Source organism: Acinetobacter haemolyticus (assembly GCF_900406815.1).
Lineage (GTDB): Bacteria > Pseudomonadota > Gammaproteobacteria > Pseudomonadales > Moraxellaceae > Acinetobacter > Acinetobacter haemolyticus_A.
Genome location: NZ_OVCN01000005.1, coordinates 57,672 through 115,342 on the forward strand (window position 1 = coordinate 57,672; position 57,671 = coordinate 115,342).

58 protein-coding genes, 6 tRNA genes, 1 other RNA gene and 1 riboswitch (1 of these 66 only partly in view) are annotated in these 57,671 nt (G+C 40.0%); of the genes, 31 read left to right on the top strand and 34 right to left on the bottom strand.

Features of this window, described 5'->3' with window-relative positions; genetic code table 11:
• The first annotated feature begins 204 nt into the window (after positions 1 to 204).
• Together DK207_RS04705 and DK207_RS04710 are read left to right on the top strand one after the other, a co-directional pair.
• Complete coding sequence (locus DK207_RS04705) at positions 205 to 1,830, top strand: NAD+ synthase (protein ID WP_109440186.1); 1,626 nt, start codon at positions 205 to 207, stop codon at positions 1,828 to 1,830.
• Positions 1,823 to 2,854 carry a hypothetical protein gene (locus tag DK207_RS04710; protein WP_109440187.1) on the top strand — a complete coding sequence of 344 codons (1,032 nt, stop codon included), beginning with the start codon at positions 1,823 to 1,825 and terminating at the stop codon, positions 2,852 to 2,854. The genes DK207_RS04705 and DK207_RS04710 overlap by 8 nt, the downstream gene beginning before the upstream one ends.
• A 100-nt stretch (positions 2,855 to 2,954) precedes the next feature.
• Here the strand turns inward: DK207_RS04710 and DK207_RS04715 are convergent.
• From DK207_RS04715 to coaD, 5 genes are all read right to left on the bottom strand, one after another.
• Positions 2,955 to 3,031, bottom strand: a tRNA-Met gene (locus tag DK207_RS04715).
• A gap of 237 nt (positions 3,032 to 3,268) precedes the next feature.
• Positions 3,269 to 3,345 (bottom strand) — tRNA-Met (locus DK207_RS04720).
• Between the two features lie 61 nt (positions 3,346 to 3,406).
• Positions 3,407 to 3,762, bottom strand: an RNA gene (rnpB, locus tag DK207_RS04725) — RNase P RNA component class A.
• A 26-nt stretch (positions 3,763 to 3,788) separates the two neighbouring features.
• Positions 3,789 to 4,052 (bottom strand): YfhL family 4Fe-4S dicluster ferredoxin, encoded by a 264-nt coding sequence (locus tag DK207_RS04730; RefSeq protein WP_109440188.1) that lies wholly within the window; start codon positions 4,050 to 4,052, stop codon positions 3,789 to 3,791.
• Between the two features lies 1 nt (position 4,053).
• Positions 4,054 to 4,545, bottom strand: coding sequence for a pantetheine-phosphate adenylyltransferase (coaD, locus tag DK207_RS04735; RefSeq protein ID WP_109440189.1), 492 nt, complete (start codon positions 4,543 to 4,545; stop codon positions 4,054 to 4,056).
• A gap of 129 nt (positions 4,546 to 4,674) precedes the next feature.
• Here coaD and smpB point away from each other — a divergent pair, with 129 nt between their 5' ends.
• Positions 4,675 to 5,151, top strand: coding sequence for an SsrA-binding protein SmpB (gene smpB, locus DK207_RS04740; RefSeq protein WP_038343209.1), 477 nt, complete (start codon positions 4,675 to 4,677; stop codon positions 5,149 to 5,151).
• Between the two features lie 28 nt (positions 5,152 to 5,179).
• Here the strand turns inward: smpB and DK207_RS04745 are convergent, their stop codons facing one another.
• The 3 genes from DK207_RS04745 to rluD all read right to left on the bottom strand — a co-directional run bounded on the left by DK207_RS04745 (position 5,180) and on the right by rluD (position 7,811).
• Entirely contained in the window at positions 5,180 to 5,755 is a 576-nt protein-coding gene (locus tag DK207_RS04745; RefSeq protein WP_109440190.1) for a flavodoxin family protein, read from the bottom strand.
• An 82-nt stretch (positions 5,756 to 5,837) separates the two neighbouring features.
• Complete coding sequence (gene pgeF, locus DK207_RS04750) at positions 5,838 to 6,578, bottom strand: peptidoglycan editing factor PgeF (RefSeq protein ID WP_109440191.1); 741 nt, start codon at positions 6,576 to 6,578, stop codon at positions 5,838 to 5,840.
• A gap of 183 nt (positions 6,579 to 6,761) precedes the next feature.
• A complete protein-coding gene (gene rluD / locus DK207_RS04755; RefSeq protein WP_109440256.1) occupies positions 6,762 to 7,811 on the bottom strand; it encodes a 23S rRNA pseudouridine(1911/1915/1917) synthase RluD in 1,050 nt (349 codons plus the stop codon).
• A gap of 71 nt (positions 7,812 to 7,882) precedes the next feature.
• Here rluD and DK207_RS04760 point away from each other — a divergent pair, with 71 nt between their 5' ends.
• Together DK207_RS04760 and DK207_RS04765 are read left to right on the top strand one after the other, a co-directional pair.
• On the top strand, positions 7,883 to 8,872 hold the full coding sequence (locus tag DK207_RS04760; RefSeq protein ID WP_109440192.1) for an outer membrane protein assembly factor BamD: 990 nt from the start codon (positions 7,883 to 7,885) through the stop codon (positions 8,870 to 8,872).
• Between the two features lie 178 nt (positions 8,873 to 9,050).
• Positions 9,051 to 10,928: a DNA primase gene (locus DK207_RS04765; RefSeq protein WP_109440193.1), complete on the top strand. Its 1,878-nt coding sequence runs from the start codon at positions 9,051 to 9,053 to the stop codon at positions 10,926 to 10,928.
• Positions 10,929 to 10,932: 4 nt separating this feature from the next.
• On the opposite strand, the gene hemA is transcribed toward DK207_RS04765, so the two are convergent.
• The gene (gene hemA, locus DK207_RS04770; protein WP_109440194.1) at positions 10,933 to 12,216 is read right to left on the bottom strand and encodes a glutamyl-tRNA reductase; all 1,284 of its coding nucleotides are present in this window, start codon (positions 12,214 to 12,216) and stop codon (positions 10,933 to 10,935) included.
• A 79-nt stretch (positions 12,217 to 12,295) separates the two neighbouring features.
• Between hemA and DK207_RS04775 the strand changes: the two genes are divergently transcribed.
• From DK207_RS04775 to DK207_RS04830, 12 genes are all read left to right on the top strand, one after another.
• A complete protein-coding gene (locus tag DK207_RS04775; RefSeq protein WP_109440195.1) occupies positions 12,296 to 14,014 on the top strand; it encodes a tetratricopeptide repeat protein in 1,719 nt (572 codons plus the stop codon).
• Between the two features lie 4 nt (positions 14,015 to 14,018).
• Entirely contained in the window at positions 14,019 to 14,600 is a 582-nt protein-coding gene (gene lolB / locus DK207_RS04780; RefSeq protein ID WP_109440196.1) for a lipoprotein insertase outer membrane protein LolB, read from the top strand.
• Between the two features lie 13 nt (positions 14,601 to 14,613).
• The gene (ispE, locus tag DK207_RS04785; RefSeq protein WP_109440197.1) at positions 14,614 to 15,447 is read left to right on the top strand and encodes a 4-(cytidine 5'-diphospho)-2-C-methyl-D-erythritol kinase; all 834 of its coding nucleotides are present in this window, start codon (positions 14,614 to 14,616) and stop codon (positions 15,445 to 15,447) included.
• A tRNA-Gln gene (locus DK207_RS04790) sits at positions 15,446 to 15,520 on the top strand. The genes ispE and DK207_RS04790 overlap by 2 nt, the downstream gene beginning before the upstream one ends.
• Before the next feature lie 25 nt (positions 15,521 to 15,545).
• A tRNA-Gln gene (locus tag DK207_RS04795) sits at positions 15,546 to 15,620 on the top strand.
• A gap of 18 nt (positions 15,621 to 15,638) precedes the next feature.
• A tRNA-Gln gene (locus DK207_RS04800) sits at positions 15,639 to 15,713 on the top strand.
• Positions 15,714 to 15,798: 85 nt separating this feature from the next.
• Positions 15,799 to 15,873, top strand: a tRNA-Gln gene (locus DK207_RS04805).
• Positions 15,874 to 16,032: 159 nt separating this feature from the next.
• Positions 16,033 to 16,986, top strand: a complete 954-nt coding sequence (locus DK207_RS04810) for a ribose-phosphate pyrophosphokinase (protein ID WP_004638154.1) — start codon at positions 16,033 to 16,035, stop codon at positions 16,984 to 16,986.
• 96 nt (positions 16,987 to 17,082) lie between these two features.
• Entirely contained in the window at positions 17,083 to 17,379 is a 297-nt protein-coding gene (rplY, locus tag DK207_RS04815) for a 50S ribosomal protein L25 (RefSeq protein ID WP_005081504.1), read from the top strand.
• Between the two features lie 19 nt (positions 17,380 to 17,398).
• A complete protein-coding gene (gene pth / locus DK207_RS04820) occupies positions 17,399 to 17,980 on the top strand; it encodes an aminoacyl-tRNA hydrolase (RefSeq protein ID WP_004638152.1) in 582 nt (193 codons plus the stop codon).
• Positions 17,981 to 18,125: 145 nt separating this feature from the next.
• Complete coding sequence (gene panD, locus DK207_RS04825; protein ID WP_109440198.1) at positions 18,126 to 18,506, top strand: aspartate 1-decarboxylase; 381 nt, start codon at positions 18,126 to 18,128, stop codon at positions 18,504 to 18,506.
• 185 nt (positions 18,507 to 18,691) lie between these two features.
• Positions 18,692 to 20,482, top strand: coding sequence for a patatin-like phospholipase family protein (locus DK207_RS04830; RefSeq protein ID WP_109440199.1), 1,791 nt, complete (start codon positions 18,692 to 18,694; stop codon positions 20,480 to 20,482).
• On the opposite strand, the gene DK207_RS04835 is transcribed toward DK207_RS04830, so the two are convergent.
• Both DK207_RS04835 and DK207_RS04840 read right to left on the bottom strand, forming a co-directional pair.
• The gene (locus DK207_RS04835) at positions 20,479 to 21,666 is read right to left on the bottom strand and encodes a hypothetical protein (protein ID WP_171293623.1); all 1,188 of its coding nucleotides are present in this window, start codon (positions 21,664 to 21,666) and stop codon (positions 20,479 to 20,481) included. The genes DK207_RS04830 and DK207_RS04835 overlap by 4 nt on opposite strands.
• A gap of 5 nt (positions 21,667 to 21,671) precedes the next feature.
• Entirely contained in the window at positions 21,672 to 21,911 is a 240-nt protein-coding gene (locus DK207_RS04840) for a hypothetical protein (RefSeq protein WP_005091467.1), read from the bottom strand.
• A 177-nt stretch (positions 21,912 to 22,088) separates the two neighbouring features.
• Positions 22,089 to 22,246, top strand: a riboswitch (FMN riboswitch).
• Positions 22,247 to 22,342: 96 nt separating this feature from the next.
• Between DK207_RS04840 and ribB the strand changes: the two genes are divergently transcribed.
• On the top strand, positions 22,343 to 23,002 hold the full coding sequence (gene ribB / locus DK207_RS04845) for a 3,4-dihydroxy-2-butanone-4-phosphate synthase (protein WP_005081497.1): 660 nt from the start codon (positions 22,343 to 22,345) through the stop codon (positions 23,000 to 23,002).
• 43 nt (positions 23,003 to 23,045) lie between these two features.
• On the opposite strand, the gene DK207_RS04850 is transcribed toward ribB, so the two are convergent.
• The gene (locus DK207_RS04850) at positions 23,046 to 23,720 is read right to left on the bottom strand and encodes an HAD-IA family hydrolase (protein WP_005081494.1); all 675 of its coding nucleotides are present in this window, start codon (positions 23,718 to 23,720) and stop codon (positions 23,046 to 23,048) included.
• 93 nt (positions 23,721 to 23,813) lie between these two features.
• On the opposite strand from DK207_RS04850, the gene DK207_RS04855 reads away from it, so the two are divergent.
• The gene (locus DK207_RS04855) at positions 23,814 to 24,581 is read left to right on the top strand and encodes a hydroxymethylpyrimidine/phosphomethylpyrimidine kinase (protein WP_005081491.1); all 768 of its coding nucleotides are present in this window, start codon (positions 23,814 to 23,816) and stop codon (positions 24,579 to 24,581) included.
• 229 nt (positions 24,582 to 24,810) lie between these two features.
• On the top strand, positions 24,811 to 26,859 hold the full coding sequence (locus DK207_RS04860; RefSeq protein WP_171293624.1) for a TonB-dependent siderophore receptor: 2,049 nt from the start codon (positions 24,811 to 24,813) through the stop codon (positions 26,857 to 26,859).
• A gap of 74 nt (positions 26,860 to 26,933) precedes the next feature.
• Here the strand turns inward: DK207_RS04860 and lysM are convergent, their stop codons facing one another.
• From lysM to DK207_RS04890, 6 genes are all read right to left on the bottom strand, one after another.
• On the bottom strand, positions 26,934 to 27,407 hold the full coding sequence (gene lysM / locus DK207_RS04865) for a peptidoglycan-binding protein LysM (RefSeq protein WP_109440202.1): 474 nt from the start codon (positions 27,405 to 27,407) through the stop codon (positions 26,934 to 26,936).
• 199 nt (positions 27,408 to 27,606) lie between these two features.
• Positions 27,607 to 27,843 carry an acyl carrier protein gene (gene acpP / locus DK207_RS04870; RefSeq protein WP_004655272.1) on the bottom strand — a complete coding sequence of 79 codons (237 nt, stop codon included), beginning with the start codon at positions 27,841 to 27,843 and terminating at the stop codon, positions 27,607 to 27,609.
• A gap of 86 nt (positions 27,844 to 27,929) precedes the next feature.
• Entirely contained in the window at positions 27,930 to 28,664 is a 735-nt protein-coding gene (gene fabG, locus DK207_RS04875) for a 3-oxoacyl-ACP reductase FabG (protein ID WP_109440203.1), read from the bottom strand.
• On the bottom strand, positions 28,661 to 29,647 hold the full coding sequence (gene fabD, locus DK207_RS04880) for an ACP S-malonyltransferase (protein ID WP_109440204.1): 987 nt from the start codon (positions 29,645 to 29,647) through the stop codon (positions 28,661 to 28,663). Before fabD ends, fabG begins: the two co-directional genes overlap by 4 nt.
• Positions 29,648 to 29,844: 197 nt before the next feature.
• On the bottom strand, positions 29,845 to 30,030 hold the full coding sequence (rpmF, locus tag DK207_RS04885; RefSeq protein WP_004638135.1) for a 50S ribosomal protein L32: 186 nt from the start codon (positions 30,028 to 30,030) through the stop codon (positions 29,845 to 29,847).
• 74 nt (positions 30,031 to 30,104) lie between these two features.
• Complete coding sequence (locus DK207_RS04890) at positions 30,105 to 30,665, bottom strand: YceD family protein (RefSeq protein ID WP_017396105.1); 561 nt, start codon at positions 30,663 to 30,665, stop codon at positions 30,105 to 30,107.
• A 96-nt stretch (positions 30,666 to 30,761) separates the two neighbouring features.
• Between DK207_RS04890 and DK207_RS04895 the strand changes: the two genes are divergently transcribed.
• The 3 genes from DK207_RS04895 (at position 30,762) to DK207_RS04905 (ending at position 32,411) form a co-directional block, all read left to right on the top strand.
• Positions 30,762 to 31,424: an elongation factor P hydroxylase gene (locus DK207_RS04895; protein WP_109440205.1), complete on the top strand. Its 663-nt coding sequence runs from the start codon at positions 30,762 to 30,764 to the stop codon at positions 31,422 to 31,424.
• Positions 31,425 to 31,512: 88 nt separating this feature from the next.
• On the top strand, positions 31,513 to 32,130 hold the full coding sequence (locus DK207_RS04900; RefSeq protein WP_109440206.1) for an L-threonylcarbamoyladenylate synthase: 618 nt from the start codon (positions 31,513 to 31,515) through the stop codon (positions 32,128 to 32,130).
• Positions 32,131 to 32,141: 11 nt separating this feature from the next.
• Positions 32,142 to 32,411: a hypothetical protein gene (locus tag DK207_RS04905; protein WP_109440207.1), complete on the top strand. Its 270-nt coding sequence runs from the start codon at positions 32,142 to 32,144 to the stop codon at positions 32,409 to 32,411.
• A 9-nt stretch (positions 32,412 to 32,420) separates the two neighbouring features.
• Here DK207_RS04905 and DK207_RS04910 read toward each other — a convergent pair whose 3' ends face one another.
• The gene (locus tag DK207_RS04910; RefSeq protein WP_109440208.1) at positions 32,421 to 33,137 is read right to left on the bottom strand and encodes a GNAT family N-acetyltransferase; all 717 of its coding nucleotides are present in this window, start codon (positions 33,135 to 33,137) and stop codon (positions 32,421 to 32,423) included.
• 246 nt (positions 33,138 to 33,383) lie between these two features.
• On the opposite strand from DK207_RS04910, the gene DK207_RS04915 reads away from it, so the two are divergent.
• Genes DK207_RS04915 through rluB form a run of 3 tightly spaced genes read left to right on the top strand, consistent with a single transcriptional unit; the run spans position 33,384 to position 35,760 of the window.
• Entirely contained in the window at positions 33,384 to 34,178 is a 795-nt protein-coding gene (locus DK207_RS04915) for a segregation and condensation protein A (RefSeq protein ID WP_109440209.1), read from the top strand.
• On the top strand, positions 34,175 to 34,774 hold the full coding sequence (gene scpB, locus DK207_RS04920) for an SMC-Scp complex subunit ScpB (RefSeq protein WP_109440210.1): 600 nt from the start codon (positions 34,175 to 34,177) through the stop codon (positions 34,772 to 34,774). The genes DK207_RS04915 and scpB overlap by 4 nt, the downstream gene beginning before the upstream one ends.
• A gap of 41 nt (positions 34,775 to 34,815) precedes the next feature.
• A complete protein-coding gene (gene rluB, locus DK207_RS04925; RefSeq protein WP_109440211.1) occupies positions 34,816 to 35,760 on the top strand; it encodes a 23S rRNA pseudouridine(2605) synthase RluB in 945 nt (314 codons plus the stop codon).
• Positions 35,761 to 35,808: 48 nt separating this feature from the next.
• Here the strand turns inward: rluB and DK207_RS04930 are convergent, their stop codons facing one another.
• From DK207_RS04930 to DK207_RS04960, 7 genes are all read right to left on the bottom strand, one after another.
• A complete protein-coding gene (locus tag DK207_RS04930) occupies positions 35,809 to 36,480 on the bottom strand; it encodes a hypothetical protein (protein ID WP_109440212.1) in 672 nt (223 codons plus the stop codon).
• Between the two features lie 310 nt (positions 36,481 to 36,790).
• Positions 36,791 to 37,435: a dethiobiotin synthase gene (bioD, locus tag DK207_RS04935; RefSeq protein ID WP_109440213.1), complete on the bottom strand. Its 645-nt coding sequence runs from the start codon at positions 37,433 to 37,435 to the stop codon at positions 36,791 to 36,793.
• Positions 37,432 to 38,190 (bottom strand): malonyl-ACP O-methyltransferase BioC, encoded by a 759-nt coding sequence (bioC, locus tag DK207_RS04940; RefSeq protein ID WP_109440214.1) that lies wholly within the window; start codon positions 38,188 to 38,190, stop codon positions 37,432 to 37,434. The genes bioD and bioC overlap by 4 nt, the downstream gene beginning before the upstream one ends.
• Complete coding sequence (locus DK207_RS04945) at positions 38,181 to 39,335, bottom strand: 8-amino-7-oxononanoate synthase (RefSeq protein ID WP_109440215.1); 1,155 nt, start codon at positions 39,333 to 39,335, stop codon at positions 38,181 to 38,183. Before DK207_RS04945 ends, bioC begins: the two co-directional genes overlap by 10 nt.
• Positions 39,322 to 40,617: an adenosylmethionine--8-amino-7-oxononanoate transaminase gene (gene bioA / locus DK207_RS04950; RefSeq protein ID WP_109440216.1), complete on the bottom strand. Its 1,296-nt coding sequence runs from the start codon at positions 40,615 to 40,617 to the stop codon at positions 39,322 to 39,324. Before bioA ends, DK207_RS04945 begins: the two co-directional genes overlap by 14 nt.
• Before the next feature lie 302 nt (positions 40,618 to 40,919).
• On the bottom strand, positions 40,920 to 41,654 hold the full coding sequence (locus tag DK207_RS04955; RefSeq protein ID WP_109440217.1) for a hydrolase: 735 nt from the start codon (positions 41,652 to 41,654) through the stop codon (positions 40,920 to 40,922).
• A gap of 30 nt (positions 41,655 to 41,684) precedes the next feature.
• The gene (locus DK207_RS04960) at positions 41,685 to 42,008 is read right to left on the bottom strand and encodes a DUF6176 family protein (RefSeq protein WP_109440218.1); all 324 of its coding nucleotides are present in this window, start codon (positions 42,006 to 42,008) and stop codon (positions 41,685 to 41,687) included.
• 123 nt (positions 42,009 to 42,131) lie between these two features.
• Between DK207_RS04960 and DK207_RS04965 the strand changes: the two genes are divergently transcribed.
• A complete protein-coding gene (locus DK207_RS04965; RefSeq protein WP_109440219.1) occupies positions 42,132 to 42,713 on the top strand; it encodes a peroxiredoxin in 582 nt (193 codons plus the stop codon).
• Positions 42,714 to 42,761: 48 nt separating this feature from the next.
• Here the strand turns inward: DK207_RS04965 and ftn are convergent, their stop codons facing one another.
• On the bottom strand, positions 42,762 to 43,226 hold the full coding sequence (gene ftn, locus DK207_RS04970) for a heteropolymeric bacterioferritin subunit Ftn (RefSeq protein ID WP_109440220.1): 465 nt from the start codon (positions 43,224 to 43,226) through the stop codon (positions 42,762 to 42,764).
• Between the two features lie 351 nt (positions 43,227 to 43,577).
• Here ftn and DK207_RS04975 point away from each other — a divergent pair, with 351 nt between their 5' ends.
• Positions 43,578 to 44,633, top strand: coding sequence for an SDR family oxidoreductase (locus DK207_RS04975; protein ID WP_109440221.1), 1,056 nt, complete (start codon positions 43,578 to 43,580; stop codon positions 44,631 to 44,633).
• Positions 44,634 to 44,688: 55 nt separating this feature from the next.
• Here DK207_RS04975 and ligA read toward each other — a convergent pair whose 3' ends face one another.
• The 5 genes from ligA to DK207_RS05000 form a co-directional block, all read right to left on the bottom strand.
• Positions 44,689 to 46,716, bottom strand: coding sequence for an NAD-dependent DNA ligase LigA (gene ligA, locus DK207_RS04980; RefSeq protein ID WP_109440222.1), 2,028 nt, complete (start codon positions 46,714 to 46,716; stop codon positions 44,689 to 44,691).
• A 72-nt stretch (positions 46,717 to 46,788) separates the two neighbouring features.
• Positions 46,789 to 47,829 carry a cell division protein ZipA C-terminal FtsZ-binding domain-containing protein gene (locus DK207_RS04985; RefSeq protein WP_109440223.1) on the bottom strand — a complete coding sequence of 347 codons (1,041 nt, stop codon included), beginning with the start codon at positions 47,827 to 47,829 and terminating at the stop codon, positions 46,789 to 46,791.
• Positions 47,830 to 48,092: 263 nt separating this feature from the next.
• Complete coding sequence (gene smc / locus DK207_RS04990; RefSeq protein WP_109440224.1) at positions 48,093 to 51,551, bottom strand: chromosome segregation protein SMC; 3,459 nt, start codon at positions 51,549 to 51,551, stop codon at positions 48,093 to 48,095.
• 10 nt (positions 51,552 to 51,561) lie between these two features.
• Positions 51,562 to 52,257, bottom strand: a complete 696-nt coding sequence (locus DK207_RS04995; RefSeq protein WP_005081419.1) for a GntR family transcriptional regulator — start codon at positions 52,255 to 52,257, stop codon at positions 51,562 to 51,564.
• A 369-nt stretch (positions 52,258 to 52,626) separates the two neighbouring features.
• Positions 52,627 to 53,427: a sulfite exporter TauE/SafE family protein gene (locus tag DK207_RS05000; protein ID WP_100833338.1), complete on the bottom strand. Its 801-nt coding sequence runs from the start codon at positions 53,425 to 53,427 to the stop codon at positions 52,627 to 52,629.
• Positions 53,428 to 53,452: 25 nt separating this feature from the next.
• Between DK207_RS05000 and DK207_RS05005 the strand changes: the two genes are divergently transcribed.
• On the top strand, positions 53,453 to 54,208 hold the full coding sequence (locus DK207_RS05005) for a biotin--[acetyl-CoA-carboxylase] ligase (protein ID WP_100833337.1): 756 nt from the start codon (positions 53,453 to 53,455) through the stop codon (positions 54,206 to 54,208).
• Between the two features lie 15 nt (positions 54,209 to 54,223).
• Entirely contained in the window at positions 54,224 to 54,967 is a 744-nt protein-coding gene (locus tag DK207_RS05010; protein ID WP_005091515.1) for a pantothenate kinase, read from the top strand.
• On the opposite strand, the gene DK207_RS05015 is transcribed toward DK207_RS05010, so the two are convergent.
• The gene (locus DK207_RS05015; protein WP_109440257.1) at positions 54,937 to 55,524 is read right to left on the bottom strand and encodes an RBBP9/YdeN family alpha/beta hydrolase; all 588 of its coding nucleotides are present in this window, start codon (positions 55,522 to 55,524) and stop codon (positions 54,937 to 54,939) included. The two genes, DK207_RS05010 and DK207_RS05015, sit on opposite strands and share 31 nt — an antisense overlap.
• A 160-nt stretch (positions 55,525 to 55,684) precedes the next feature.
• Positions 55,685 to 57,094, bottom strand: coding sequence for a signal recognition particle protein (ffh, locus tag DK207_RS05020; protein WP_004638090.1), 1,410 nt, complete (start codon positions 57,092 to 57,094; stop codon positions 55,685 to 55,687).
• Between the two features lie 147 nt (positions 57,095 to 57,241).
• On the opposite strand from ffh, the gene DK207_RS05025 reads away from it, so the two are divergent.
• Positions 57,242 to 57,671, top strand: partial view of a cytochrome C assembly family protein gene (locus tag DK207_RS05025; RefSeq protein ID WP_004761875.1) — the 5' portion only. Its footprint extends 380 nt past the window's final position; the window shows 430 of its 810 coding nt (coding positions 1-430); its start codon is at positions 57,242 to 57,244; the stop codon falls past the right edge of the window.

A 57,671-nucleotide genomic window follows, 5' to 3' on the forward strand; every position in this document is an offset into this window, starting at 1 on the left:
CCAACAAATCTAGGTGTTTTATACAGAAAAACTTGTTATTTTTACGCAGAAAAATGTGCATTTAGTATATATTAGTGATCTTGTTATTTTACTTTAAGATACAGAACGTTTAACACCATGATATGCATTTGTTTTTAAAAACTATACCTATATAAATCAAAAACTTGCATATCATCATTAGTTAAGACTTAGGATTAGGTTTGAATGAAAAATTTTAAAATTGCCCTTGCTCAATTCTCTCCGCATATTGGCAATATTGACGCAAATACTCAAAAGATGGTTGAACAGGCTAATTTAGCGAAACAACAACAAGCTGATTTGATCGTCTTTCCAGAACTATCAACACTAGGCTATCCAGCTGAAGATCTTATGCTGCGTCCGAATTTACAAAAACGTACGCAAAAAGCATTTGCTCAATTAAGTGAAGTAAAAGATATCGTCATGGTCTTTGGTTTTGTTCATCAAACAGAAGACGGACAGCGTTACAATTCAGCTGCGGTAATGAAAGATGGTCAGGTTTTAGGTATCTACAACAAACACAATTTGCCAAATTATGGTGTGTTTGATGAAAAGCGCTATTTCCAAGAAGGTCATCAACATTTAGTGTTTGAGTATCTTGGTCATAAATTTGCTGTATTGATTTGCGAAGATGTGTGGTCACTTAATACAGTAAAACAACTGAGCGAACTGAAAGTTGAAACAGTATTGATCTTGAATGCTTCACCTTATGAAGTTGGTAAGCCACAACATCGTATTCAAACTTTAAGTGAACTCGCAAAACAGTTAAAACTTAATATTGTGTATGTCAATCAGGTTGGCGGCCAAGATGACCTCATTTTCGATGGCTCTAGCTTTGTTAACAATCACAATGGTGAACTCGCTTTTCAAGCGCCAAGCTTTAAAGAAGCTGTTTACTTTACAGAATATGACGTCACCGAAAAGCAGTTTAAAAAAGCTGAAACCATTCCAACATTGGATACTTTTGCTGAAATTTATCAAGCTTTGGTCATGTCGACCCGCGATTATGTACAACGCTCTGGCTTCCCAGGCGTTATCTTAGGTCTATCCGGCGGTATTGATTCAGCCTTAACGCTTGCCATTGCTGTAGATGCGATTGGTGCTGATAAAGTACAAGCTGTGATGATGCCTTATACTTATACCTCTCAAATGAGTGTAGAAGATGCAACTGAACAAGCACGTCGTATGGGAGTAACTTTCGGAATTGCCGAAATTCATCCAATCGTAAATAGCTTCATGCAAACGCTGTTTCCATTTTTTGGCAATTCACCTGCCGATGCAACAGAAGAAAATTTGCAAGCGCGTACACGTGGTACCTTACTCATGGGTTTATCCAATAAATTTGGTAATCTTGTGCTATCGACAGGTAATAAATCTGAAATCTCAGTCGGCTATTGTACGTTATACGGTGATATGGTCGGCGGCTTCTCTGTACTTAAAGATGTATATAAAACCATCGTATTCGAGTTAGCAAAATATCGTAATAGTCTAAGCGAAACTCCTGTTATTCCTGAGCGTGTGATTACTCGCCCCCCATCAGCAGAATTACGTCCTGACCAAAAAGACCAAGATTCTTTGCCTGCTTACGATGTACTTGATGCAATCTTATATGCTTATATAGAAGAAGATTTAAGCCAAGCTGACATTATCGCAAAAGGCTATGAAGCTGAAGTCGTTGAAAAAGTGATTCGCTTGGTTGATCGTAATGAATATAAACGTCGACAAGGTGCGATTGGTCCACGTATTAGCTCACGTGCATTTGGTCGTGAACGACGTTACCCTATCGTCAATGGATGGACTGCGAATGACTGAAAAAGTTGTTTCTGAAAAGTCACAATTACTTGCTCAAGCACTTTTGCTTGAGCAAGTGGCATTTTATAAAAATCAACTCACAACACAACTTTCTGCTGATTTCTTCAAGCAATTTATTCAACTTATTTTGCAGCATGCACCGAACATCAAACTCAAAGAAGTCATTGAACTTGAGCAAATTCAAGCTGTAGTCAAACGCTATGCTTTTGAAATGCAACTGGGTGCGGGGCTGTTAGAATTTATTGGTGAGATCGCACAGAAGCTCCATGTCTTTTCTTTGCAATCTTCAGCTCAATTACAAGATGTTTTCTCAGATCATCAATTTGAAGTCTGGTTATCCAAGATTTTAGAGCTTGAAAACATTCGTCATTATCTCAATCACTTCTTAAAAGAAAGCCCTTCTATTCAGCAGTTATGCCAATACATTGCTACGACAACTTTGCAGAACAAATTACCTAGATTATTTCCGCAAATAGATGAAGAGCGAATTGCTGAAAGTAAATATGAATGGCAACATAAACTCAAAACCTTTTCATATCGCCAGCAGCAGCGTATTGAACACAAAATTGAAGAAAGTATTGCTCGTCTGATTCAGGAGCAATTGGCTGATTTGAGTCTCCTATCTAATGAGGATTTGGAAAGCCTTGCGCGTAACATTTGGGATGACAATAAAGCAAAACCTTTATCGGAATATACCAAACAAGTGACGCCACTTGATGTTGAAGAATTCTTTGTCATGCTCTATGAGTACTGGAAAGAATTGCGCCAATCTTCTTTCTTACAAGATTTAATTTTATATGGTGTTAAAGTTTTCTATGACTTTTATAAAGATGAAAGCTTAGAAGAGGTTTTTGCAGCAATCGGATTAGAAGAAACAGATTTATTAAATGAAGCCGTGCGCTTCTATCCAAAAGTCGTTGTTGCTTTAGATGAACACGACGTTCTTGAGCCACTTATCACTTTAATCTTACAGCCTTTCTATCAAAGCACTCGAACTTTGACCACGATCGAGAAACACCTTTAATATTTGCTAGTCAAAGTAGCTCATATGATGACTAGCAAACTTCTCGACCTACCAATAAATAAGTAATAAAAAAAACCACGCAGGAGCGTGGTTTATAAAATGGTGGCTATGACGGGACTTGAACCTGTGACCCCCGCATTATGAGTGCGGTGCTCTAACCAACTGAGCTACATAGCCGTAAACTGTGTGCGCATTATCTAGTGTTATGCTAAGCAGGTCAAGCCTATGACATTGAAAAAACAAAACATATGCGCACTTTTTATGCACCCATCTATCAATTGATTATTTTTCAGCAAATAGAACACTTCACGCGAGCTGTTCGCGATTCTATTTCAGAAAGATAATTAAAAGCAGATGATTACCACTAAAAAATAGCAGACAAAAAGAGACCACGCAGGAGCGTGGTCTATAAAATGGTGGCTATGACGAGACTTGAACTTGTGACCCCCGCATTATGAGTGCGGTGCTCTAACCAACTGAGCTACATAGCCTAAAACTGTGCGCGCATTATCTTAACTTTCACTACACTCGTCAAGCATAATTTTAAAAAATCTTAGAAGTGGGCCTATAAGCCGGGTTCTGTCGAGGACGATCATTCCTCTAGGCGTACAATCACTCATACGCTCAAGCGACCTACCCGAATCCAGCACGGGCCGTGCCTCAGGATTCCTATTTGGTCTTGCTTCAGGTGGGGTTTACCTTGCCGTGAACTGTTACCAGACACGCGGTGCGCTCTTACCGCACCCTTTCACCCTTACCTCACGAATGAGGCGGTCTACTCTCTGCTGCACTTGCCGTCGGCTTTCGCCGCCCAGGCGTTACCTGGCACCTTGCCCTTTGAAGCCCGGACTTTCCTCCCCTGCTTCAGTCACGGAGACCTCCACAGCAGCGACCGTCCGGCCCACTTCGTGGCGCATCTTATCAAAGTTCGAGGTTAATTGCTCGATTTTTTTTGCGCTGTTAATTTTTTGTATTTGTCCATGAGTTCATCATGTGATTCCACATGTTTCGGATCAAGAGGAATACAATCCACTGGACAAAATAATTGGCACTGAGGTTGATCAAAATGTCCTATACACTCTGTACAAAGTGATGGATTAATCTCATAAATCAACTCACCCATATAAATGGCTTCATTTGGACATACAGGCTCACAAACATCACAATTGATGCATTCATCTGTAATATATAATGACACGCTACCAACCCTGTTGATGTTTTCGTTCAAAGGCCTCAACGACCACGGCAGGTACAAATTTAGTCACATCGCCTTTCAAACGTGCAATTTCTCTTACCAATGTTGATGAAATAAATGAGTATTGTTCAGATGGCGTCAAGAAAACTGACTCGAATTGAGGATCGAGCTGGCGATTCATATTTGCCAACTGGAATTCATACTCAAAGTCTGAAATGGCTCTTAAACCCCGAAGGACGGCTGTCGCACGCTGCTCACGAAAGAAATTCACCAATAAGCCATCAAAACCAACAAACTCAACATTATCTAAATGGCTTAATGATATTTTTGCGAGCTCAACGCGTTCTTCTAAACTAAACACAGGATTTTTATGATGTCCAATCGCGATTGCAACTACAACTTCATCAAACATTTTTGATGCTCTAGCAACCAAATCAACATGCCCATTGGTAATTGGATCAAACGTCCCTGGATAAATCACACGTGTTTTAGACATGCGTTGTACTCTAGTTAATGAGATAAGGCGCATATTTTAACAAAAGTTTTGCATAAACGCTAAATTCCTAAATGATGGAAAAAGATTACGTTTTACGGCACAATATATGCAATTGTGGAAGTTTGAATTATGGCGCAAGCAACAGTAGTAAAAAAACATAATGGTGGCACGATTGCTCAGAACAAAAGAGCGCGCCACGATTACTTTATCGAAGAAAAATTTGAAGCAGGCATGTCCCTCCAAGGCTGGGAAGTGAAATCACTTCGAGCTGGTCGTATGAGCTTGACTGAAAGTTATGTCATTTTTAAAAATGGCGAGGCTTTTTTATTTGGCTCACAAATTCAGCCTTTGTTATCTGCTTCAACGCATGTAGTACCTGAAGCGACACGTACACGTAAATTACTCTTGTCTCGTCGCGAGTTAGAAAAGCTTTTAGGTGCAGTAAATCAAAAAGGTTATTCCTGTGTACCTTTAGCCTGTTATTGGAAAGGACATTTAGTGAAGCTTGAGATTGCTTTAGTAAAAGGTAAGCAATTGCATGATAAACGTGCCACAGAAAAAGACCGTGACTGGCAGCGTGATAAAGCAAGAATGTTGCATAAATAATAAAAAACCTCCAGTTGGAGGTTTTTTATTATGAGACAGTAAAATGTTTTAGTTTCAATTCCGCTAAATATTTTCCAAATCTTTGTGCAGTTTCCAGATCCCCTTCGGGTGGAGTCACTTCTACACTCGCATTATCAGATTGCGTCATTAAACCCAAGAAACTCGACATACGATTAATATCTAAAGGACTTCGCCCAGTCGGCATAAAGGGTAAACCTGCCCATAGCATGCCATGCTGCATCGCAAATAAATTAATTTGCTGTAATACTGCAAGCTTATCGCCGCTCAGACCACCACCATTGGTAAAGCCAGCTGCTAGCTTACCCTGCCATGTTCTTGCCAACCAACGTTTTGAAGAATCTTCCATAAACTGTTTTAAAGCGGAAGTGAGGCTTCCCATATAGGTGGGACAACCCATCACAATCACATCTGCTTGATCTAAAAGTTCCCACTGAACCGCTGCCACAGATAGCAAATGGACTTCTGCGCCTGCTTGCTCAGCGCCTTGAGCGATATATTGTGCAACTTTAGCAGTATGACCATAAGGACTATGATAAATCACACAAACTTTAACTTTAGGAGTAGCAGAATCAAGAACAAACATGGAAATTTTTAAAACCAATGAATTGAGTCAAGTTTAACATTTTCATACAAGCAAGGCGAATCACTGATAAAAACAAGGCAATTTACTGTATAAATACAAAGGTTGCCATTCGCCCTGTCTTACTATCACGGCGATGGGAAAAGAATTCATTCGCCTGGCGATAAGAACATTGATCCCCACCTAACACTGTTTCAATGCCTAAACGGTTCAAAATGAATCGGGCAATCGCATACAAATCAGCTTGATATTTACCTTCTTTTTGTCCCGCGAGGAAAGCAGGCTCCAATTCAGGATATTTTCCACAAAATGCTGACTTAACCTCTTCACCCACTTCAAAACAAGGCTGACTAATTGCTGCCCCTAACCATGCCCAAGTCGGCGAAGATTGCATTTCAGTAACTGTATTTTCAATAATACCATTCGCCAAACCACGCCAACCCGCATGGAGATTGGCAACTTCTGTCCCCTCAGCATTGCCTAAAACCACAGGTAGACAGTCGGCAGTCATCATCATTAAAGCATGACCTTTACGTTGCGTAACTAAACCATCACCTTCAAGCGCGACAAATGGAATTTGTTCATTTATGGTATGACAAATCGTACTATGGGTTTGAGTCAACCACGTCAGTTTACTAACGCCAAATTCAGAGAACTGATTTAATAAAAACATACGATGTTGTTGTACACGTTGCGCATCATCATTGACATGCAAAGCTAAATTAAAACCCGTTAAATTTATCTTCGTTGTGCTTATTGCTTGAGGATGCTCAATACGAGTTTGCCCTGCGTAAATGCCTTTAGGTAAACCTGATACAAATTCCATAACATATCTCCTAAGCAATATTTTCTATATCAGTCTTTCTCTTGTGGAACCACAATCGGCTCTAATCGCCTAAGCCTAAGAAGAGAGCGTTTAAAACCGCTAACAGCATGGAGTTCACAAAAGCATCCCCCTCAGGAGAGATAAGGAGCGACTAAAGCTCTACAAGAGGGAGAAAAGAATCATTTAATATGCCTGATTTTCCGTGCGTAGTACTTCAACCAACTGGGTAAAATCTTCTGGCCAAGGTGCTTCAAACATCATGTCCTCACCTGTACGTGGATGAACCAACCCCAATTTTGCTGCATGCAAAGCTTGACGCTTAAAGCCACGCAGCATATCAGTTAAAGTAGCTGAAGCCCCAGCTGGAAAGCGCACACGATTGACATACACAGGATCACCCACTAATCCATGTCCTAAATAACTAAAGTGCACACGAATTTGATGCGTGCGCCCTGTTTCCAATTGCGCTTGAACACGGGTAAAGTCACGGAAACGTTCTTTCACATTGTAGTGCGTTACCGCATCACGGCCACCAGGTAGGATTGCCATTTTGACACGGTCTACAGGATGCCTTTTAATCGGTTCATCAATCGTGCCCCCAGCAATAATATTTCCATACACCACAAGGTCATAGACACGATAAACTGTTTTCTTTGCTAATTGTTTACTCAGCGAAAACTGTGCTTCTAAATTTTTAGCAACGACAAGTAATCCACTGGTATCTTTATCAATACGATGAACCAAACCAGCACGCGCTAGTTCAGCAAGTTTTGGGGCATGATAAAGTAAGGCATTCACTAATGTACCTGTTGGATTACCAGCGCCTGGATGAACGACCATTCCCACTTCTTTATTGATCACAATAATATCGTCATCTTCATAGACAATATTTAAGGGAATATTTTCAGGCTGGCTCGATGTTTGTGCCTCAAGCTCAACTTCAAGCGTCAACAACTCGTTACCTTCACAACGGTACTTTGGTTTTACAATATTACCATTTACCAACAGATGCCCATCTTTCATCCATTGCTTAAGTTTTTCACGAGAAAACTCGTTCCACACTAGCGCAGCGACTTGATCAATGCGTTGACCTAAATAGTTTTCATCGAGTTGAACTTGCAACGATAAACGTGTTGCAGTTGAGTCAGAATTATGATTATCTGCATCGACAGAATCTTCGAGTAAGAAATCTGTTTCAGAGAAGTTTGAATTGGAAGATTGTGCTGAAGTCATTTGATGATCGGTACAAAAATGGTTTAATAGTACCATTGTAGCTTATTGCCCAGAATAACAGAGGAGTTTTTATGTCGCTACCACGTTATAAAATTACAGTGCTCGCACTTTCTTTAGGTGTAGCATCTGCATTTGTGGGCTGTAGCAGCAATCCGAGTAAGAAAGAAGTGGTTGATAAAGGGCCACAATCAAGTGAACAAGTCTATTTTGAAAAAGCACTCAAATCTCTTGAACGCAATCAATATACAGATGCGGTAAAATCACTGGAAGCTTTAGATACTTACTTCCCAACTGGACAATATACCCAGCAAGCACAACTTGAACTTCTCTACGCAAAATTCAAACAAAAAGATTATGAAGGAACGATTGCACTTGCGGATCGATTCATTCGTCTAAATCCACAACATCCTAACGTAGACTATGCTTACTATGTTCGTGGTGTTGCCAATATGGAAATGAACTACGATAGCTTAATTCGTTATACGTCATTGAAACAAGCACATCGTGACGTAAGCTATATTAAAGTTGCTTATCAAAATTTTGTTGATTTAATTCGCCGTTTTCCAAGCAGTCAATATTCTGTTGATGCGGCTCAACGCATGAAATATATCGGTCAAGAGCTTGCTGAGAGTGAAATGAATGCTGCGCGCTTCAACATTCAACGTAAAGCATGGTTAGCGGCAGCGGAACGTGCTCGATGGGTTCTTGAGTATTACCCTCAAACCCCACAAACCCCTGAAGCATTAGCAACTTTAGCCTATAGCTACCAGCAACTTGGGGATAAGGCAACATCCCAACAATATATTGAGATTCTTAAACTCAATTATCCAAATCTGGTCAAATCAAATGGTGAAGTCAATCTACGTGCTGCACGCAAAGAAGGTAGCTGGGTTAATCGGGCAACTTTAGGTTTACTTGGTCGTGAATCTCAACAAACTGAAGTTGAAAATAATGACACTCAAATCGAACCACCTCGCCGTAGTTTAACCAACCGTTTGAGTTTTGGATTATTTGATAAACCTGAAACTGAACAAAGCAGCGAAGAAAATGCAGCAAATTAATTTCTAAGTGTTCGGGTGTGGTTTTAGCCTATAACGCTATGCATGGTTGAAATACCAACACACCCTGAACTCAACATACGAACAGGCAAGTTAATCCTTGCCTGTTTTTCATTTTATGCAACAATGATAACTAAATTCATCCCAAGCTCTACCCAGTTTTTTTAAATGGTAACCTGTCATGGCAATTCCACAGCATACGATTGATCAAATCCTAGATCGAACCGACATCGTCGATTTGATCGGTCAACGTGTGAAATTGAAAAAAACTGGGCGTACATATTCTGGCTGTTGCCCATTTCATCAAGAAAAAACCCCTTCTTTCCATGTATATCGTGATAAACAGTATTATCACTGCTTTGGCTGCCAAGCCAATGGAAATGCGATTCGTTTCTTGATGGACATTGACAGTCGTAACTTTATCGATGTGATGAAGGACCTGTCTAATCAGACTGGAATAGAATTACCCAAAGATAATCACGACAACAAAAAACTTTCTTATAAACGTAGCCCTCAGACGTCACCTTCTCCGCCTGAAAAAAAATCCAACTCTCCAACACCAGATCATTCGATTCATGAACCCATGGACGAGCATTTTGTTGATATGGATCGGTTTATGGATGATCCCTTTGCACAATTTGATCCAGCCTTTGGCATGGATGAGCAAGTGCAAGAAGGCAATCTCTATGACCTTTTGGAAAATGTGGCACAGTTTTATGAACGACAACTTCCCCATAGCCAAAAAGCCCAGAACTATTTTAAGCATCGCGGCTTATCAGTTCAGACCATCCAATTTTGGCGTTTAGGATACGCACCAGAAGATTGGCAACATTTAGAAAAAGCCTTCCCTCAAGATATAGAAGGCTTAAAACAAATCGGACTGATTCGCTCTAGTGACAGTGGTCGAGATTTTGATTTATTACGTGATCGTGTGATTTTTCCGATTCGTGATCATAAAGGTCGTGTGGTCGGTTTTGGTGGACGTGCGCTGAACGATGACATTAAACCTAAATATATCAACTCTCCAGATTCAGAAGTGTTCCATAAAAACCAACTGCTTTACGGTTTATATGAGGGACGTAAGCTCAAAGCCAATGACTGGTTGATGGTAGAAGGTTATATGGATGTGATTGCGCTACAACAGTACGGTATCAACGGCGCTGTCGCAACGCTTGGAACAGCCAGCAATGCGGATCACTTAACCACGCTCTTTAAACAGAACTCCCGTATCACGATTGCCTTCGATGGTGATGCTGCAGGACAAAAAGCAGCACGACGAACTTTGGAAATTGCACTTCCATTACTCAATGATGGTCGTGAGTTAAAATTCTTTGTGCTGCCCAATGAGCATGATCCAGATTCTTTAATTCGACGTGAAGGATTGGAAAATTTCCAAAAGTTACTGCAACAAGCACCGCTATTGTCTGATTTTGTATTTGCTCATTTAACGGGACAACATGATATCAGCACGCCTGAAGGTAAAAGCTTGGTCATGGGAGAGCTACGAGAATTAACCGAATTACTGCCTAAACAAGGCTCATTTCGTTACTTGTTAACTCAATCTTTCCGCGAAAAACTAGGTTTAGGTAAACGTTTTACACCACAAATCAGCCATGATGCATCTTTGTCTTTTAATATTCACACCAAAGATGAAGATTTTGCGATCGCTATTTTGATGCATCACCCCTTTCTTTATATCCATTTTGAAGAATTACGTGCGGTGATTGATCAAACAGAATTGTTAGCCAAGATTTTAGCCGTACTAAATATCGTGTTTGATGATCTACCCGATGATCAAGAGTTAGCGACTTATTATGTACTCGGTGCATGTAGCAATTTTAGCCATGAGATTGCTGATATTATGCAACGCACTAATATTCAATCATTAACTCAGGCACCTGAAATTGCAGATAAATTAGCAAAGGAATATGCTTTAGGTTTACAAGAAAAGTATTTAAGATTAAAACTTAAATCACCGATTACGCTGATTGAATCACGCAACTTACGTCAGCAATTGAATGAATTAACTAAGCAAATTAGCTTACGCTTACTATCCTAATTTTTTATTGTTTTGGCTTGCGCTCATGCTCAAATACTTCATGAAGATGCTGCTGTAGCCATTCAAAATAATCAGGACTCTCAGCTTTAGCCGCCTCACGCAATAAAATGGAGGTCGGATGCATCAATTTTTGCGTCAAACGATGAGCAAACTCTTGCAGAACTTGCTCAGGCGGATGTCCATGTTGTAATGCATCCATGGCATGTTCTAATTCAATTTGACTCATTTCTTCGCTATGTTGGCGGTAGGCTTGTATCGTTCCGCCCGCCTCTTTAACTTTTTGCTGAGTAATCAATTGTGTCGCTAATTGATTTACCATTACTTCAGCTTCAACAGCAGCTTGACGACGCTGTGCTAGATTTTCATCTATCACACTTTGTAAATCATCTACGCCATATAAATAAACGTTATCTAGTGACTCAACTTTTGGATCAATATCACGTGGAACTGCCAAATCCACCATCAACATTTGTTGATAACGACGACTCTTCAGTGCACTTTTAACGTCTTTATATCCAATCACTTGATGCAAACTACCTGTACAACTCGAAATCACATCAGCTCTGTGCAAATTTTGCGCCAACGCTTCAAATGGAATAATTTCCACCTCAACCTGATGTGCGATTTCTTGCGCTAATTGGTCTGCTCGTTCACGGCTACGGTTACAAATAATGATCCTTGCAACCCCCATTTCAGCCAAATATTTGGCCACAAGACTATTCATCTCCCCTGCAGCAATCACCATGACTGTGAGCTTTTCTGGATGACTAAACACTTGAGAGGCTAACTGAGCAACCGCATAGCCCATAGAGACTGCATGACTTCCGACTGAGGTCTCAGTACGGACGCGCTTTGCGGCATAAAATGCGTATTCAAAAATCCCGTTAAGTTCAGGAGAAACTGTCTCCGCATCTTTAGATAAAGCCAAGGCACTTTTGACCTGACCTAAAATTTGCGGCTCACCTAACATTAGTGAGTCTAAACCACTTGCAACACGCATCAAATGAGTAATGGCTTGAGCATTCTCGTAACGATAAACATGATGAATTAATTGTTTTACATCAATATTATTCACTTGGGCGAGCCAATTCAGGATGCTATCTGCATCCTCAGTCATGGCATAAACTTCTGTGCGATTACATGTCGAGACGACCACCATATCCTTCAGTGCAGGATGTCGATGTTGTTCAAGCAATAATGCTTCCAATCGCTCTGCATTGAAAGCAATTTGCTCACGAAGTTCGACAGAAGCTGTTTGATGGTTGACACCCAATGCAAAGAAAGACATATCAGATCATCATTTCGCTAAATTTATGTTATTGTGCAACATCGGTGTCATAAAAAGCATTACTTTGGATCAATAAAAATTGCGTCAGCTATATCGCCGTATCCAGTTTAGCGGCAAGACGATTAGACGGTATTCTACCACAATCTTATTGTTAGGTAGTATGAGTGCCTACGTCTCTGCACAAGCAATACACGACATGTATGCTGATCAGAGCTTTGAATATGCCCTAAAACAGAGCATGGTTGCTGAGTTTTCGCTTGCTTACGATGATATTCCAACTGCATTGCATAACTATACCGTGCTTGCAATTCGCAGTAATTCAACCACGATCAAACAACGTGCACTAGATATCGCACTTGAATATGATGATTTGCAAGCGGCTTTAGATATTGCTACGCATTGGGTTGAACAAGAACCCAAAGATGTACCAGCGTTATTCTACTTATCACATATTGCCCTAAAAACTCATGAATACGAACTCGCCGCTAAAACCTTAGATAAAATTCTAAATATTGATCCAACGGCTGATTTAGAACAGATTCTTGCAGGAATTGCACCTGAGCAAGCAAAAGATAGAGAGATTTTGCTCAATGCATTGCGAGCGAGTAAAGAAAAAAATAATCCCTCTATTTTGGCGTTAATCGCAGGTCTAGAAGCTCAAGATGGTTCTTACGAACAGGCACTCAAAAATATAAACCGTGCGCTACGTAAACGCTCAAAATCGACGAGTTTTATTTTGATGAAAGCCAATTTGCTGATGGCTTTACAAGATGAAGAAGCAACACAAAAATGGCTGGCACGTGCAAGTCGGAAGAACAAAAATAATTTGGATGTGCGTTTGGCAGAAGCACGCTATTACATTCAAATGAATCAACAGCATCAAGCTTTTGATAAACTGCAAGCGATTATTAAAGACCACCCTCGTGCGGAGGAGGCTTTATTTATAGCAGGTTTGACAAGTATCGATTTAAAAAAATATGAGCTTGCTGAGCAGTATTTGGTTGAATTACGCTCTTCTGAAAAGTATCAAAACGAAGCCTATTACTATCTCGCCATCAATGCACAACGTAAGCAACATTATGAAACAGCCAAAGCCTATTATCGTTTAGTTGATGGCAACTTATATATCGTCTCTCGACGCAATATGATTGCGATTTTTGAACAACAACAGCAACTTAATGACGCGCTAAGATTTCTAACCCAAGAGCGAGTTAACTATCCGCAGCATGCCAGTTTCTTATATCAAGCCCAAGCTGATATCTTAAAAAAAACAAATAATAAAGTGGCTGCCCTCGCTTTACTCGATGAAGCGATCAAAAATATTCCAGATGATCCAGAACTCATTTACGCAGAAGTTTTATTGCTCGATCCTTATACAGATCGTGACAAATTGGATAAAGCACTGAAACAACTTTTGCGCTTAGAACCCAATAGTCCTACCTATTTAAATGCATATGCTTATACTTTGGCACTGCAAAATCGTCGTCTCAAAGAAGCACGTAAATATGCAGAACTAGCACTAGAGTATGCCCCTGAACAAGCCTCTATTTTAGATACGCTGGGCTATATTGCATTTTTACAAAATGATTTTGATACAGCAGTCAATGTGCTCGAACAAGCATATTCACTGAGCCAAAATATCAATATTGGCGTTCGATATGCGAAAGCACTTTATATGCAAGGATCACTCACTGAATTTAGCGATGTGTTACAGCAATTGAAACAAAAACATGCGAATGCCCCACAATTACAACAACTTGATGGCTTAATCTTACCTGTCACTGTAAAAAAGAGTTAAATTCATGCGTCTTTTTCCAAAATTATGCGTCGCATTATGTAGTAGTGGTGTGTTGCTATTAACAGGCTGTCAACACCTCGGACAACCCAAAAAAACGATCGTTTCGCCACAAGTTCAAGATGAAAATAATTTTAGCTTACAAGGGAAAATTGGGGTTCGCACACCGCAACAATCAGGTAGTGCATTCTTCACATGGATTCAACAACAGGATCAATTTGATATTGAACTGACAGGAATTTTAGGAGTGGGTAAAACTCAAATTCAAGGCAAACCCGGTGAAGTGACGTTGAATAGCTCTAAAACGGGCTTAATCACCGCAAATTCGCCAGAAGAGCTTTTGGAAAAGGCAACGGGTTGGCAAGCTCCAATTATGCACCTTACCCATTGGATACAAGCCAAACCAGCTACTCTGCATGCTCAAGCAACTCGAGACGAAAATAATCGTTTAAAACAACTCATTGAAGATGGCTGGACAGTAGATTTTAGCTACAACGATAATCAAACTCTGCCAAATAAGCTTCTGCTCAAACAAGCGCTTGAGGAAAATAAAGAAAACCGTATTACAATGGTTATTCAAAATCGATAACTTAGATGCTTATATGATTAAAGTACCGTCTCCTGCCAAGCTGAATTTATTTTTGCATATCACAGGTCGCCGTGAAAATGGTTACCATGAACTGCAAACTATTTTCCAATTGATTGATTTATATGATTGGATGAGTTTCGAACCGTATGAAAATGAAATAATTCAAATTGAAGGCTTGGCAGACGTACAACTAGAACAAAATTTAATCTATCGCGCAGCACAACTTTTACGCCCCCATGCCAAAAAACCTTGTGGATTAAATATTCATATCGAAAAAAATATCCCGATGGGGGCTGGTCTAGGCGGTGGTTCATCCAATGCTGCGACGACACTCATCGTACTGAATCAACTATGGCAATGTGACTTAAATGAGCAGCAACTTGCCGACTATGGCGTACAACTTGGGGCTGATGTACCGATCTTTGTTTTTGGACGTAATGCGTGGGCTGAAGGTATAGGTGAACATTTATCATTCATAGACTTAGCTCAAAAAAAATTCATAATTCTAAAACCTGACTGTTTTATCAGCACTCAATTGCTATTTTCACAAAAAACATTGACAAGAGACTCTAAGATCACTAAATTTTGCGCCTATCAGTTAGAACCTTCCAGTTTCGGAAATAACTTTGAACCTCTGGCTCGAACGTTATATCCTGAAGTTGAAGAAGCAATGCAATATTTAGATCAGTTTGGTCTAGCAAAGCTTACAGGTACAGGTGCTTGTGTTTTTACTGAAGTAACTGATGAAATGAATGTTGAGTTGATTTTGAAAAATGCGCCATGTAAAGCTTACCTGGTCAACAGTTTGACAGAATCACCGTTAAGACATTTCAAAGTTGCACGTTAGGGGCGTCGCCAAGTGGTAAGGCAGCGGGTTTTGATCTCGCCATCCGTTGGTTCGAATCCAGCCGCCCCTGCCAATTTTCACCTGTAGATGTATGTAATAGGGGCGTCGCCAAGTGGTAAGGCAGCGGGTTTTGATCTCGCCATCCGTTGGTTCGAATCCAGCCGCCCCTGCCATTACAGATCATCAAATTTAGGGGCGTCGCCAAGTGGTAAGGCAGCGGGTTTTGATCTCGCCATCCGTTGGTTCGAATCCAGCCGCCCCTGCCATATCTTTAGACAGACTTGTTTTATCTCGATGTTTGATCAAATATATTGACAATATCACGTAAAACGATTAAAGTTCTGCCGCATTAGGGGCGTCGCCAAGTGGTAAGGCAGCGGGTTTTGATCTCGCCATCCGTTGGTTCGAATCCAGCCGCCCCTGCCATATAATAGATTGCTTTTAAACTACCCGTTGGAAAATTTTTTAATTTTTCTTTAGCGCTTGGGTGAAGTATTCTTCATATAGCCCTCTTTGGAAAATCATAGATTTTTCTCTTGCGCTCGGGTGAAGCGTTGCTTCACGTAATCCTCGCTCAGGTGCTTCATGCCCAATCTTGTCGTTTTTAGTGGAAGTGCTCATCCACAATTTGCTCAAAAAGTCGTAAGTCATTTACATATCCCTTTAGGTGCTGCTTCAGTTAGCAAGTTCTCTGATGGCGAAATTTCAGTTGAAATTACTGAAAATGTACGTGGTAAAGACGTTTTTATCGTTCAATCTACTTGTGCGCCAACCAATGACAACCTTATGGAAATCTTGGTGATGGCTGATGCTTTGCGTCGTGCAAGTGCGGGTCGTATTACTGCTGTTATTCCTTACTTCGGATATGCGCGCCAAGATCGTCGTCCACGTTCTGCTCGTGTACCGATCACAGCTAAAGTTGTTGCTGATATGCTGACAACTGTAGGTATTGACCGTGTTGTAATGATTGACTTACACGCAGACCAAATTCAAGGTTTCTTTGATATCCCTGTTGACAACATCTACGGTACACCAGCGTTACTTGCTGACTTACGTCAACAACAACATGATAACTTGATGGTGGTTTCACCTGACGTTGGTGGTGTTGTTCGTGCGCGTGCTGTTGCAAAACAATTAGGTGATATTGATTTAGCGATTATTGATAAACGTCGCCAAAAAGCAAATGAATCACAAGTGATGCATTTGATTGGTGATGTAAAAGATCGTGACTGTGTCATCGTTGATGACATGGTAGATACAGCAGGAACGCTTTGCAAAGCTGCTGATGCACTGAAACAATTTGGTGCACGCCGCGTTATTGCTTATGCAACTCACCCTGTTTTATCAGGTAAAGCGATTGAAAACCTACAAAACTCTGTCATTGATGAATTGGTTGTCACTGACACCATTCCTCTTTCAGATGAAGCAATGAACTTAGGTAAAATTCGCCAAGTTTCTGTTGCTAGCATGGTTGCTGAAACAATTCGTCGTATTAATAACGAAGAATCTATTAGCGCTATGTTCGATAGTTATCTATAATAGCCCAGCTTTTTTCAAGCCCTGCCCTTTGGCAGGGTTTTCTATCACTAAACTGGTCGCAAGTTTAGTTCATTAAACTCCAATGAGGATATGCCCATGGCAAACTTCGTATTAAATGCTCAAGCACGTGAAGCTGCACAACAAGGGAAAGGTTCGAGCCGCCGCCTTCGTCACGCAGCTCAAATCCCAGCAATCATCTATGGTGGTAGCGCTGAGCCTGTAGCAATTACTTTAGAACTTCGTGAAATCGTTAAAGCTTTAGAAAACAATGCGTTTTTTGAAGAAGTTATCGAAATCAAAATCGGTGACAAAGTTGAAAACGTTAAAATCCAAGCGTTACAACGTCACCCAGCTAAAAACACACCTATGCACGCTGACTTCAAACGCGCATAAGTGTTAAAGGCGTAAATTAGTGTCAAATATTTCGCTAATTGTTGGTTTGGGCAATCCTGGAAAGGAATATGCCCAGACCCGTCACAATGCAGGTTTTTGGTTCGTCGAACAACTTGCAGATCGTTATGGTATTTCCTTAAAAGCAGATCCAAAGTTTCACGGATTCAGCGGTCGTGGTCAGATTGAAGGTCATGACGTACGCTTATTATTACCCACAACGTTTATGAACCGTTCTGGTCAAAGTGTTGCCCCTTTCGCTAAATTTTATCAAATTTCTCCTGAATCAATTCTTGTTGCTCATGATGAACTCGATATGGATCCTGGCGTTATTCGTTTAAAATCAGGCGGTGGACACGGCGGACATAATGGTCTACGTGATATCGTTCCTCATATTGGTGCTAACTTTCATCGTTTACGAATTGGAATTGGACACCCTGGCTCCAAAGAGCGTGTTTCAGGCCACGTGCTCAATAAAGCACCTAGCAGCGAACAACACTTGATGGATGCAGCTATTGATCATGCACTTTCTAAAGTGAAATTACTTGTTGATGGACAGGTTTCACTTGCCATGAATCAAATTAATGCTTACAAACCCGCTTAACCTTGAACTGAATTGTTGAACAATCGCGCTTGCCATATTGCTCATTTAGGCGCAAAATGCGCATCAAACCGCCTATAGCCTGCGGAAAACGTGACAAGTCAACCATAAGATATTCATCTTAGGTCTTACTCAGGAGACGCTAGCCATGCTATCTCGTTTATTAAAATGTAAAATTCACCGTGCAGTTGTGACACATGCTGAGCTTCATTACGAAGGTTCTTGCGCAATTGATGGTGTATTGATGGATTTAGCAGGGATTCGTGAATACGAAGAAATTCACGTATGGAACGTAACTAACGGCAAACGCTTCACAACGTATGCAATTCGCGGCGAAGATGACTCAGGTATCATTTCAGTCAACGGTGGTGCAGCGCATCAAGCTGATGTAGGTGATTTAGTGATTATTGCAACTTTTGGTGATTTTAATGAAGTTGAAGCCAATCTTCACAAACCACGCCTCGTTTATGCAAACCCAGACAATACAGTAAATCACACAGCAAACTGTATTCCTGTACAAGTCGCATAAGCTGTAAAAATTTTCTCCAAAAAGTCATGAGTCACAGCTCATGGCTTTTTTTATTGGGTTTGATTTATTCTAACCAATGAAAATACAAAAACACCTACAAATACACTGCTAATTTACCTAACCAGACTTGCAATAAGTGATCACTATTTATTAAATAAATAGAAAATAACGATAATTTAAACGATATGGATATTATTAAAACAATCCGCAAAGTCTCTATACTTGCAGAACTGGATGATGCGGCACTGCACCGCATAGCAAGCCATTGTACTATTCAATATTTACATACAGGACAGTTACTTTATCAAGCACATGATCCAGCAGATTATGTATATATTATTGTTTATGGTCGCCTCAAACTCACTTCCACAACAGGATTGTTAACTTACTTAGGCCACCACGAAATCATTGGAGAAATGGGTGTCATTTCCAGACATCCCCATCACGGTACAGTACACGCGGTAAGGAATACAGCTTTGCTGGCAATACCTCAGCAGCAATTTACCGATTTTATCTATAACCATCCAACTGTACTATTAGCACTGTCCCGATTAATCATTGCCCGTTCTCAGCCAGAGTTACAACATACTCATGCGATGAGTCATAACCGTACGTTATCAATCGTTCCCGTTGCATCACAGATCCCAGCAATTCATCTTGCTGAAAAATTAACTGAGCATCTGCAACGTTGGCCCCATGTTCGTCTTATTACAGCAGCACATGTAGATGCATTATTTGGCAGTGGCTTTAGCCAAACCCCATTAGATTACAGCGCTGATGATTTAAAATTACGTTTATGGTTAGCCAGTTTGGAAGAAAAGCATTGCTATGTGTTATATGCCGCCCACAGTCATTCTGATGAGTGGGCAAAACGTTGTTTACATCAAGCAGATCGTATTTTAATTCTAGCTGAAGCGAATTTAGTTCCCATACACAGCCCCTTAGTAGATGTATTAAATCAATATGAGTGGCAAAGCCCAATTGAATTGGTTTTATTGCGTTCTGAGGGCGATCCTTCTCCCCATACATTGGAATGGAAACGGCTTTATCGTGCCCGTGCTCATTATTTTATCCACCCTTGGGCACGAGCGGATATCAGTGCTGTAGCTCGACAGATTTCAAGCCAAGGACTCGGTCTGGTTCTAGGTGGAGGTGGAGCTCGTGGCTTTGCTCATATTGGTCTCATACGCGCATTGGAACAACTGCATATCCCCATTGATATCGTCGGTGGAACGAGTATGGGCGCCTTTGTAGCAGCCTTAGTGGCGTGCGGTTTTGATAGTGTTGAAATGACCCATATTGCTTATGAAACCTTTGTCGCACGCAATTATCTCAATGATTACACCATGCCAAGAGTGTCGTTAATACGCGGTCAAAGGTTCCATAGTCGGTTACAGGCTATTTTTGGGCAACGTCGTATCGAAGAACTCAGACAAAGTTATTATTGTATTTCAACCAATTTGTCTACAGGGCAAGCCGTCATCCATGATCAAGGAGAACTTGCAACGTGGGTGGGCACAAGTATGAGCGTTCCAGGTGTCGCTCCCCCTGTCGCATGGCATGAAAATTTACTATGCGATGGTGGTGTGATCAACAATCTACCAACCGATGTAATGCAAAACCTCGAAAGAGGAACAATTATCGCAAGTAATGTCAGTTTAATTGATGATATTCGAGTTCCAGGAATTGGTTTAGAAGAACCTGATCAAAGTGCCTTACTGAACTGGAATAAGATCATCAAAGATAAGCTTCTACCCGCGCCTAAACTCGCTGAGATTTTGATGCGTACCGCAACCCTTGCAAGCGATACCATGATTCAAACAGCTGCGATTGAACGTGCTCATTTACATATTCGTATGCCCATCGAGGGCATAGGGATGTTTGATTGGAATAAACTCGATGAACTGGTGGAACGAGGATACCAACATGCGATAGAAACGCTGCTCCCGATTCGAGACACACTTCCCCATGCTTAAATGTTATTTACTCTAGGTGCTTGTATCTGATAGTGATCCATCAACTGATCTAAATATTGATAAGTTTCTAGATCCAACTCCTGCATATAGGTATCTAAAATCTTTTGGCACTGATGCTGTTTTACAATCGGCATTCGCCGTATAACATCAAAGGTCACATCCCACTGGGAGCGAACCAAAGAGGCATATGCAATATGTTGAAGAACCTCCTCATCAATCTGTGCGATTGCCTTCGCTACTGCTTCTCTTGCAGCATCTTGCATATAATTTACAACAACCAACATATCTGGCCATAAATCACAATGATCTGCCGCAGCCACAATACTTTGAATAATTTCAATTTGTCTTAATGCAGGTAGATTGGCAACATAACGTTGTGCTTGATCAGATAAACATGCCACCACAGGTAACATATCTTCCCATAATTGATCTTCTTGCGCCGCCTGAATGATTGCATTAATAACCTTTTCCCCTTGTTGTACCGCGAGATCCCCCAAATCACGTTTTAACTCATAACCAATATGACTCATCAACGCCAATAACTTGGGCCAAACCAACCGTTGTGCAGGATCACAAATAATCAAAAGTGCTTTCTCAATTCGTACTTTGGGTAATACATGAACAAGATGATCTATGCGCTCTCTAGATTCAATATAAAATGCAATCTCAAGCAGATCACTTTCTTGCTCAATCATCTGAGCAACATCTTGAACAACATCATCTGATAACATCCCAACAAAACGCCCCATGGTGACAAAATCACGCTGTTGCAACAGAATATTGGCAATGTCCTTAATTTGATGTGTCGTAAAATAGACCAACAACTCTCTCGCCAATCTCGGATCTAAATACACTGAAATAGCAGCAAGCGTATCTGCAGGTAGATGCTTCGCAATCTGATATAAATTTTCCGTCGATAAATGTACTGCGATTTGTGCCACAATCAGAGGATCTAAAAATCTTTTTACCAAGAAAACACTAAATCGATTGGGTAACCAACTCACCCACGATGCCAAATAACGAAAACGTGTTTTTTGTTGATCTTGCAGCAACTCAATAATTGCAAAACGAAATTGTCTTAAACTCTCTGGTGCAAGTGACTGTAAAAAATCCAATTGTTGCTCTGATACTTTCATGATATGAGCAAGCTTTATAATTTCTGCATGTACAGCTAATCGAGTCATATACATCACCGATTGTCATTTCTGGATCGAAACAAGGCTCGAAGAAAAAAAGGCATTTGAAACAAGTGCTGATTGATTTTTCGATTTTCATCTTCAATGGTTTGCTGTAATTGCTGATTGAGCCAAGCAAGATGCTGCTCAGATAATTGTGAAAAATCTTGAAAGCTCATCACAGGACGCCTAAGTTGCTGTGCAAGCTGCTCTAAGGCTACTGTTTGTTCTTTTGTTGGTTCTTTGCTCATCATCCATTCTTCCGTGTTATTGTTGTTTTATCTATTCAGTGTAAGCTGAATTAAAAAATATTGGTAACTTTGCAAAAAATAAAAACATTGAGCCCATCATCATATTTTTTCATTTTTATAGAACGATTCATTCTATAAAAAGTTCTCTTTTTCAGAGCAACTTTAGCTATAATCAAATTACATCGCTTCAGGGCGGGGTGAAATTCCCCACCGGTGGTAAGTTGGGCATTAAACATGAATGACCTAACCAGCCCACGAGCTGGTATATATGTTTATATACTTGCAGATTTGGTGAGATGCCAAAGCCGACGGTATAGTCCGGATGAAAGAAGACGAAACCACCGAAACAATCTTTTGGTTTGTTTTGGTATGCGCTTATTTTTACATCAGTCCTGAAATGTTCAACCGTAGCTTATTTACGAGAGCGTTTCATTATGTCGAGTTTAATTCAACCCGAACTTTTCTTTTCAGCCCTTTCCCCAGCTGAACAACGTATTCAACAAGCTTTAGAAGACATTCGCCAAGGCAAACCCGTGTTGGTGATGGATGATTTTGACCGTGAAAATGAGGCCGATTTAATTATTGCTGCTGAAACTTTAACAGTCGAAGTTATGGCGCAAATGATTCGTGATGGTTCAGGTATTGTCTGTTTATGCCTAACAGAAGCATTGGCTGATCATTTAGCTCTTCCGCCTATGGTCGTGGATAACTCAAGTCAATTCAAAACTGCATTTACGGTAACAATTGAAGCCGCTCAAGGTGTAACCACAGGTGTCTCGGCCAAAGATCGCGTGACGACTGTTTTCGCCGCGACTCAAGACGGTGCTGTAGCAAGTGACCTCAGTCGCCCAGGACATGTATTTCCATTACGCGCACGTGATGGTGGTGTACTCACTCGTCGAGGTCATACTGAGGGAACGATTGACCTCGCCCGTTTAGCAGGCTTAAAACCTTCAGGTGTGTTGTGCGAATTAACCAATCCAGACGGCTCAATGGCCTCTGGTATTCAAGTTCTTGCTTATGCACAAACCCATGGTCTGACGGTGATCAGTATTGAAGAATTAGTCCAATACCGCTTAAAACATAATGTTTAATTAATAAAAGCCTCGATCATTCGAGGCTTTTTGATCAATATAGTTATGAAACCTTTCGCTCAATATTTAATTGATCAACCACCTCAATCAATTGGCCAAATTCAGAAATATATGCAACAGGTTGTACCTGAGCTAACTCTTGCGTTGTTCCATAACCATAATTCACAGCAATAGTTTCGATCCCGTTTGCGCGTGCACCAATGACATCATATTGACGATCTCCCACCATAATGCAGTGCTGAGCATTCAACTGCTCTTGCTCAAGAATATAAGCAATTAAATCTGCTTTATTGGTACGTTCCCCTGTTAACTCACTACCATACATTTCAGTAAAATACTGATCTAACTGGAAATGAGCCAAAATTTGCTTTGCATAAACTGTGGGCTTCGCTGTTGCAAGAAATAATTGATACTCCTGTGTTTGTAGCTGCCGTAAAGTCCCTTCCACTGTTGGATAGACTTCATTTTCAAATAAGCCTGTCACTGAAAAACGCTCGCGGTAAGCAGCTAAAGCTTGTTCGGCCAAATCATCATCTTGAGTATCTAATAATTTTGCTAATGAGGCTTTCAGAGGTGGACCAATCGTCCAATCTAAATCAACTTCATCCGCCAAAGGTTGATTGAGCTTTTCTAACGCATAACGAATCGAACCATGAATTCCTGTTTTAGGATCGGTTAATGTCCCATCTAAATCAATCAGTATATTTTTGATCGTCATTCGTTCAATCTCTTAAAGCCTTACACAACATAGTCGAGAGTTTCTCGAAACTTCCCTATACTAACGTAAATGAAAACATAAAAGGAAATTGCAGTGCGTCCGACCGTACTTTGTTTTTCAGGTTTAGATCCATCAGGCGGTGCAGGTCTACAGGCAGATATTGAAGCGATTGGACAAAGTGGTGCACATGCTGCAATTGCTTGTACTGCTTTAACCATTCAAAACTCACAGCAAGTATTTGGTTTTGAAGCAACCTCAAAAGAACTATTATTGGCTCAAGCAGATGCTGTGGTCGGTGATTTACCGATTAAGTGCGTAAAATCAGGTATGTTAGGCACAACCGATAATATTGCTGCATTAGCTGAGTTTTTACGTGCACACCCAGAGTATTTATATGTACTAGATCCTGTTCTCGTTGCCAATAGCGGTGGTTCACTGGGCGATCAAGCGACTTTGGTAAAAGCATTTGTTGAGTTAATTCCCCTAGCAACAGTCATTACCCCCAATACAGTTGAACTCAGAGCATTGACAGGAGTTGATGACATCGAGCAAGCCACACAAACATTATTTGAAATGGGTGCAAAAGCAGTCCTTGTTAAAGGTGGGCATGAAGATACCCCTGATCATATCCGTAATGTACTCTATGCTGATGGGAAAATGATTGCTGAAAGTCAATGCCCTCGCCTAGATGGTGAATATCATGGCTCGGGTTGCTCTTTGGCAAGTTTTATTGCAGGGCGCTTAGCCCTCGGTGATTCACTAAAAATCGCCGTACAACATGCAGAAACATGGCTATTCGGCGTATTAAAACACGCTGAAACACCAGTACCCCATGGGCAAAAAATTCCAAAGCGGTTTTAAACCGCTTTGCTTAAAGCTCATTAAATACTTTTTGATCTTAGTTTCACCGAAGGCTTTGAATCAATTTAAATTTTATATGAAAATATGTCATTCATTGATGAGCACTTATGCAAAATATTCATCAATTCAAACACACGAATAAAATATAATAATTATCATTTTAATTTTCATCATAATCCTCATGCTGAAGCGCCGCATCTTACCTAGTTTGTTACCCCTGAGTTGTGCTATGACTGTATTTGGGAACGACCAAATCAGTACCCTACCCACCCTTACTTTTCAGGCATCCTCTGAGAATGCAGAGCATGAATATAAAGTGACCTCTGCAAGTGCGGCAATGCGTACTCACACCTTACTGAAGGACACTCCTCAAGCCGTTACTGTAATTAATAAAGCGATACTTGAAGATATTCAAGCAACTCGCTTATCTGAAGCACTCGATGTAGCAGGACTGGGACGAGCAAATAACTTTGGTGGACAAGGTCTCACCACCTTCACCTCTCGTGGTTTTACCAGTGGTGAATATTATCGAAATGGCTTCCCGATCAATCGCGGTTATCCTAATGCACCTGATAGCTCAACTATCGAGCGTGTAGAAGTTTTAAGAGGTGCATCATCGAGTTTATATGGCCGTGGTGATCCAGGAGGGACATTTAATGTCGTTAGTAAGACACCTCAACCCGATCGGAAAACAACATTTGGGGTCAGTATTGATAACGAAGGACTTTATCGCAGTAACATCGATACCACTGGTTCTTTCACGGGAGACGATCGTATCACTTACCGTTTGAACTTAATGGGTGAAAATGGGGATACTTATCGCGAGCATGTGGACTCAAAACGATGGAACATCGCACCCGTAATTCAATGGACACCATCAGATCAAACAAAAGTTATCTTAGAGGCGGACTTTTTAAGAAATCAACATGCACTTGATCGAGGCTTTACCCGCTATGATGGTCAACAAAAACAATCCTTTAATCCAAAAGACTATTGGTGGGAATCAGGGAAAAATCGAAACCGTTTATATAACGATAATGATATGTTCCAACTACGGGTCGAACATCATCTCAATGACACATGGACGTTGAATGTAGGCACTCAATATTTAGATGGAAATTTACATGGCTATGCCGTTGAAGCGAATGGGATAAAAGCTGATAGTCATGGTGAGATCATTACTCGAAATTATAATTGGCGAAATTTGGACTGGAATGATAAAAATATCCAAGCAAGTTTAGTTGGCGAGTTTGATTTATTTAATCTAAAACATACGTTAATCACTGGACTAGAGTTTGAAGATTATGATTATCGCTCGTACATCATCCGTTCTACTGCCCCATTTGACTTAAATATCCATCATCCCTACCGTACACAACCATTACCCGCATTAGAGAACGTCACGACACATGATCATGAGCAGCTCACCAGCAAAGCGTTCTATATCCAAGATCAAATTCGTTTTACAGACCGACTTAATACCGTGATTGGCCTACGTTTTGAACAATACCAACATGATTATACGAATTTTATGAATAACACTTCATGGTCAACCAAACACAATACGCTAATTCCTCGTGTTGGCTTAACATATGATTTAAATGAACAACTTACTGTCTATAGTAATATTAGCAAATCATTTAAACCCAACTCTGGTGCCGATCGAAACAATCAAGGCTTTGATCCAGAAGAAGGTATTTCATATGAAATCGGATCTAAACTCGCATTGTTTGATGACAAGCTTTCCTTTGAAAATGCTCTATATTATGTAAAAAAAGACAATGTTCTCACCTTAGATCCACTCGATAGCACTAAAAGCGTTGCTGCAGGTGAGGTCACCAGCAAAGGTTTTGAGCTCAGTCTCGTTGGTAACCTTACCCCTGAATGGAAAATCATTGGTAATTATGCCTATACAGATGCGGCAGTGAGCAAGGACAATAGCTTAGCGAAAGGAACCCGCCTCGCGAATATTCCTAAAGATTCATTCAATTTCTTGACAATGTATGAGTTCCACTCAGAACCGCTGGAAGGTTTAGCAATAGGACTAAATCAGCGCTATATAGGAAATCGAAAAGGACAAACAGCAAGTAACACCTATACTATGGGTGCCTATGCCACTACAGACTTTATTTCTTATTACAATCTCTCATCTGATATACGTTTAAGTTTCGATATCAAAAACATCTTTAATAAGAGATATGATGATAGCGCATTCAACCGTTATGTTTATCCTGGCCAGCCTCGTACTGCCAAACTTGGCGTCACCTATTCATTTTAAATCGCATTTCAGCAAATATTTCTAGAATCAGAATAAACAAAAGGCGCATTCAGCGCCTTTTTCACATTCACAGATTATTGTGGGATACGTAATACTTGACCTGGGAAAATATCATCTGCATTTTTCAATAAAGGTCGATTTGCTTCAAAAATTTTATTGTATTGGTTTGGATCACCGTAATACTCTTTAGAAATCTTTGACAGATTGTCTCCTGATTTCACTGTATAGAATTTGCTCTCTGGCTCAGCGGTTTCAACTGTCATTTGATCATCAACCTGCGCTACATGATCGATATTGCCTACCGCAAGAATAATCTTTTCTTTATCAGCCTGACTCTTTACCTGCCCTTTGATCACAGCAGTGTCAGATGTACCGTTATATGTCACAGATAGGCCTTCTACCCCTAAACCCAAACTCTTAATCAAACCTAATAATTTATTTGCAATCTCTTGAGCTGATGGTTCAGCTGGTGTTGCTGGTGCAGCTTGTGGTTCTGCTGGTGCTGTATTTTTCTTACCAATACCTTTTACAAAATCAAATAGACCCATTTTTATTTCCTCTGTAATTATTTATGAAGATTGGCCTCAATCGACCCAATTTCTAGTTATACCTAAAAAATAAATGCTACAGGTTTCAATTTAAAGCGGTCTTGTAAATAAATGTACAATGATCTGCAGCAACAATTTTAATTTTTGATTCAAAAATGAAAAAGCCACCTTGCGGTGGCTTTTCAATCATGCAATATGATTAACCAAGTTTCTTGGTTACATAATCAATTGCTGATTGAACCGTAGTGATTTCATTTGAATCTTCATCAGGAATCGTGATGTCGAAATCATTTTCAAAAGACATTACAAGTTCAACCAAATCTAAAGAGTCAGCACCCAAATCATCCATGAAAGATGCTTCGTTCTTAATCTCTTCAGCACGCATACCTAATTGTTCAGCTACTGCTTGTTTGATGCGTTGTTCGATATCGCTCACAGGAATTCTCCTCATTGCTTGTGGCGTTTTAATTTGCCACTAGTTTAATTGAATATTAAAATTTTTAAAAGTTTATACATCGCCAGTTAGGCCATGTATAAACCACCATTTACGTGTAAAACTGTACCAGTAATGTAACTCGCCTTATCGCTGGCAAGGAAACTAACTGCATTTGCAATATCTTGAGGCTCACCTAAACGATTTAAAGCGACTTGATCAGTCATTTTTTTACGAATCTCTTCGCTTAACTGATCCGTCATTTCAGTCGCAATGAAGCCTGGCGCAACACTGTTCACTGTAATCTGACGGCTGCCCATCTCTTTCGCTAAGCTACGACTGAATGCTTCAATCCCTGCTTTTGCTGCTGAGTAGTTTGCTTGGCCCGGATTGGCAAAATGCGCTACAACAGAACTGATGTTAATAATGCGCCCAAAGCGTGCTTTGGTCATGCCTTTCAATACGCGCTTGGATAAGCGGTAAACGGCTTTCAGATGGATATTCAGAATATCATCCCAATCGTCTTCAGACATACGCAATAACAAGTTATCTTTGGTAATGCCCGCATTGTTTACCAACACAAGAACTGAACCATATTTCTGTTCAATGTCTGAAACAAGTGCATCAATTGCTTCGCCGTTACGGACATCAAGTACAGCACCTGTGCCATGCTCAGCAAAGCTTTCTGTCAGTTTTTCCGCGCCTGATTCAGAGGTCGCGGTTCCAACCACAAAAAAACCGTCTTGAATGAGTTGCTGTGCAATAGCAGCGCCAATACCTCGGCTTGCTCCTGTCACTAACGCAACTTTTCGTTGTTGTGTCATGCAATTTTTCCTTCTGCCACTAACACTGCGTTTAGGGCATCTTCCATACGTGCTTTGCTATCAATGGCAAATGCTTTCTCTATGTTCGGTAATCGCTTTGCAAGATTACTTAGTACAGTACCAGGACCACATTCGACCACATACTGAATACCTTGATCTTGTAGATGTTGCATCGTTTTCGTCCATTGTACTGATTCGTACAATTGAGCCGTTAAAGCCTGACGTAATTGAGCCACATCTGTTGCGATTTCCGCGTTGACATTTTGTATTACAGGAAGGCGTGGTAGCTCAATGGCAGTTTGTTCCAAAGCTGCAGCAAACTTTTCTGCGGCTGGCTTCATTAATGAACAATGCGATGGTACAGATACTGGTAGCGCAATCGCTTTACCAGATTGTTCTTTCGCTTCAGCCATCACTTGTTGAACCAATGCAGCACTACCTGCAATCACAACTTGACCTTGCGCATTATAATTTGCGGCTTCTACTGAACCTTGACCCGTCGCAGAGGCTTGTTGGCAAAGTTCAACAACTTTGTCGTCCGCCAAACCGAGAATTGCAGCCATTGCGCCCTCACCCTGAGGAACGGCACTCTGCATTAATTTGCCCCGTAGATGAACCAGTTTTACCGCATCGGCCAATGTCATCGCTTCCGCAGCAACCAACGCGCTATATTCCCCTAAAGAGTGTCCTGCCAAGTATTTCGGTGTAATACCACCTAACTCTAACCATACACGCCATAAGGCAATACTGGCAGTCAATAACACAGGTTGAGTATTTTCAGTTTGATCTAAGCCTTCACCACTTTGAGCAATGTGCCAAAGATCAAAACCGAGTGCGTCAGATGCCTCAGCAAAAGTCTCTTGAACAACACTGAATTGCTCTGCAAGTTCAGCAAGCATACCTACTTTTTGTGAACCTTGACCTGGAAAAACAAATGCGGTTTTAGTTGCTTGAGCTGCCTGCTCAAGTCGTTTAGTCGACATATAAAAATCCTTAAATTAGTCTATCGCCAATTTGATCAACACCCATAATTCTACATGAGAATAGCAATAGACTCTTTAGCGATGCGGCAATTTAACATTGATTTAATCTTTTTATAATTGCGAAAAACAACAAAAAAGGGAGCTTTCGCTCCCATTTTTTCTATACTTTAAGCTAACGCTTAATGCATATGATTCAATTATTCAGCATCAGCTGCTTTAGCGAATAATTGACGACCACGGTAAATACCATCTTTAGTCACGTGGTGACGACGGTGAGTTTCACCAGTAGTTTGGTCTACAGATAATGCATTCTCGGTTAAAGCGTCATGTGAACGGCGCATGTCACGGCGAGAGCGACTTTTACGGTTTTGCTGAACGGCCATGATGGCTCCTTACAAAGATCGAAAAAATGGATCAGAACAAATTCAGTTGTCTTAACTCAACATTATAACATAAATTATGAGTTAAGTTTACCCTTCAAACCTGCCAAAACATCAAACGGATTATCCCGTTTTTCTTCGACAACGTCCTGAATGGTAGGTCGATGTTTATGCTCACAAGCATCGTGCTTAGGAGATAAAGGCACCAACAATAACAGTTCATCTTCTAGCAATGCGAGTAAATCAATCGAAGCAGGTGTATCAAAATCACCTTTTTTCGAAAATTCACTTTCACCTAAAACGATGAAATCAGCATCCTCATCCAAGCGCTCTATCAGTGACTCATCATCGATTAAAGCCAAATGGAAATCTGAAACAAGTTCAGTTTCAACAGTATCCAAACAACGTTGGCATTCCATTGGAACTTTTGTATCAATATGTCCATCCAACCATACAATGCGATGATAGGCATCCATTGATAGCTTACAGTCTATGTTGATCAATTGATCATTAATTGATCCAACAGCTTCACGGGCGATACGAGCAAAGCGAGACAATGGCAGTGTTCCTGACCATGTAAAGCCCTGTTCAGCCCATTTAAACGGCTCAATCTGTGCCGGAAAGGTATTTGCTGACATAATTAAGGCGGCAATTCTACAAATTCATCGGTACTCTGTCAAAGATTAAGATACAATTTTGCACTTCTTTAGACAGAACTCGGGGTAAATTAAGCAATGCACCTGTTGCAGCCGCAACTTGAAGTAACAACTTCATTACTTGTTAGCACCCATTCAACCACTGCTCCTGTTTTAACACCAGATCAAGTGCAACGTTCATCTTGGCAAAAGTTAACAACAGAACCAGAACAGGTCGATTGGCTTATTTTACACTTTAATCACTGGTTTTCCCACCATAATGTCACACTAGTTAAAGGTGATTTTGAACCAGAATATTTCCCCGCGGAAAATGGACAACCTGCAAGAATCCAATTTGCGCATGGTTTTTTTAATAGTGCCCTGCATGAAATTAGTCATTGGAGCATATCTGGTGCGCAACGTCGTCTATTACCTGATTTGGGTTATTGGTATGCGCCCGACGGTCGAAGTGCAGAGCAACAAGCGTTGTTTGAACAAGTTGAAATCAAACCACAAGCGATTGAATGGTTATTTGCCACTGCCTTCGGTCGAAAGTTCCGAGTGTCTTTAGACAATTTAACGGGTGACAGCGGTAACGGACAACATTTTAAAGACAATGTATTCTCTCAGATTCAACGTTACTTTTCTGGTGAAGCGAAATTGCCAGATGATGCAGCTCATTTTATTCATTACATCTGTCTATGTACGCGTAATGGCTTAGCGTTACAACGCGATGAATTTAAACGTGAACAGCTTGATTGAATGACAAAATTATCACATCTGAGACTTGCATCCTCCCCTCCACACGTTTCATACTAAATTCAGCCATAAAGATCAGGGAGTTATAATAATGTTGCATTTACACATTCATCCTGAAAATCCTCAGGCTCGCTTAATCACTCAAGCTGTAGATCGGATTCGTGCTGGTGATGTCGTGGTTTATCCAACGGATGCAGCCTATGCAATTGGTTGTCAGATTGGTAATAAAAATGCGATGGAACGAATTGCCCAAATTCGTGGTTTAGGCCCAAAACATCAGTATGCCATCATGTGCTGTGATTTATCAGATATTGCAACTTATGCCAAAGTTGATAATGCGATGTATCGATTACTTAAAAATAATACGCCTGCTGTCACTACCTTTATTTTGCCCGCGACCAGTGAAGTACCAAAACGTTTAATGCATCCAAAGAAAAAAACCATTGGTCTACGTATTCCAAGTAATCCAGTTGCTCAGGCTCTGTTGAAAGAATTAGGTGAGCCTTTACTGACCAGTACTTTGATTCTTCCAGATCAAACGGATCCACTTGACGATCCTTATGATATTGAAAATCAGCTCGGTAAACGTATTGATGTTTTTATCGATAGTGGTTTCGGTACTTTATCCATGACCAGTATTGTCGATTTGTCAGGTGAAAATCCTGAAATTATTCGTCGCGGCGTTGGTGATGTCAGTGCTTTTGAATAGTGTTGTATAAAATGGATTTATTTCAAGTTTTACTCAACATAAATGATTTTCAAGATGATGAAACCATTTATGTTGTTGAACCTTGGACCTTGGAATCAGAAACGAAAGTTCTAAAAGAGCCAGATATAGGACTTATCCAAATCAAAAGTGATCATTTAATTTTTGAATACTTTCTAGAGGTTTTCCTTGCAAAAGAAATATTGAAAAATCTCGAACACCGAAATCCGTGTATGCGTGATCAATGTCAAAGCGTTATCGAATATGCGATTCACGATGCTTAAGTTCTTAAGTTAATTCATAAAATCAGTTAACCGACGTTTCTGAAAACCTTGTACATCAAAATTTTCTGGGCTTAGCCATTGTTGATAAGCTTGTTCTAAATCAGACCATTCTTCATCAATGATTGAAAACCATGCAGTATTTCTATTACGTCCTTTGACGATCCTATCCTGACGGAATAAGCCTTCAAATTGGAAACCAAAACGTAATGCTGCAGCTTTTGAAGGCTTATTACAATCATCACATTTCCACTCAACTCGTCGAAAACCATGTTTAAAACAGTGTTGTAACAGTAAAAATATCGTTTCTGTTGAAGCTTTGGATTTTTTCATTTTATGCGAAAAATAGACATTACCAATCTCAATCGCACCATGTTCAAGCCGAGGATTAAGTAATGCAATCCAGCCTTGAACTTCTCCATTTACCTCAATAAGAAAATGGGTTGAGCCATAAAAACCAAATAAATCTTGTAAGGCTTCTTTTAATGCCATCTCACTTTTTGGTGCTGAATAAGGTAAATAAGTCCAACATGCTACATTGGGTTCAGAACTTACACACGCCCAAATTTGTGCTACAGCTAAATCTGTTATTGTCCCAGCAATAGAGACCAATTGAACATTTTGCCCAAAGATACTTTCTTTGACTGGTTGAATTGGTTTTAAATTCTCAATGTCTAAACCAGTGGTTTGACCAAGATCATTCTGTTGCGTTTTTAAATAGTTTTTCATCGTAATTTATTATGCTGTAAAAATATGACTTCAATCACTCATTTAACCATAAAACTTTTCTACATCGCATATGATTCAATATAAAACTTCAAAATACCCTGAGAAGATTAAGGTTTTTGTAAGCAAGTAATTTATTAAATCAAGCATTTCGATTAGAATAGCCAAGCTCTTCGTGGCGTGTGTCATCCCTTGAACACAAAAATGTTCCTTTCATGCTTTTGAAAATTCGCGTGGCTTATAACGGTAATGAATCAAATTCTTCCTTCTTCGTTGGAGTTAACTCCTTCCATTCGTGTGCTTGACGAGTGGCAAGAAGCCATACCTGAAGATTTGTATATACCACCTGCCGCATTTGAAATTTTATTGGAACAATTCGAAGGCCCTTTGGACTTCTTGATTTACCTCATTCAAAAAAATGGCTTCGATCTTTTACAGTTAGATATTTCTCCGATCGCAACTCAATATTTATCATATATGGATAGTATGAAATCGTTGAATATCGAACTGACTGCCGATTATATGGTGATGGCAGCATTACTTGCCGATTTAAAGTCTCGTTTACTGCTTCCCAAACCTGCCGCCGTCGATCCTTTTGAAAAAGATCCTAAACAAGAACTCATCGATCGTTTAGAAACATACCTACGCATTAAACAAGCCGCTGAAAAATTAGGACAAATGCCCATCTTTGAGCGGGATACATTTAGTACGAATGTAAATATTGGTCATATTGCTCCCATCTATGAGGGTTATGATGCTGATGCTTTAAGGGATGCGTTATTTTGTGTATTTAATCGCCCTGAGCCCATTACCCATATTGTTGCTCAAGAGCCTGTTTTGCTTGAGGAGCGGATTGCTTATATTGAAAGCCAATTGGCTTCTGGCGAAAGTTTAAGTTTCATCGCTCTCCTTAATCCCCAGCAAGGGCGTATGGGAATGGTCGTAACATTTATGGCGGTACTTGAATTGACTCGTCAACAAAAGATTCAGATTATTCATACAGGGATCGAGGCACCTCTGACAATTCAAGGAATTGCTGCATGAGTTTAGATCAATTTGATTCCAATGAAGGCATGTCGCTTGAAGACATTCATCATGATGTGCTATTGCAAATAGAAGCAATTTTATTCGCCAGTGACTCACCAGTTTCACTTGCACGTCTAAAAGAAGCCTTTCAAAACCAATATAATAAGCAACAGTTACGTCAGTTTTTGCAACAATTAGCGATGTTACAACATGGTCGTTCTATCGAATTGATCGAGACCGCTCAAGGTTTCCGTTTTCAGGTCCGTGCCAAGTATCGTAATATTATTGCGCAAGTTTGGCCTGAGCGCCCAACTAAATTATCGCCGTCGTTACTCGAAACCGTCGCTGTTATTGCGTATCATCAACCTGTAACACGTGCAGATATTGAGCAAATTCGTGGTGTATCGAATAACAGTCAAATTTTAAGAACACTGTTTGACTGGAACTGGATCAAAGAGTCTGGTTTCAGAAATTTACCTGGAAGACCTGCGTTGTTAGTGACGACGCCCCAATTTTTAAATGCATTTGGTCTAGCTTCGCTAGGTCAACTGCCTCCCCTGCAGAACGCCAAGGAAGCTTTCATGACACTCGACGCACAAGCGTCGAAGTCTTGAGAAGGTGAACTGTTGATCATTATGTCTAAGGTTGTGCTGTCATGAGTGAAAAATTACAAAAGGTTTTAGCGAGAGTTGGGCTTGGCTCACGTCGCTATATGGAGGAAGTCATTGCTGCTGGTCGTGTCAGTATCAATGGTCGTATTGCCCAAGTTGGCGAACGCATTGAGCCAGGCGATGAACTTCGTATTGATGGTCGTAAAGTACAATTCCAAGTAGAAGACGAAATTCGTCGTCGTGTTTTAATTTACTATAAACCAGAAGGTGAGATTTGCTCGCGTAATGATCCTGAAAAACGTCCAACTGTATTTGATCATTTACCTCAAATCGCCAATGACCGCTGGGTTATGGTGGGCCGCCTCGATATCAACAGTACAGGCTTATTACTCTTCACAAACGATGGTGAGCTTGCAAATCGCTTGATGCACCCGTCAAACGAAGTAGAACGTGAATATGCAGTACGCGTTATGGGTGAAGTGACACCTCAAATCCGTAATAACATGCTCAAGGGTGTTGAGCTTGAGGATGGTCCTGCGAAATTTGAATCCTTCTCTGAAATTGGTGGTGATGGAATTAACCGTTGGTACCAAGTTGTGGTTAAAGAAGGTCGTAACCGCGAAGTTCGTCGTATCTTTGAATCACAGAATTTAAAAGTGAGTCGTTTATTACGTACTCGTTATGGAACAGTGATTTTACCGCGTGAGTTACGTACAGGTCGCTGGATGGAACTCGACAAAATGGATATCGACAACTTAGCAAAATCTGTTGAGTTAAAACCACGCCAAGGTACTGGTTTATTTGGTATGGCTAAACGTCGTACTGAACGTATGGCAGACAAACCTATGGCTGCTCGTCGTGGTGGTTATTTACGTCAACAGCGTCGTGAGGATGAACAGCCAGAACAACGTCCAAACAACAATGGTGGCAACCATAGTAACAATGGTCGTAAAACGATTGGCTTTAATAAAGGCTTTAAGAAGTTTTAAAAATCCTAAAGAATCATCTAAGCTAACAAGTTCGCTTGTTAGCTTTTTTTATTTTATTTCCTTAATTACGATAGGAAGAACTATACTATTAACTTTATATCCCTTCGGTTTGTCATTGCAGGCATTTCCTGTCACCGTCGTTTTCACAACATAAGGCGAATACGGCATTACATTTAAATAACCCGTGTTATCTGATCCTGTACGACAATCTTCTGCATCAAGTTTTTCGTCATAGCGACCAGCATTAGAAGACTCCTGAACTTCAGTAATCAACTTGGCATTCCATTGGCTCAAATAAACTAAACTTTTAGTAGCTTCAACAGTTCCTTGTCCCGACCCAGCACTTTCGATTTCAACCAGTTCAATCGATTTACCTTTATACATCGTTGGATGAACTTTAAATGTATTCGATTGACCACCAAACTCTTTTAAAATTTTCGCTTGTTTGAGCTTTGGACGGGTCAGCACATAACCTGCCCAAAAGTTACGCCCAGCATTTTCAAAACTAACACCAGACAAATAAGCTTCTTCGCCTGAAATTAATTTTACTTTTTCCGTGTGATCAATCTGAATAGCTTGCTGAGGATTCGCATTTGAATTTTGTAGGTTTGTGATCCAACTAATGATGGTTTTATCTGATGGTACAGCAGCATAGGATGCTGAGACTGGAATCAAAAATCCAAATAAAATGGATAGAACTAATTTATTTTTCTTGTTCATTTTAAACCTTACTTTTTACTATCGAAAATCTCACATGAAATATGATACTCGGAAACGTCATCCACAACCTGCGTGAATTTTGCAATATATTGTTTCTGCGAAATAATAAAAACAATAACAGAAAGAGAACAGGTTTTGTGGATGACAATGCCTTTGCCTACTTTGGGCGAAACCAAAGTAGGGCGAACCTGAACGAAGTTGAAATATATTTCAACTGAAGCGCAAGACTCAGTGGTTTATCCCTAACTTTAGCTTGAACTCGGCGATACTCCATGAGGAGCCACTATTTTGATTCTAATTAAAATTTAAGTTAATTAAACTTTTCCAACTCTATCCATTCTGCATCAGGAAAATGCTTTGCCACATAAGCCTTTAAATAATCTGCTGTATCTTTAGAAATGAGGGGATCTTTCGATTCATCTTTTAAGTTATACACCAAAGCCTGCAAACTCAAACCACGATGTTTTAAAGCTTCTAAACTCAACAATGTGTGGTTAATGCTCCCCAAACGCCCAGAAGTCACCAAAATCACAGGAAATTGATGTTGAGCAATATAATCAATGGTCAATAAATCTGTGGTTAAAGGCACCATTAAACCGCCCGCACCCTCTAACAGCACCACCTCAAAACGCTGAGCAAGCTCTTTAGTTGCAGCTTCGATCTTGGCAAAATCTAACTCACGCCCATCTAAACGTGTAGCTAAATGTGGTGAAGCTGGATAAGTGAAAATTTCAGGCATGGTCAATTTTTCATGATCTTCCTGAAACCAGCCACTCCCCATAATTTCACGGTGTTTTTCGATGTCTTCAGACACATCGATATTCCCTGTTTGCACCAACTTTTGGGTGATAACACGCTGCCCTTGTTCGGTCCAAAGTTTGGCGAGATAACCTGTGGCATAAGTTTTACCAATTTCTGTATCAATACCGCTGACAAAATAAATTGCTGCACTCATGCTTTTCTCCGCGCAATCACGTAAATCGGATGATAAGTTAGGCGAAAACCTTGCTCATCTTGAAACTGTTGATAATCAAAATAGAACTGCTGTAAAGATTGCTTGGTCCAACGATGTGACTTTGCTGTTGCAGTCACCCCCGTCGCTTTTAGATGATGCAGCACTAATTTAGGATCATCAAAATATAGATGTTTTTGTTCTTCTTGTATAAACACAATCTCAAAGCCATTTTCTTCAAGTTTCTGTTTCAATACATCACTAGAATAATAACTTAAACCTTGCCCAGTCAGCTTTTTGATTTCAATTAAATTATTTTCACCAAATGTAGAGAAACTCAAATAGCCTTTCGGTTTTAACGCATCATGAATTCGTTGTAATAATGCAGGTAGATCAGTCATCCATTGCAAAGCTGAACTCGAAATCACCGCATCCAATTCTGATGGTAATTCAAGTTGCTCTATATCTCCGATCAACCAAGCTATATTATGAATCGTTGAAAAATGCTGATCAACATCCTCATAAAGATCATTTAAAAATAATTGATCAAACTGAAAATGAGTCTGAAATAAATGCGTTAAATTACCCGACCCACAACCGATCTCAAGTACAGAATCAAAAGTCTTTGGACAATACGCTTTCAGATATTCAAATAATTGTGCACTGATCTGCTTTTGCACTACAGCATGCTCAACGTAACTTTGCCCTGCTTTGGCAAAACGTTGAGCGACTAAAGCTTTATCGACACTCACAAACATTCCACCAATTTTTCTAATTCAGCTTTTTGAACCATAGACGTTAATGAGATACGTAGACGTGAACTATTTTGCGGTACTGTTGGCGGTCGCACTGGCATGGCATAAAAACCTTGTTGCTGAACATAACGTGCTTTTTCAATCGCTGCGTTATTTTCGCCGACAATAATTGGAATAATATGGCTACTCGATGGACTTGAAAAACCTTTTGCAATCACCGCCTGCTGTAAAAAATGACTGATCTCAGCCAAGTGCTGACGCTGCTGCTGCATATTTAAAACTTTATTAAAGATAAAGTCAGACCATGCCATCGAGATTGGTGGTAATGCTGTGCTGAAAATCAAAGGACGCATTTTATTAATAAGATAATCACGGATGATAGGATCACAAATAATATAACCGCCAATTGAAGCAATCGCTTTGCCAAAAGTCCCAACAAGGAAATCAATCTGATGCAATACGCCATATTGCTCAGCACAACCTAATCCTTGCTCACCTCTCACGCCGATGGCATGAGCTTCATCAACATATAGCATGGTTTTGACAAAACGTTGCTTTAACTGAGCTAAGGCAGCTAAATCCGTTTCATCACCATCCATACTAAAAATACTTTCAGTCACGACAATAATACGTTCAATATTTTCATCTTGTTGATACTTTTGTAATAACTGTTCCAAATGCTGCAAATCATTATGACGATAACGCACATATTGAGCATTCGATAGACGAATACCATCAATCATACTGGCATGAACCAGTTTATCCGCCAAAATTACGGTTTTGCTATCACATAAGGCAGGCAAAATACCGATATTCATATGATAGCCACTATTAAAGAGCAAGGCAGCTCGACCAAAAGCTTTGCTTAGGCTATTTTCAAACTGTTCATATTCTGCAAAATTACCTGTCAGTAAACGCGAAGAAGAAGAACTAAATAATGCGCGGTCGATTTGCAAAGTATCGAGAAATTCTTCTCTTAAACTTAAATTAGCAGCCAGACCTAGATAGTCATTGGATGCCAAATTCAACATGGTTCGATCTTGAATGGTGATCCATCGTCCCCGCTGTTGATTTGAAGTAAATTGACGAAAATTACCTTGCTGTTTAAGGTGGTCAAGCTGCTCAGCATAATGATCAAGCAAGGACATCGGCATTTGCTCCTTGCATATTTTTCACCACTTCACTCATCTGTTCTAATAAGTAATGTAGTTCCTCATCTGTGATCACATACGGCGGCATCACGTAGACCAATTTTCCAAATGGTCGTACCCAAATACCACGCTTCACAAACTGCTGCTGTAAGGTTTTCATGTCTACATTAGAGGTTAATTCAACCACACCAATCGCACCTAGAACACGTACATCAGCAACGTATTCAAGCTGTGCTAAACCACTTAGTTGCTCAACAAGAATCTTTTCAATACGTTGAATATTACTCTGCCAGTCTTGTTCAACCAATAATTGAGTACTTCTTAAAGCAACTGCACAAGCTAAAGGATTTGCCATAAAGGTTGGACCATGCATGAACACGCCAGCTTCGCCACAACTAATGGTTTCAGCCACTTGTTTAGTCGTTAATGTTGCAGACAAGGTCATATACCCCCCTGTTAAGCCCTTACCAATACACATGATATCGGGTTCAACTTGCGCATGTTCCCAAGCAAACATTTTACCTGTGCGCCCAAAGCCTGTTGCGATCTCATCAAAGATCAACAACAAATTGAATTGCTCACATAATTCTTTGGCTTGGCGCAAATACTCAGGATGATAAAAACGCATCCCTCCTGCACCTTGCACAATTGGTTCAATAATTAGTGCAGCAATACTGTGATGATGCTGTTCGATCTGGTGTTTGAGCTCTTGAATATCTTGTGGATTCCACTCACCATCAAAGCGACTTTGTGGCGCGGGTACAAAGATTCGATTCGGTAAACTTGAGCCAAAAATCTGGTGCATTCCCGTGACAGGATCACACACAGACATCGCATTCCAAGTATCACCATGATAACCAGAACGTGTAGTAATAAAATTGGTTTTCTTAGGTTGATTCAATGCAGCCCAATACTGCACTGCCATTTTTAAAGCCACTTCAACTGAAACTGAACCTGAGTCAGCATAGAAAATTTTATCTAAACTCGGAGGCGTAATTTTTAATAAGAGTTTACCCAGTTCAATCGCAGGTTCATGCGTCAAACCACCAAACATGATATGCGCCATGTTCTGTAATTGGTCTGCAACCGCCTGATTGAGTTCAGGATGGTTATAACCATGAATCGCACACCACCATGATGACATACCATCCACTAAAGTTCGCCCATCTTCTAATTCAATCGTTGCGCCATAGGCACGTTTGACTTTAAAAGTTGGTAATGGATTTAACATCGAAGTATAAGGATGCCATATATGTTCTAAATCAAATAAATCGGTCATCCGTTATTACTCCTCATCCTAAGCCAATTAAATTCATGGCAGTATCTACGATCATGGAGGCGGCATGGATGCCGCCTATTAAGCTGTGGTATCAAGGATGTACCATCAGCTTAACAAATGCCTTTCTTGCGAAGCTTTTCTTCTCATTTGGGCCAAACCAAAGTAAGTCTAGCTGAAAGCTTATCCTGAAATTAAATTAAAACTCAGCACGACTCCGCCCTAACAGATTTAAAATCCGTATGCATAATCTTAAACTTGTCAAAATCTAAAATATATTGCGAGAACTCTCAATTCAAGCAAGATTAAACCGTCATTTGAATAAAATCTTCAATTACTTGCACAGTCCTCTCCACCATAAAACATGGAAAACCATGAGAAGCACCTTCAATAGAAATAACAGATAGATTTTTTGCAGCTAAATTCTGGATATTTTGAGTAATTTGGTAAGGAACTAAAGCATCATGCTCTGCAAAGACGTGCAACTGCCTCCCCTGATAATTTTTATACAACTCAACCAAATTTAATTCTTCTAATAACTGTAAGCCCTGTATCAATAGCGCAATTGGTTGTGGCCGAATCAATTTTTGCATGGCTAAGAAATCTTTTTTAGCCGAACTTGTACTTTGACAGACCAATAAGCCAAAACGTTTTAATGTGCTAATCGCATCCTGTTCGAATGACTGTTTAAACTGAACAAAAGTTTCAACTGGCATGGCTGTCGTCCAATTAGTTTGAGCAACAAAACAAGGATTTGACGCTAAAGTGATTAAAATCTTTTGTTGAGAATATTGTTTTTCTATTTGATGGACTAATAAACTCGCCAATTGCCCACCAAGTGACCATCCCACAATTACATCAAATTTTTCTGCCAATTCCACTTGCTGTTGCAGAATTTGATTGTCTAGGCCATTAAAGATATTAATCCGTTCAACGATATGCCCTTTTTGCTCCAATCCCTCATGTAAAGGTTTTAATAATTCCGCACCACCACCCCATCCAGTGATAAGTAAAATTTTATACTTCAACTTATAACCCAATCATTCAAACTCAAAAAATTATATCTCTTTCTAATCAATATTTTCCAAATCTACCAATAGATTTGCAGGAATTACTCTCTCCCAATTTTGTTTGAACTGCTTATGAACCTTATCAATTTCAAAAGGGCTATTTCGTGCAACTTGCTGAGCAAGAGCAATGTCATACGCGCGCATATATGCGATTAAATAATTATTCCCGTCCAATTCTAAATGAAACCAAGATTCAATTGTTACACCTTCGGCTTGTAGAGTCTGAATAGCTTCATCTTTCCGTTGTTCAATTTCTTTTTTCCATGCTTCTACATTTACTAAACTATCTTGCTTTAATTTGATCAAAACTGCGCCAACGTCCATTTCTTTTCCTTTATTACCATCTACTTTTACGCTTATATCGCGTAAAACATCTGTAAAAAAATTACTAACACATCAAATTTCTAAATTTGCTAAAGTAATTGTCTATCATACGTTGAGATCATGATGATGAACACAATAAAGTCCAAAGTTCTTATAGTGTGTAGTTCACTGTTTTTATTGACTACACCCAGTTTAAGTACTGCACAAAATACTTTGTTTTCTAAACAGAATACAGCACAAAAAGAATGGGTTGGACACTCAGCACCAGATTTCAAATTACAAGATCAAGATGGAAAATGGCATACCCTAAATCAATATAAAGGTAAGTGGATCGTACTTTATTTTTATCCTAAAGATGACACAGCTGGATGTACCCAAGAAGCCAATCAATTCAAAGCACTCTACCCTGAGTTTTTACAATCAAATGCTGTTGTACTAGGCGCGAGTTTAGACGATGTTGCTTCACATCAAAAATTCTCAGAAAAGTTAGGCTTACCCTTTCCAATTCTGGCAGATGAAAAAGGAACGCTTGCTGGAAAATTTGGCATCGTGAGAAATCTAGGTATTACTAAAATCGCTAAACGAGAAAGCTTTCTAATTGATCCAAAAGGTGCGGTGATATATCACTATACAAGTGTTAATACACAAACTCATGCTGATCAGGTTCTAAAAGATTTAAAAACCTTGCAGAAAAATAAATCATGAGGTTATAAAAAAACTCAGCCAAGGCTGAGTTTTTTTATTTGAAACATCTTACATTTGAGATTGAATATAATTCTGCAAACCGATTAACTCAATCAATCGTAATTGTTTTTCTAACCAATAAGTATGATCTTCTTCCGTATCTGAAAGTTGCTGACGCAACATATCTCGGCTAATAAAATCACCTTTTTCTTCACACAATTTTATACCTGTCGCCAATTTCTCACGGACGTGATATTCAAGTGCTAAATCTGCTTTTAAACAGCTCACCACATCCGTACCAACATTAATGTCTTCACGGTTCATGTTTGGCTGCGCGCCTAAAAACAAAACACGGCGAATAATTGCATCTGCATGTGAGGCTTCTTCCTGCATTTCATGATCAATGCGCTCATAAATCTTGCTCAAGCCCCAATCTTCGTACATTCTTGAATGGATTAAATATTGATCACGAGCAGCCAATTCACCGCCAATGAGCATATTTAAATAGTCGACGACTTCTGGATTGCCACGCATAATATTTACTCCTATCGATTACCGTTATTATGCGTAAGTTCGATTAAAATTGCAAAGCTCACAGACACGTAAACCCATGATTTTTATAAAATTAAAATGAGAAACATACGCATTTACAGTTCTCATTAAACTAATTTATTGAAATAAAATAAGCGTTTGCAATTAATTCAGGTGTCGCACGTCACTCGAATAGTCATGACCCCCTTTATTTTAATTTTTGTAACGGTTAGCAATGCTTCTTATTTAAATCATTTTTCAAGTAAAAAGTAAGAAATTCTTTCAACCGTTGTGTATTTAGGTAAAATTCGCTAAATAGAATCATTTACAAAAAGCAGCATGCGGAAATACAAAATGGATAAGAGCAAACCGATTTTAGTGACTGGGGCGACGGGTTATATTGCAGGTTGGATTATTGAACGACTCTTGAATCAGGGATATATCGTTCATGCAACGGTTCGTGATCCATCAAAAAAAGATAAAATCCAACATCTGTACGACATCGCAGAAAAATCTTTAGGACAGATTCATTTTTTTAAAGCTGATTTATTACAAGCTGGGGCGTTTGATAAGTCAATGAAAGGATGTGAAATCGTTATTCACACCGCCTCACCTTTCGTTGTGACAAACTATAAAGATGCCGTAAAAGATATTATTGAGCCTGCTGTGATTGGCACTGAGAATGTTTTAAACAGCGTCAATCGAACTGAATCAGTCAAACGTGTGGTACTGACATCAAGTATTGCATCAACTTATGGCGATGCGATTGAGATTCTTGATACTAAAAACAATGAATTTGATGAAAGCCACTGGAACAATACCAGCAGTGAAACTCATCAACCTTATCCATTTTCAAAAGTTGCAGCAGAACGTAAAGCCTGGGAAATGGCTGAACAACAAAATCGTTGGGATTTAGTCTGCATTAATCCAGCATTGGTGATGGGACCATCATTAACTGCCAATACACAATCAGGTAGTGTTGAAGTTTTACAGCAATTTGCCAATGGTATGACTTTACTCGGTGTACCGCCCATGTGGAATGGCATCGTTGATGTCCGTGATGTAGCTGATGCACATATTCAAGCTGCAAGTAACACCAATGCAAAAGGACGCTATATTATCAGTGGTGGAACTTTAAGTTTATTGGAAATGGGGAGAATCTTACGTCAGAATTTTGGCAATCGTTTTCCTTTCCCGCGTAATCAACTCCCAAAATCAGCATTTAAATTATTTGGACCATTCGCTGGATTTTCGAGATCATTCGTTGAACTCAATATGGGTTATCCAATTTATTTTAATGCGAAAAAGAGTCAACAAGAGCTGGGAATACAATACCGAGATATTGAATCTAGCGTCGTTGAACACTTTCAACAATTACTCGATGACGGTGTCGTTAAAAAATATCTTTAACTCATCAAAAAGCCGCTTTTAAAGCGGCTTTTATTTGTTCAAATCTTCAAGTCAATTAGGTTTGATATTGAGCCAAAAAGTCTAAAAATTCTTGCTCATTCATTACTCGAATTTCTAATTTTTGCGCTTTTTCTAATTTACTGCCCGCTTTCTCACCCGCAACTACACATTTAGTTTTACTGGAAACACTGCCACTTACTCGAGCACCCAGCGCTTGAAGACGTTGTGTTGCCTCATCACGCCCCATACTTTCCAATGTTCCTGTGACGACCCAACTCTCACCATTGAGTGGCTGACGAGTCGGTGCTGTCGGTGCATCCCAATGAATGCCAGCTGCCATTAAACGATCTAACACTTCGATGTTATGCGGTGCTTGGAAAAAGTCAGCGATCCATTCAGCAGTAATATCACCGACATCAGGAGTTTTCTTAAGTTCTTCAACATCAGCTGCTTTCAAAGCATCCAAGGTCTGAAAGGTATTTGCAAGCATACGTGCTGTCGTTTCACCAACACCACGAATACCCAAACCATAAATAAAACGCGCTAATGTGGTTTTTTTACTGGCTTCAATGGCATCAATTAAGTTCTGAACCGATTTCTCACCCATTTTTTCAATGGTCAGTAACGTCGCCCGATGTTCATGCAGGTGATAAATATCTGCCACATCTTTCAGTAAATCGAGATGTAACAATGACTCAACCCAACGATCACCCAAACCCTCGATATCAAGAGCTTTACGTGAAACAAAGTGTCGAATGGCTTCAATACGTTGCGCAGCACAATACAAGCCACCTGAACAACGTGCTAAAGCTTCGCCTTCTGGCATGACCACTGGTGAATCACATACTGGACAATTCGTAGGGAGATGAACAATCTCCGCATCAGTAGGTCGGAACTCAGTCCAAACTTTCTCAACCTTTGGAATCACATCACCAGTACGATATACACTCACCGTGTCACCAACACGCACATCTAAACGATGAATTTCCCCGATATTGTGTAAAGTCACATTCGAAACAGTTACACCACCGACAAATACAGGTGCAAGACGTGCAACCGGTGTCAGTGTTCCGGTACGTCCGACTTGCCAATCTATATTTTCGACTTTGGTTAAAGCTGCTTGTGCTGGAAATTTATAAGCAGTTGCCCAGCGTGGTTCACGACTTAAGAAGCCCAATTGTTGTTGCTGTTTCAGGTCATCGACCTTTACTACCATGCCATCAATTTCAACATTTAAATCTGGGCGTTCTTGTTGAATCTGCTCATAACGTTGTTGAACTTCTTCAATCGACTCGCAAAGATATTGTCTTTCGGCGATTTCAAAACCAAATTTGGTAAGCCAATGCAAACTGTCATGCATCGTTGCTAAACCGTGATGTGGTTGACACTGTGCGATCCCATAAGCATAGAATGCTAAAGGACGTGATGCTGCGATATTAGGATCAAGTTGTCTTAAACTACCAGCTGCAGCGTTTCGGGGGTTCGCAAAAGTTTTTTCACCTTTGGCCGCTTGATCAGCATTAAGCTTTTCAAACCCTTGTTTTGGCATTAATACTTCACCACGCACTTCTAAAAGCTGTGGTATAGCTTGAGATTGACCTGATAGAACCTTCGGCAAATTGCGAATGGTCTTCACGTTCTGAGTAATATCTTCACCAGTTTCACCATCGCCACGCGTCACGCCACGCACCAACACACCATTTTCATACCAAAGTGAGATCGCTAAACCATCTAGTTTCAGCTCGACTTCATATTGCACTTTCTGATTGGGTAAACGCTCATCTATACGACGGGCAAAAGCAAATAACTCTTCTTGATTAAAGACATTGCCCAATGACAACATCGGTACAACATGAGTCACACTTTCAAATTTCGACAGTGCTTGACCACCCACTTTATTGGTTGGGGTATCTGCTTGGATGCATTCAGGGTATTGTTGTTCTAATGCTTTAAGCTGATGAAATAAATGGTCATATTCACTATCTGAAATCGAAGGCTGATCCATCACATAGTAAGCATGATTGTGTTTTGCAATGAGCTGAATTAATTGACGCATTTGCTCAATCACTGAATTATGTTCCATTTACTTTTCACCATATAAAAGGGCGGAAAAACCGCCCTATAACTTTTCACTCAATTCATTATAAAAGATTAATTAGGTCGCTGCTTGATTTGAACGATAGTCAATCACATGGTGACGCCAATGTTCTTTCAATTGCGGCGTAAACTCTAAGTTATTTTCATCATAGACTTTGCCATCCACTTCACGAGCAATTAAGCCCGCGATACTGGTCATCATGTCATAACCAGTGACTGCTTTGCTATTTGGTAATGCCAAGAAAAATGCCAAGCCTTGAACCTGTTCACCAGATAAGGTTTCCAAATCGAAACCTGCAGGTCCATGGTCGGTAATACGTAAGACAGAGAACATCAAAGCACTTGGCTCATCGGTATTTTCATAACGATGGAAGCAAGACATTTCTCCATAGCGTAAACCATATTTGAGTAAAACTTTTAGCGCTTTATCACCAGATAAGGCACGGCGAGGATTTGGATAAACATTTAATGCAATAATCTGTTCAGCTGTAGCTAATGCACTTTCATCATCATAACGTTGTTGTTCATGCAAATGTACATCCAGAATATTGCTTTCTCCATCAAATTCAGCGATTTCAACAGTTTCAATATTAGGATTTAAACTCAGCTCTGGTTCAGCTTTAATTTGCTCTGACTGAGTTTCCTCTGTGGTTGTATCCGACTCTTCAACCTTCACCACTTGTTCAGTGAGGGATGAGTCAATTTCAGTCGTTTCCTGAGTTGATTTTTGTTCTTCAACATCTGTTTCCGAGGTAACTGCAACCTCACTGATGGTATCTTCAGCTTTCTCATCTAGCGGTTGTTCTACTTTTTCTTCAACAATCACGTCTTGTTTTGGTGATTCATTGCGTGGTTCGACCTCAACCGCTTCATCATTTAAACGAGGTTCAACACGTTCAGTGCTTGGACTCACCACGTCATTTTGTAGAAGTTGGTCTCGTACATGACGAGGAATTACAGGCTGATTACTTTCAGGATTAATATGTAATTCTGCTTCTAATGAAGGTTCAACTGGTTTGGGTTTTCTTAAAATCATGGTCAAACCAACAAGCATAATTACAACGGCGACAACAATGCCTATTATTGTATTCACTTCCATACTAGGACTCCGCAACTAACCCGTATTCTTTTGCCTGTTTAGGGGGGAATGATGATTATTTCAGCCATGCCTGCGTTATTAGCTAAAACCACGTAAACAAGGCATGAAATGCAGACAATGGTACTTCCCTTGTCAAATTTCATAACGAAGTTTACGGCAGTTTTTAGCCATAACCCTGCGGGACAGGGACATTTTTTGTCGCTGCGTTGTTACTCATTACTTATTTAGAATAACTAAATTACGTAATTCGTGCCTAGCATCGCCTAAGAAATGTCCTCTGTCGCAAGCATGTGTGGAATATCAACATCCCCCAGATCAACAGTCACTAATTTTGATGTACCTGGCTCTGGCATGGTTACACCCAACAAATCTGTCGCCATTGTCATTGCCAATTTATTATGTGTAATGTAAATGAATTGCACTTGTTCAGAAAGCTCTTTTACCAAATTACAATACCGCTGCACATTTGCATCATCCAATGGCGCATCGACCTCATCCAAAACACAAAATGGTGCTGGATTTAATCTAAAGATCGCAAAAACCAAAGCTAAAGCAGTTAAAGTCTTTTCTCCACCTGAAAGTAGGGCCAAGGAACTATTCCGCTTACCAGGTGGGCGCGCCATCAACTTTACACCTGATTGCCAATCATCTTCGAGGCTTAGAGTCGCTTCACCACCACCAAACACTTTCGGAAACAACGTTTGTAACTCTTGATTGACCTGATCAAATGTTGTCATAAATAACTTACGTGTTTCCTGATCAATGCTCTTCATCGCGTCTTTGAGTTGGTCTACAGTATTTTGTAAATCCTGCATTTGATGATTAAGCTCATCAAAACGCTGAGAGACTTCCTCATATTCTTGTGAAGCTGCCAAATTCACAGCACCAATTTTTTCAAATTGTTGCTGTGCTTTTTCAAGTTTTTGCTGATGTTCTTTAATTTCAATCGATACGTCTTGGAGAGCCTCAGCATTTAATTCTTTTAGCTGATCGAGATAGTGCTCCCGATCAGACTTAGCTGCCTGCCAAGCTAAACGCTTTTGCTCCAACTGCTCACGCACTTGTTCATCTTTTTGTTGGGCTTGATGACGTTGCTCAGTCAACTGTTGCTGTTTTTCTTGAACCTGATTCAGCTCAAGCTGCCATTCACTCCAGTTTTTTTGCAATTTTTCTGTTTGTTGAAACTGCTCTTGAAACTGTGACTCTAAATTTGGAAGCTCCAATTGAATCGGATCAACAAATTTCTTTGCCTGCTCTATTTGCTCGATAATCTGTCGATATTGTGTTTTTAAGAAAGAAATATCTTTCTCTAATAATTCTATTTGCTGATTGGCCTGTGAGGTTTGACGGCGAAGTGTCTCTCGTTGTTGCTGTTGTTGTGTGAGTTGCTGTTGCTGCTCATCTAACTGTTCATTCAGACTTTCAACCTGAAACTGCAAGGTTTTATAATTTGGTAATACGGCTTCTAATTTCAGTGCAAGTGCATGTAGATCAATCTCTAAATCATCACGCTGCATTGCATCTTCTTCGAGCTGTATATCCAACTGTTTAAGTTGATCCGCTAACTGTTGTTGCTGTACCACAAATGCCTGTGCCGTACTTTGTAGCTTGGCAATTTGCACATCGAGCTGTTGTAATTCTTTTTGTTTTTGCTTAAGGCTTTGCTGTTGTTGCACTAAGGTCTGTTGCTGCTGTTGCAAGCTTTGCTGCTGTTGTGAAAATTGATTTTCCAAATCAAGCAACTGTGGCTGCTTTTCTACAAGTTGTTGTTCGATTTCCTCTAAACGCACTTGATGACTTAGTATGCCCTGTGCACTTTGGCTATCTTCATCATAATGCAGGCCAATCATCCAGTCCGCACCAACATGATAACCATCAAGCGTCAAAATCGATTGCGCATGCTTAAGATCAGCCTGATAATTCAATGCTGTTGTTAAATCATCTGCAACGGCAACATTTGCCCAAAGTGAAGATTGCGGGGTTTCGATAAAATCACTTAAACAACGCAGTTGTTGTATTTGAATCTTTTGTTGCGTAGATGATTTTAACTGACGAGCCACATCTTCTTGGAATGTTTGTCCACTCTCAATCAACTGCGCTTGTAACCATTTAGCTAAAAATTTCTCAATGATCATGGCATAGGCTTTGCCTTGAGCCGTTAAACGCAAGCTTTGCATCAATCGAACCGCATTTTGATCATGCTTCGGATTTTGTTTTGCAACGAATTGATTTAAGTTTTTTTGCTCAGCCAATAAAACCTGAATCTCTGTTTTTAGGCTTTGTAGATCCGTCTTATTTGACTGTTGCTGATCTTGCTGTGTCTGTACCTCGTACTGTAACTGGTCAATTGCAGTTTCTAACAGAACAATTTCTTGCTGCAATTGTTGCTGTAATTGTTCGAGCTGTTCTTGCTCATCATTCTGAACTTGTGCACGAATCTGACTGGTTTGTGCTTGTAAGGTCTGCTTTTGTTGTTCAAGCCTTAAAACATTTTTCGTCAATTGCTCAATTTGTGCTGCCATTTGCAATTTTTTTTGCTGTTGCTGCTCAACTTGAGTTTTGAGTTGCTCAAATTGCTGCTGGGCTTGTTTTTGCTGGGCTTGAACATCCGTAAAGTTTTGCTCAGATGATTGCGTTTGCTGTTCCAATGCCAGCAATGTTTCATTTTGCTCATCAAACTGAGTGCTAAGCGTTTCTACCTGTAACTCTGATAATTGTAAGCGCTCTTTGGTTTGAAGCTTTTGCTGCTCAAGTTGAGCCAAACTACTACTATTTTGCTGAAATAGACTTTGTTTCTGCTCCAGTGTCATTTTCAACTCAGCAAGTTTTTTCTCTGCTTGCTGCCATTCCTGCTGCAAAGGCGATGATTGCTGAATTAAACGCTGGAATAATGCACTGGTCGCTTCTAGGTCATGCTCAATGGTATTTGACTCAGAACGAACCAGTTTGAAACGCTCACCAAGTTCTGTCATTTCTACGGTATATTCTTGTTGTAACTTGTGACTTTGATTGGCTTGAAAAGAAAGGATTTCAATTTTTAAATGACGAATTTGGCTTTCTAGCGTTTTATATTGAATTGCGGCTTCAGACTGACGTTTTAGCGTTCTTAGCTGTGATTTTAACTCAACAGCGATATCTTCTAAACGTGCTAGATTCTGTTCGGTATGTTCTAAATGCTGTAGCGTCTCACGACGACGTGCCTGATAGCGGGAAACACCTGCCGCTTCTTCAATAAACACACGCATTTCTTCAGGTTTGGCTTCGACTAGACGGCTAATCATGCCCTGCTCAATCACCGCATAAGAACGCGGTCCTAAGCCTGTACCCAAGAAAATATCGGTAATATCACGACGACGGCACCGTGTACCATTTAAGAAGTATTCCGACTTACCTTCACGCGTCACTTGGCGACGAACAGCAAGCTCATTATAGGCATTATAAGCGCCACCTAATTTGCCATAGGTATTATCAAAACGAAGTTCTACACTGGCCACACCGACAGGCTTACGCTTGGATGTCCCTGTGAAAATAACATCCTGCATACTGCCGCCACGCAATTGACGTGCGTTGGACTCGCCCATAACCCAACGAATCGCATCAATGACATTCGACTTTCCACAACCGTTCGGCCCAACAACCGCAGTACGGTTGGTCTTAAAATGTAAAGTGGTACTATCGGCAAAAGATTTAAAGCCTGAAAGTTTTAAACTGCTTAAACGCATACTGCCCTAACTAACGGCGTGAGCGTCTCGCCCAAGCCAATTCAATCTGTTTCATACGTGTCAGAGATTCCAACACAAGGTTACGCAAGTGTCGACAAAAATCTTCCATAAATAAAGCAGCTTGTTGTGATTTTCGGATCAAAATAGCATCAATCACGAGCTTAAATAGCGTAAATGATTCTTGCAGCTCACGACGTGAGGTATTTAAGGTTAAAAAATAACTACGACGCAGAGATGGCAACAGTTCTTTATAGAATTGCATTAAATAAGGATTTGCCACCATGTCATGCTGTTCAGCTAAATAATTAAAAATTGCGTCATAAAATTTCTCAATATCCCCGGCTCTAACAAACTCAACCAACTGATCCAACATAACTTGCAATTGTTCAGCTTCGTTGACACGCCATGTCTCACTAATCCGCTGCACAATATGCCCAAGTACCATGACGTTGGTATCAAACAAGGCTTTAACCTGTTGAGCGGACATTTCAGAAACAATCGCACCACGACGTGGGAAAATTTCGATCAGATAAGTACGTTCTAGTAATAATAATGCTTCACGGACAGAACCCCGACTGACATCCAATTCTTTAGCGATACGTAATTCTTGGATGCGTTCACCCTCAACCAACTCACCGCTAATGATTTGTTCACTAATATATTTTGCAATCTGTTCAGAAAGACTATCAGCCTCTTCAAGATTCATGGGCCCCTCGCTATCTTTGTTATACGCATTGTCCAATGCTATTTGCGCTTTTTTGTTTTAACTGATCTGGCGCTATAAATTCTATATCATTGTCTGACAATTTTATTGCTTTTTAAGCCAATCATATGGAAAAAAACCACGCAGCCCCCTGTTTTCAATAAAAACATTAACTTTTCTACTTTTAATATCAAATATTTATGTATAAATTTTAGCGATCAACCATATATCTGAAATATAGAATCAACAAAAATATTTATTGATACAAATCACACTAAATAAAATTTAATAAAAATAAGTCACATAAAATACATATTCATCTAGGTAATTTCCAATAGGTGCACAAAAGCTGCATTTTTTTAACCAAAGGGCTTAAAAAAGCCCTTTATATACAAAATAACAGCCTACTGTGACCAACAGCCCTGCAAAACATTTTTTTAACATCGCTGGAGACAAACGGTGTGCCACGCGTGCACCGACTTTCGCTGTAATAAAGCTCATTATGCTAATGCCTATAAAAGCATAAATATGAACATAACCAATGGTATTTGGCACCTCTACTTGCTGTTTAGTACCAAACCACATAAACCCCACTGCACCAGCAACCGCGATCGGTAAACCACATGCCGCAGAAGTTGCGACTGCTTTTTGCATTACCACACCATATCGATTTAGGAAAGGAACTGTTAAGCTCCCCCCACCGATACCAAAAATTGCAGATGCGACCCCAATTCCGCCTCCAGCAGCCAATTGAATCGAAGCGGATGGTAAATGGCGATTTGGGTCTACTACACCATGTGCACCTCTAAACATTTTAAATGCCATCCAAATTGCAAATATACCGATCACCAATTGCAAATGCTGACCAGACATAAGATCTGCAATACCAGCCCCTAAAAATGAACCTAGAACCAAACCTGGTGCCAAATTACGAAAAACCGACCACAAGACTGCCCCTTTTTTATGATGAGCCATCACTGAACTGATCGAAGTCACAATAATCGTCGCCAAAGATGTTCCTACGGCAATATGCATGATGACGTTAGGGTCATAATTTAGTTGAGTGAAAACAATATATAAAATTGGAACAATAATTAATCCACCGCCCACGCCAAATAGCCCTGCGGTAAATCCAGCAATTGCACCAATCAGCAAATATATGATTAACTCCATAAATACATGACCACTCTACTTAAAAATGATGGATGATTTCGTAACACGTCAACTACAGCAATTGCTTAGTGCCAAAGGCCAATTTCCCGAAGTGGTTTTACTCAAAACTACGACCACATCAACCAACGATGATATGCGTGAAATTGCTCAAAAAGGTATAAGCACAGGATTGGTGTGCAGTGAACAACAAACACAAGGTCGCGGTCAACACCAAAGAGCCTGGTCATCACCAGAAGGCAATATTTATTTAAGCACATTGATTCAAAGTCAAACGGCCTTGGATGGTCGTCTTGCGCTTGAAATTGCATTAAATATTTTACAAATGCCAAGTCTGCACAGTTTAAATCTACAAGTAAAATGGCCCAATGATTTATATAGTCCTCAAGGTAAATGGGGCGGAATCTTGGTTGAACCTTTATCAAGCAATCAAGCAATTGTCGGGGTGGGCATTAACCTCAACACACCGCCCGTCGAAAATGCAGATCAAGCGATCACATCACTGCATATGCTCGGCTTACATCAAATTGATCGACTTACATTGATTGCAGAATTGTATACAGCGATTCAACAAGCAGCTCAATGGTTTGAACATGGCTCTTATAACTTAGCTGAACGCTTCAATCATCATGCGATTTGGATCAACCAACCCGTTGAATTTGAACATACTCAAGGCAAAGTTCAAGGGATTTTTCAAGGGATTTCAAATGATGGTGCTGTCCTTATCCGTACAGATCACACGCAAACTTTTTATCAAGGTCGGTTAAGACTTACATCGCATTAAGGAATAAAACCACTTATGAAAAGTTTATGGCTAGATATCGGCAATACACGTCTTAAATATTGGATAACTGAAGGTGAGCATGTCATTGAGCATGCCGCTGAACTACATTTACAATCCCCAGCAGATCTACTCTTAGGTTTGATCCAACATTTTCGCTACCAAAACCTCAGCCGTGTCGGAATTTCTTCGGTATTGGACAGTGAGAATAATCAACGTATTCAAAGTATTCTTGATATTCTTGATATACCCGTCATTTTTGCAAAAGTGCATGCAGATTATGCAGGTCTGCAATGTGGTTATGATGTACCAAACCAACTCGGGATTGATCGTTGGTTACAAGTTTTGGCAGTTGCGCATGTAAATAAAAACTATTGTGTAATTGGTTGTGGAACTGCTCTAACAATCGACCTAGTAGAAGGTATGCAGCATCTTGGTGGATATATCTTACCGAACTTATATTTACAACGAGATGCACTCATCCAAAATACCAAAGGCATTAAAATTCCTGATTCTGCTTTTGATAATTTAAAACCAGGACACAACACTGTCGATGCTGTCCATCATGGCATTTTATTGGGACTGATCAGTAGCATTGATCAAATTATGCAGCAATCTCCAAAGAAACTTATTTTAACGGGTGGAGATGCAAATTTATTTGCAAAGTTCCTGAATCATTATCAACCACAAGTTGAACCAGATTTACTTCTAAAAGGCTTACGACAATATGTTCAACTTAGTTCAACTTTGAGTAAGGCTTGAATAATGGGTAAAAGTTGAGGAAATTCTGAATAACCATCTTCTGCACGAAAATGTCCAGCTTGTGCTACTTCGATCAACTGCGCATTGAGTAAATGTGAAAACTTAAAACTAAATGGAACAGGTACTATTGGATTGTTACTCGAAAAAACAACGACTCTACGCTGGATATTTAACCGCAATATTCCAGCATCGATTTTACAATGATTTATAAATGAATCTAATGCTGGATAATTTGGAATTGACTCATTAAAACCGGCAATAAATATGCCTGCCTTTATCGTTTTTTGTTGCAGTTTTTTCGTCAGATATCGAGCAACCGCTACACAAGAAAGCCCATGGGCCACAACTATACTTTGTTCATCCATTTTTTTTAACTGTGCTTCCAAACAGGTCTGCCAAATCTCAGGATCCGGATGACTCGCATCAGCTAAAAAAATCCGCTCAACAGTAACATTTAACAGTTTGAGCTGTTGTTCCAACCAAACATACCAGTGCTGATCTGGATCAGCGTTCATACAATGTGCAATATACACCGTATTCATTATATTTTGAGACATATTTGACATTATTATTCAATATAAAACATAGACTTAAAATTAATTTTGCTCCTTTAAAACCAGATTGAATATCGATTTTTTGTATTAATTTTATACAACATCACTCGATATAGATTAATAAAAAAGGCGCATAACGCGCCTTTTAGAAATGATGGTTCAATTATTTTTTGGAATCATTATTTCCAAATAATGGTCCCATACCACCGCCACCACCAAATTGTTTTTGCATATTGCCTAGTGATTTAAGCATCTTGCTCATACCAGATGGATTGGCGAACTTCTTCATCATTTTCGCCATCTGCGCTTGTTGCTTAATGAGTTTATTCACTTCAGCGACATCCATACCACAACCCGCAGCAATACGCTTTTTACGACTCGGATTCATCAAGTCAGGATTACGACGCTCTTTAATCGTCATCGACTGGATGATTGCTTCCATACGTTTCACTTGTTTTTCAGGATTTGCTTTTTCAATCGCATCCTGAATACCAGAGTTACTCATACCTGGGAGCTTATCCAAGAAGCCCATCATGCCGCCCATTTTGCTCATTTGCTCAAATTGCATCAGCATATCTTCAAAGTTGAAGGTGCCGCCCTTTTGCAATTTCTTCGCCATTTTTTCGGCTTTTTCTTTGTCGATTTTACGTTCAACTTCTTCGACCAAAGAAAGGACGTCACCCATCCCCAAGATACGTTGTGCAACACGATCTGGATGGAATGGCTCTAACGCATCCAGTTTCTCACCAATCCCCAAGAACTTGATTGGCTTGCCTGTAATGGCACGAACAGAAAGTGCCGCACCACCACGCGCGTCACCATCAGTTTTGGTCAAGATCACACCCGTTAAAGCCAAAGCATCGTTAAACGCTTTTGCTGTATTGGCAGCATCCTGACCTGTCATCGCATCAACGACAAACAAAGTTTCTGTTGGTTTAACCGCAGCATGTAATTCTTTGATCTCATCCATCATGTCATCATCGACATGGAGACGACCCGCCGTATCGACAATCAAGACATCCGCAAATTGAATCTTCGCTTGTTCAATCGCGCGATTTACAATATCAATTGGTCTTTCAGATGCTTGCGATGGAATAAAACCAACACCGACTTCGTTCGATACGGTTTCTAACTGCTTGATCGCTGCTGGTCGATACACGTCAGCAGAAACCGTCATTACTTTTTTCTTTTGGCGTTCTTTTAAGAAGCGTGCCAATTTTGCTGCGGTTGTGGTTTTACCCGCACCTTGCAAACCTGCAAGGAGTACAACGACAGGTGGCTTAGCACTTAAATCTAAAGTTTCATTTGCCTCCCCCATCATCTTGGTGAGTTCATCATAGACAATTTTTACAAATGCCTGACCAGGAGAAAGCTGTGTCATGACCTCTTGACCGAGTGCTTCTTCCTTCACCTTCGCGATAAATTCACGAGTTACAGGTAACGCCACATCGGCTTCAAGAAGTGCCATACGTACTTCACGTAGGGTATCTTTAATATTGTCTTCGGTCAGCTGCCCTGAGCCAGTAACATTTCTTAAACTCTGTGTGAGTCGTTCTGTTAAGGTATCAAACATTGCGAAATCCGCTTAAAATGGCTAGTTGCAAAAAAATCTTTCTTAAAATAGAAAATTTATGCATAAGATGCTATAGGATACTGTAGTTCGCAGCGAATTTATATCTTATATGGTGAATATTATTCATCCCCCTAAAAAAGGTTTGACATGATCAGTCTCCCCTTGGTTTACACAATTTTGGCACTTGTGGCTTATACCAGTTCTTTTTGGTATTTGTTTATTCGTCTAATGTCAAAACGTACACCAAATCTTTGGTGTTACGGTCTTCTCGTTGGTTTAGGACTGTTATTACACGGTGTAGTTCTCTATCAAGACATGATGACACCAATGGGCATCAACTATGATGTGTTTAACCTTATCTCGTTCACCTCAGGGCTTATGCTCACCTTGAGTTTAATCCTTAGCCTGATTCGCCCCGTTTTACCTTTAAATCTGATCGGTACGCCCGTTGCTGCATTTGGTTTAATTCTAGGATTTGTATATAGCAAGCCAAATCAATTTATTGAGTTGCATAGTCTTGGATTAGATCTACATATTATCTTATCGCTTTCAGCCTATGCTGTACTTTTAATGGCAA

Coding starts and splice junctions, on each gene's coding strand:
- DK207_RS04835 (WP_171293623.1), bottom strand. CDS start 21,666: ATGACTCGATTAGCTGTACATGCAGAAATTATAAAGCTTGCTCATATC.
- ispE (WP_109440197.1), top strand. CDS start 14,614: ATGATTAAAGTACCGTCTCCTGCCAAGCTGAATTTATTTTTGCATATC.
- smc (WP_109440224.1), bottom strand. CDS start 51,551: ATGCGTTTAAGCAGTTTAAAACTTTCAGGCTTTAAATCTTTTGCCGAT.
- fabD (WP_109440204.1), bottom strand. CDS start 29,647: ATGTCGACTAAACGACTTGAGCAGGCAGCTCAAGCAACTAAAACCGCA.
- DK207_RS04760 (WP_109440192.1), top strand. CDS start 7,883: ATGTCGCTACCACGTTATAAAATTACAGTGCTCGCACTTTCTTTAGGT.
- DK207_RS04960 (WP_109440218.1), bottom strand. CDS start 42,008: ATGGACGTTGGCGCAGTTTTGATCAAATTAAAGCAAGATAGTTTAGTA.
- hemA (WP_109440194.1), bottom strand. CDS start 12,216: ATGTCTTTCTTTGCATTGGGTGTCAACCATCAAACAGCTTCTGTCGAA.
- lysM (WP_109440202.1), bottom strand. CDS start 27,407: ATGGGTCTATTTGATTTTGTAAAAGGTATTGGTAAGAAAAATACAGCA.
- scpB (WP_109440210.1), top strand. CDS start 34,175: ATGAGTTTAGATCAATTTGATTCCAATGAAGGCATGTCGCTTGAAGAC.
- DK207_RS05005 (WP_100833337.1), top strand. CDS start 53,453: ATGATGGATGATTTCGTAACACGTCAACTACAGCAATTGCTTAGTGCC.
- bioD (WP_109440213.1), bottom strand. CDS start 37,435: ATGAGTGCAGCAATTTATTTTGTCAGCGGTATTGATACAGAAATTGGT.
- DK207_RS04745 (WP_109440190.1), bottom strand. CDS start 5,755: ATGTTTGTTCTTGATTCTGCTACTCCTAAAGTTAAAGTTTGTGTGATT.
- rplY (WP_005081504.1), top strand. CDS start 17,083: ATGGCAAACTTCGTATTAAATGCTCAAGCACGTGAAGCTGCACAACAA.
- DK207_RS04975 (WP_109440221.1), top strand. CDS start 43,578: ATGGATAAGAGCAAACCGATTTTAGTGACTGGGGCGACGGGTTATATT.
- DK207_RS04985 (WP_109440223.1), bottom strand. CDS start 47,829: ATGGAAGTGAATACAATAATAGGCATTGTTGTCGCCGTTGTAATTATG.
- DK207_RS04915 (WP_109440209.1), top strand. CDS start 33,384: ATGAATCAAATTCTTCCTTCTTCGTTGGAGTTAACTCCTTCCATTCGT.
- DK207_RS04900 (WP_109440206.1), top strand. CDS start 31,513: ATGTTGCATTTACACATTCATCCTGAAAATCCTCAGGCTCGCTTAATC.
- DK207_RS04895 (WP_109440205.1), top strand. CDS start 30,762: ATGCACCTGTTGCAGCCGCAACTTGAAGTAACAACTTCATTACTTGTT.
- DK207_RS04705 (WP_109440186.1), top strand. CDS start 205: ATGAAAAATTTTAAAATTGCCCTTGCTCAATTCTCTCCGCATATTGGC.
- DK207_RS04945 (WP_109440215.1), bottom strand. CDS start 39,335: ATGTCCTTGCTTGATCATTATGCTGAGCAGCTTGACCACCTTAAACAG.
- DK207_RS04840 (WP_005091467.1), bottom strand. CDS start 21,911: ATGATGAGCAAAGAACCAACAAAAGAACAAACAGTAGCCTTAGAGCAG.
- rpmF (WP_004638135.1), bottom strand. CDS start 30,030: ATGGCCGTTCAGCAAAACCGTAAAAGTCGCTCTCGCCGTGACATGCGC.
- bioA (WP_109440216.1), bottom strand. CDS start 40,617: ATGACCGATTTATTTGATTTAGAACATATATGGCATCCTTATACTTCG.
- panD (WP_109440198.1), top strand. CDS start 18,126: ATGCTATCTCGTTTATTAAAATGTAAAATTCACCGTGCAGTTGTGACA.
- ligA (WP_109440222.1), bottom strand. CDS start 46,716: ATGGAACATAATTCAGTGATTGAGCAAATGCGTCAATTAATTCAGCTC.
- pgeF (WP_109440191.1), bottom strand. CDS start 6,578: ATGGAATTTGTATCAGGTTTACCTAAAGGCATTTACGCAGGGCAAACT.
- DK207_RS04860 (WP_171293624.1), top strand. CDS start 24,811: ATGACTGTATTTGGGAACGACCAAATCAGTACCCTACCCACCCTTACT.
- DK207_RS04890 (WP_017396105.1), bottom strand. CDS start 30,665: ATGTCAGCAAATACCTTTCCGGCACAGATTGAGCCGTTTAAATGGGCT.
- smpB (WP_038343209.1), top strand. CDS start 4,675: ATGGCGCAAGCAACAGTAGTAAAAAAACATAATGGTGGCACGATTGCT.
- DK207_RS04765 (WP_109440193.1), top strand. CDS start 9,051: ATGGCAATTCCACAGCATACGATTGATCAAATCCTAGATCGAACCGAC.
- coaD (WP_109440189.1), bottom strand. CDS start 4,545: ATGTCTAAAACACGTGTGATTTATCCAGGGACGTTTGATCCAATTACC.
- DK207_RS05010 (WP_005091515.1), top strand. CDS start 54,224: ATGAAAAGTTTATGGCTAGATATCGGCAATACACGTCTTAAATATTGG.
- DK207_RS04810 (WP_004638154.1), top strand. CDS start 16,033: ATGCCCAATCTTGTCGTTTTTAGTGGAAGTGCTCATCCACAATTTGCT.
- DK207_RS04995 (WP_005081419.1), bottom strand. CDS start 52,257: ATGAATCTTGAAGAGGCTGATAGTCTTTCTGAACAGATTGCAAAATAT.
- ffh (WP_004638090.1), bottom strand. CDS start 57,094: ATGTTTGATACCTTAACAGAACGACTCACACAGAGTTTAAGAAATGTT.
- lolB (WP_109440196.1), top strand. CDS start 14,019: ATGCGTCTTTTTCCAAAATTATGCGTCGCATTATGTAGTAGTGGTGTG.
- DK207_RS04905 (WP_109440207.1), top strand. CDS start 32,142: ATGGATTTATTTCAAGTTTTACTCAACATAAATGATTTTCAAGATGAT.
- DK207_RS04910 (WP_109440208.1), bottom strand. CDS start 33,137: ATGAAAAACTATTTAAAAACGCAACAGAATGATCTTGGTCAAACCACT.
- rluB (WP_109440211.1), top strand. CDS start 34,816: ATGAGTGAAAAATTACAAAAGGTTTTAGCGAGAGTTGGGCTTGGCTCA.
- DK207_RS05000 (WP_100833338.1), bottom strand. CDS start 53,427: ATGGAGTTAATCATATATTTGCTGATTGGTGCAATTGCTGGATTTACC.
- bioC (WP_109440214.1), bottom strand. CDS start 38,190: ATGTTTGTGAGTGTCGATAAAGCTTTAGTCGCTCAACGTTTTGCCAAA.
- ftn (WP_109440220.1), bottom strand. CDS start 43,226: ATGCGTGGCAATCCAGAAGTCGTCGACTATTTAAATATGCTCATTGGC.
- DK207_RS04965 (WP_109440219.1), top strand. CDS start 42,132: ATGATGAACACAATAAAGTCCAAAGTTCTTATAGTGTGTAGTTCACTG.
- rluD (WP_109440256.1), bottom strand. CDS start 7,811: ATGACTTCAGCACAATCTTCCAATTCAAACTTCTCTGAAACAGATTTC.
- DK207_RS04830 (WP_109440199.1), top strand. CDS start 18,692: ATGGATATTATTAAAACAATCCGCAAAGTCTCTATACTTGCAGAACTG.
- ribB (WP_005081497.1), top strand. CDS start 22,343: ATGTCGAGTTTAATTCAACCCGAACTTTTCTTTTCAGCCCTTTCCCCA.
- DK207_RS04850 (WP_005081494.1), bottom strand. CDS start 23,720: ATGACGATCAAAAATATACTGATTGATTTAGATGGGACATTAACCGAT.
- DK207_RS05015 (WP_109440257.1), bottom strand. CDS start 55,524: ATGTCTCAAAATATAATGAATACGGTGTATATTGCACATTGTATGAAC.
- DK207_RS04710 (WP_109440187.1), top strand. CDS start 1,823: ATGACTGAAAAAGTTGTTTCTGAAAAGTCACAATTACTTGCTCAAGCA.
- fabG (WP_109440203.1), bottom strand. CDS start 28,664: ATGACACAACAACGAAAAGTTGCGTTAGTGACAGGAGCAAGCCGAGGT.
- DK207_RS04930 (WP_109440212.1), bottom strand. CDS start 36,480: ATGAACAAGAAAAATAAATTAGTTCTATCCATTTTATTTGGATTTTTG.